Here is a 57,671-nt window from a genome sequence, read left to right on the forward strand (position 1 = left end):
TATATTAATTACCTAATAAAATAATAACAAACTAATAATAATTTTAAATCACATATAAAAAAGCAAACATAATTTATAAATAGGTATATTTATCTAACGATATCTCAATTTTATGTTATTACAAAAACAAATCTAAATATTCAATATAATGAATCCCAAAATTGTAATAAACAAAAACATCTCTTATAAAGATGTAGATTATTGCTACGAAGTACTTTACAATTGTATTGCAAAAAGTATAACTGTTGATTTTGAGTTGCCCTCAAAATTTGAAAGCAAAAATATAGGGATGGAAATTATAATTTTACAACTATCAATAACATGGTCAAGGTCATTCAAGGATGGTAATTTATTAATAAATCTATATAATAATATAACTAGTATAAATAACATTTACGATAACGAAATTCTTTTTCCAATAATCACATACGCATGGAACAGACATAATATATTAGATAATACTGGAAAATATGATCTTAAAGGATATTTAAGAGTACCTAATAAGGAAATACATGACAAAATGCTAAAAGCATTACCATTAAAAGGTCAGAAATTATTATTAACATCTTTTGATCATCTGCCTAAAAAAAGAGGCATACTACCTTGTTTTGAGCCAAATGGAGAGTACATTGAAAATGAACAATATCTCCTAGAAAATCTACATAAATCATTATACAACATTATTAACTTATCTACTATCACAAAACATAATTATAGTAAAGTCAGCATGCCTATAGTTAATATAATTTATGAGCTAATGAAAAATACATATGAGTGGGCGAAAACTGATGAAAATTCAATTCCCTTAGATCCTAATATTAGAGGACTATATATTCAATTTATTAGAAAAGATAGGCAACAATTGATTCAAACCTCAACAGAAAATCCGGGTTTAGTAAATTACTTCAATAGCTCAGCTTTAAAAGAAAATAGTATAGGAGAATTATATCTTGTTGAAATCACTGTTTTCGATAGCGGTCCTGGATTTATTAAAAAATTTGAATCAACAAATGATGTACCAAATATTAATAAATTGAATATATTAAAAAAATGTTTAACTAAGCATATGACCTCAGACCAAAGTATTTATAAAGATGTGAAAGGTCTAGGTTTAGACAGAATTTTAAGAACATTAAATAATAAAGGATTTTTGAGAATTAAAACTGATGAATTACACATTTATAGAGATCTAATAAATACCCCATATGTCAATACTTCAAATAGTGAGGATATAGATCTATTTGATTGGACTTCTAATGAAAAAAACGAAATTATTCAAAACTATTATTCTCACGGTTCCGTCCTTTCTATCATCTATCCTTTGTCATAACTCATTATGAATAATATATATATCTACGAATTTAAACATAAAGAAAAAGTATTAGAAGTTTTAAAGGAAATTTCAACTACTGTAATCTTTTGTTCAGGAAAAACTCTTAATCAATCAGAAATCGTAAAAGAAATCAAGGATTTCTACCAATCTAATTACCAAACTGACAAGATTGTAGTGATTGGCGGTCTTTACCTTAAAGACCAACTAATAGATATTTTTTCGACAAAAATTTTAGATACTTTTAAATATATACCTAAAAGAGAGGAGTCATATTTAAGAGATAATATAACGATATACACATTTGACAAAAATAGAAGCCTCACTGCAATCCAAGGTAAGGCATCTGACAAATTTAAATCGAAATATATTAACGAGGGTTTACAAAATATATTCCTTAAACGAGGTGGAATAGTTGAAAGTGCAGGATTACATCACTTTGTTTTTCCATCAGGGAAGCATTGCAATAAATTTTTAAGAACGGGGAATATACTACTAATTAGTTCAGAAATATATTTTATTGCATTCACCCTTTTAAACAGATTTAATGAAGAAATACATAGCAAAATATATTGCGATACCTCTTCAATTAATGTTATAGCTTTTACTCTAATTGAATTAAAACATAGATTAAAAAAATCTTTTAAAAATGATATATCAGTAGAAAGCTTTAGTTCCTATGATGGAATACAGAACAACTCTATTAGCTATCACAAAAACTCATTTTTTATAATTTCAGCATCAACTTCAGGAAATATTGTCGAAAAGCTTTTAAAAAATAATCCAATTATAGAAAATGATAATATTGTAATCCTATTTTATTTAGGGGAAAGTGGCAATATCAGAAATAACATAATTTGCGACTTAACTATTAGCAATAAAAATCAAAATGGTATTAAAGAATTTGAATCATATCAAAAGGATAATTGTGCATTATGCAAAACTGGTTCATATGCCTTAAGTGTATTTGGCGATGTCTTTTTATTAGATAGTCCTAAAATAAATAAACATATTATAACAGTTAATGATGCAAATCCAAATTTGTCAAAATTTGTCCAACAATTTAAGTCAGTGAACCGTATTAATACAATTTTAAAAGTCAATTATAAAGAAAATACTTCTACAGAAGCATATGAGATATTTATAGACTATTCTGAAATAATTAATGGTATTAGGGAGAATAAATATCCAGAATATAAACAAAAAATCAATCATTACATTGATCAATATGTACCAAGTAATGTTAGGTATATAGTTAATTTACGCGATCAGGCATCTAAGGATTTATCTATGTATATATATGATCAAATTAACGAAAATTACACTCATGAAAGAAAACCTCAATTAATTGATCAGAATAGTATAGATAGCATAAACAGTGAAAGTACAGGAGCAGTTATAGTTGTAGGTTCTTGCATATCTAATGGGAAAAATTTACTTTATTTAAGCAGAGCTCTTAGGAAACATGAAAATTTGCGAATTTTGTACTTTATAGGCTTAACCAGAATGCAGAATGAGGGTAGCTTAAACTTTTTAATTAGCAATTTATCACACGGCAACTATGGTAAAAATACCAATTCATTTCATAGCATTGAAACTATGCCATGCGATAATAGTTCTAAATTTAATTCTTGGCTTTCCGAAATTGAATTTTTAAAAGAGTTAACTTTATTCGTAGAGGATACCTATGGAAACAATGCTTTATTTAAGTCCTTTATCGAAGAAAGAAAACAGATAATATATAAAAGTTTAAGCAATACGCAACGAGGGTTATCTAATAATCTATTTTACCCTAGATATAAGTTTCAAACAAACGAAACTGAAGAACTTATACTAAGAAAGAATTTTGCATTTTTTAATTTTGACAATTACTACCAACATGTAAGTCAATCAGATGTATATTTTACTATTTCAAATATTATCAATCAGCTTAGAAGTTCTAATGGATCAAAACAATTAATACAATCTCCCTATATCAGAAATCTGCTTGATCCAGCAAATTTTGATCGCTTCAATGATGGCATAATACAAGCTTCTATCCTCCGTTGTGCAAGACCAGAAGAACTCAATTATTCATTAGATTTAGTGGCTTCACAAGCCATGTCAGCAACCTTAGAAACATTGATTCGATATAATACTCAAGAACAGGGTGAAGCCTTACTAGAATTTCTATATGCTATTGCTAATAAAAAAATGTCACTAATGAAAGAACATATTTTAAAAACCTTTTCATCAGAAAAAACAACTTCTTTACATCCCTTTTATAAAATGTTTACTGATTATATTTTAGCTAATATTATTTAGCTAATTCAAATAGTAGTTCAATATGATGTTTCATAGAGATCTTCTTAATACCTCCTAGACCAGGAAAATATTCTGATTTATGATTAGATCTGAACTCATTAGTTCCATCCGTATTATCTCCAAATCTTCGTCCAGAGTTCAAAAAATCAATTAAATGATTTAAAGCTTCCAAATATTTACCAGCTTGATTTGATGGTCCATCTTTTCTATCAGATAGAAAATGGAACATCTTATTTTCACCATTCTCTGTTACTGTATAATGTATAACAACTGCATGCGGGTTTCCAGAACGTCCGTTATTATATTTCTTACCTACTGATAAAAAATCACTACAACCATAATATCCTTGTTGTTTGTAAAGGAAAACATTCTGACAATAATAGTCTTCTTGTGGATAATCTTTATTAGTCTTATGCTTGACAAATCCATCCCTTAATATGATTTTCTTGTTAGCAGGAAATGATATTCTATAGTTAGGCATTGTTTCGTCTTCATCAAAAATATTATACTCTATAGATTCATCATTTTCAATAAATTCTATTAATTCATCCTGATCTTTATAGTTAGTATTGTGTATGATAACCTTTTTAAAGTTAGTATAGCCTGTTAAAATATTTATTATTTTTGAAATAGGTTCATCTTTATCTAATATGATACCAATATAAACGTTATTTAAATTTCCGCTTAGCAAGGGAAGAATCGTATTTTCTACTTCATTATCTTGAGTATGGTTACCAACCTTCGGATTAATTATCAATACAAACGGAAATCTACCTTCTCCTAGAAGTTTATACGTTTCTAAGTTCTCACCAGAAGTATTAACTGGTTCTATAATAGGTAAAAAGGATTCGCTTTGTACTAATCTTTCATTTGTTTCTAAAAGGGCGAGAAGCTCAAATTTTTTACCTCTGAGATAGGGCATGTACATAAGGCGGAAATGGTTTGGAGTTAAAAGTATTATGTAGTTGTGTACATTCAGCCCCTGTGAAGTGCTTTCCTAAACATAACATCTTTAGAGCTGCTCCTACACTTTTAACCAAGTCTAGCTGCTCATCTTTTAGTTTACGCTTACGCAATACCTTCACAAAGCTTTCGTGTGCTTCGATATTAGGTAATTGTTTAAATAAATTCAAGCAATAATCATATATTTTTGTATTGGGCATATTGGGAACCTTGTCAAACTTCTCTCTTATTAGTGAGCAATACTCTGCTTTCCTTAGTGATGAAAACATAGCTGCATGATTTAATTGGCCGACATTAGACCTGGCTTCTTTAAGTGTGAATAGTCTGTTATTTTGGTTTAACACCATAAGTCCAGCTGATTCAGGCAACAGTCTTTCAACCTTTACTGCGAACGCTTCATGGGTGACCACGAAAGTTTTATCAAACATTTCCGTGTAAGAGTTCAACTGAACGGGTAATCGGCTTAGTGAGTCTAGTTCCGTCTTAATTTCATAAGCAGTAGTAGTCCCGTTGACGATTAATAAGTCTAGTTGGGAAATACCAGCTCTAAATTCCGAGAAGAGAATGGCTTTCTTTAAAGAGTGCTTTTTAAGCAGTAACTGATTAGCTACCGTATTCTTGTAGACGTATTCGAAACGATAATTCTGAGAAAGGTATTTGTAGATGAGTTCCAACGTCTGCTCTACTGTTGCGTAAGTAGGTAAACGGTGAATTAGCCCTGTTTCATTCAATATTTCCTTTAACTTGTCCTGATAAGAATTCGTCAGATAGTCGTTAAGAAAGCTAGTAGTAAATACAGTAGCTAGCTTTTTATTGAAGGTCGGGTCAATCTTTGAACGCATGGATGTAAAGTGCTAGAAGTGGGTAACTTCTTCTATAAACTGCCGTAAAAGTAAGACCAGACCTGTTCAATCCGACTTTATTAGACATGTTTTATAAACGATTACCTCTAAATATTTATTGAGACGGCTAGTTTGTAGCTTGCCATATCCTTAGCAATATCGGTAGTTTGTCTAAGCAAGAGTTAACTTACCTTTAGAAGGAGGAGCTCCTTACATTAGCCTTTGCAAATCTTATAATCTTTAGGATGTCATGAACGCAATAAACTATACGCATCCTATATTTACACCAACATCCTACTGAATATCAGATCATTAATAATATTTTATTTAATAAAAAACAAATTTTATTTTTTCGACGTTTGTATCAACAAAGCTATAATTATCGTATTATTGCTTGTAACGTACCGTGAGGAGAGAGTCAGAGGGGCTGGAGGTACTTCACCTTTAATTAGTAAAGGGTATGAAAGCTCCACTTTCTAAAGAGATTGCCAAGGTCCTAAGGAATGATGCTTCAGCGAATAAATTGATCAGTACGATCATAAAAGCCAGAGAGTCGAATAAAGGGGTTGCTGTCACGGTAGATGGAAAGACCCAAGTGTATCGATCTTCTGGGAGTTATCATTCGTCAAGCGTTGGTAAGAAAAAATGATTTGTAACGCGTGAATTTTTTATTCGCCACTGTCCTGGTACTACTCATCGTGGCACCAGGACTTACTTTTTTTAGGGCTTATTATTCTGGATCGTTCTCACATCGCTATGGAAGGCTCACCATATCCGACCAAATCTTTAGGTCGATTGTTCCTGGGATCACTGCACAGGCCATTGCTATCCTTTTCGTTAACGAATGTCCACTCTTAGATTCAGTAGATCTGCGAATTCTTGGTATGCTGCTAATTGGGCCCAAGGATGATGCTACTGTTAAAGAAAGCTTTCAAGTAATCGAGGCGTCCTTGGGAAGAGTAATTACCTATCATTTATTGTTAATTCTACTGGGAGCTTTGTTAGGCTGGAGAGCCCGCAGCTTCATACGTCGGAAAAAATTCGATCGCAGGTTGAACTGGCTTCGCTATGATAACAAGTGGTTTTACTTATTAAAAGGTGAAGTGGTAGAATTCAAAGATGGGGAAGATATCTTTGGTTTTTCAGATGCAAGTCTCATCCGGTTTGTTATTGTAGATATACTAACGAAAGTAGAAGGAGGCAATGTTATCTACACTGGTGCACTCTATGACTTTGATTTGGAACAGGATGGCGGCTTGAAAACCTTGCACATAAGAGCCGCTCAGCGAAAATTTGTCAAAATTGCGGCATCCCTATCTAAGGACTCAGAAACTACCCCTGACACCTTACAAAATATGGAGGAACAGGAATCTGTAGACGTAGTTTCAGAATCGCTTCAGGCCGAAGAACTAGAATCGGAATATCAGGAAATTCCTGGAAAGCTCTTGACTATTCCCTATAGCCAAATCATTAATATGAATATTTCCTATTATGTAGTGGAAACAGAAGTAACTAACACTACTAACGGCGTTGAACCTTCTGACATCAGAGAGGTGTAGTTCTAAGCTTTTGTTCTTGACAACCTTGTTCTTAGAGTTTATGTTTGCATAAGCAAGGCAGCACCTACAACCGCACCTTACTTAGACCTCCATAGCTTACATTGCTGATTATCAATTTGTTTATAGCACATAACTGTGTCTCCCCAACGTCACAGTCAAAAACCCGTTCTGGAGCAATCTGAACGGGTTTTTTCTTGTCTTAATGGGTTGTGGTAAGTGCGGTCCTGTCGATAAGATCACCCCGGGATCTGATCCTTCTTACGTCTAGTTACAGGCAGTACGGCTCAAAACTATAGTAAAACGATGGCTTGTCGTTTACTACCGCTAGTCGCTGGCTCACGGCTACCTTCCCTCTAATCATCTTTTTCGGTTTCATTCAATGTACTACACTGAGAACCAGGCACTAATTTACCTTTTACATACCTCAGAAAGGTTACCGTCACCGATGAAATTCTACAATAGCTACTAAGCTTTCCTGTTCGGAAAATTCTAAGAACAAAAATGGAGTAGCGTACGCAGAGCTAAATGTTTCCTTCATTCTCAAAGAATTTTAGCCTTGGACTGATAATACGTTTACCATAAGAAAAGAAAACAGCATCCTAATTCCCCTTTGTGACAACAAGAATTGTTTTGAATAAAATCTTCGATGATTTATTCCATTATCTTATATCATCTATTAATACTCAATTAGTAACTTACCAGTCCTAATACAGGGGACATCTGAGAGTTTATTGATACTACTTCCAGTACCTAATTACGAGTTTTCCAATCCAAATTAAGATATAAAATAGCATGAGACGTCAGTTTTCACTTCCGTTAAGCAAAAGCCGTTTTCCCGACCTGAAGCGACTTTCTTTTGCCTTACAGGCAGCTCAAGTAGGAACCTGGGATTTGGATTTGGAACGAAGGCAAATCTGGTGGGATGAGCGATGCCGAGAACTGCACGGGTTTATTAAAGAAGTAGAAGTTCCCTATAAAACGTCATTAGAGTACATCCACCCCGACGATCAAAAACGGGTAGATCAGGCGGTTGCCTGGGCCCTAAATCCCAAATCTCTAGGTGACTACGAGATTGAATTCAGAACCATTGGTGGCGAAGATTATAAGCTACGTTGGGTACATAGCAAGGGACAGGCCTTTTTTGACGAAAACGGAAAGCCCTATCGCTTTTCAGGCATTATTCAGGACATCACCTCGCTGGTACAGGCCCGTCAGCAATTAGAGGCTAGCGAACGCCACTGGCGTAGCATGATTGAAAATTCTCCGGCCCCTACCGCCGTGCTCATCGGACGTGAAATGAACGTTCAGGCTTCTAATAAAGCAATGCTTGAAATCCTCGGTAGAGATGAAACTATTGTAGGCAAAAACCTTCTTGACGCTATTCCTGAATTTGAAAGTCAACCGATGGTCGGCCTGGCCCTAAAAGTTTATGAAACGGGTTACATTTATCATGATCCGGAAGGCGGAGTGGCTATTTTGAAAGACAGCTGTTTACAAGAATATTGGTTTAACTACACCTACACGCCATTAGTCAACGAGAAGAAAAAGACATACGGCGTAATGGTTACAGCGATTGATGTTACAGCCCTGGTACACGCTCGCCGTCTATTAGAAGATAAGTAGAATCACTTTAAGATCTAAACCTAATTACATGAGGCCTACAGATCAAAATTCTTACAACAGATTCTCTACAAAGTCAACGTCATAAAATGTGGCTTTCCTATATTTAAATCAATCTTTAAATCTTCATCAAGATTATATTAGTGACTAAAAGTTTTTAGCCTTTTTTCCTTGCTTATAAATCTCATTGGCTTGGATACTAAGATACTTGTAACTTATATAATCTTGCTGAAATTTTAAAGGTACCTAATCCGCAAGCTAAGCTACCCAACTCCATTTTTTCCCTAACACACTCTGAGTTAACCCAATAGGATTATTCGTAAATCGCTCCTAACGGGAACCAAGACACTTTGCTTGCCGTTTGTTAATCTTAATTCTTGTACAAATCTGTCATTACTTAGTAATATTTTGTACTTTTTTTAGGTAATGGTATAGCCTTTTAAGGTATACAGAAAAAATATAGCTCAATGTATAGGTTGATCTGAATATCTTTTCATCTGATTCTACTATAATGTTGATCAAATTTATCATTAGCTAATTCAGAATTAGCTCATTTTTGGTCCAGTGACGTTTTAGATTCAGGAAAATTCATACGATTGCTGGTAAAGAACGTGGTGATTTGATTGACATTTGGTAGTAAAATACTCTAGATTGTTAAAAATAAAGCGATTATAAACTATTGTTAACATTTATTGATCATATTTGACGTATAGTCTTAATTGATTTACTTGTAAACACTTGTATTACCCAAACCCCTTTTGGTTTCCGGAAGGGGTTTATTGCGGGGCTTTTCTTGCTTTTCCTTTCTCTATCACAGCTTTTTCTACTAGGATGTAGTCCGTACATCTACAGTTGCTTTATTTCCTATCCAATGATCAGAGGAATTTTCTCATAGAATTCTTAAATTTGCGAATTATTTGAAAAAGGATTAGTATAACCTCATTGGCCTTGCTGGTGAGGTTTATTGTAGTCGGCGAAAAGAATGCATTTTGGACCGAATTTAACTTGAAAAAAATCGTTAGTACTAGCTGAGTTATAGTCTGAATACGAACTCATTAGTGTTTATCGAAGCGATCATTCCCTTATTATCCCCCCTATGCTTGATTTCATTGCGATAGATTTTGAAAATGCTAATAATGCTAGATCCAGTGCCTGCTCTTTAGGCATTGCAGTGATAGAGAAAGGTGTTATTACCGATGTAAAGCATTGGTATATTAAGCCCTATCCCTTCGAAATGGGCTATTATCAGCAACGTGTCCATAAGATTACGCTTGAATCCCTTACCCTTGCTCCTGCTTTCGATGAGCTTTGGCCAGAAGTCCTTCCGTATTTAGAAGGCAAAACGGTACTTGCCCATAATGCGGCGTATGATTTAAACCTGTTACGGGGATTATTTGAGCACTATCACTTGTCTATTCAGGCCCTGCAATACGCTTGTACCGTAGACATGGCTCGTAGCACCTGGCCAAATGAACCGAAGCATTCGCTGGGTTACCTGGCTTATTATAACCAGCTCACATTCACGCACCACCGGGCCGATGATGATGCACGTGTCTGTGCCCAGCTGGCCCTACGGATGGCTGAGTTACACGAAGCAGCCGATCTTGACGACCTCATTTACCGTACCAAGGTCAGCAAGCGGAACTTCGACGGTACCTATGCTACCTTAAAGCCTCAGCCTCGTACGCGACGAAATACGCCTTTCATTCCGAACTTGCATACAGCAATAAACCATTCACACCCGTTTTACGGAAAATCAGTCGTATTTACGGGTGACCTTAGTGCGTTGGGACGTACGGAAGCTCAGCAGCTGGTCTGGCAGTGTGGTGGTATTGCGGCGAAAAATCTTTCTTACGCTACCCACTATATGGTCGTCGGTAAACAGAATGCTCAGTTAGTGGGGGAAGAACTGATATCTTCCAAAATGAAAAAAGCGGAAGAACTCCTCAGCCGTGGTTTTCCGCTGGTTATTCTGAATGAAGAAGAATTTCTGGCCATGTTGTAAGTGTTTTATTTGGCTTTAAATACCCATTTTTTTTCGGTAATGAGTGCCTGTTGCATGGCGTTAAACAATTCTTTATCGTCTTTAAAGATCATCTGATCTACCTCGTAGCTTTCTACTTCTACGGTGAATGCCTTTTGCATGAACGGCCAGGGCTCTACCCCAACCGTTCCACTACTCCGTTGAAAGATATAGTAACTGGTGCCATCGGGACCGGGACTGATTTCCAAGCGACGTTCACCCGCCGGAATCTGGTCCTGGCAAAGAATCAACGATAAAGCATCGCACCACTGGATAAAGCTGTACGCGTATTCAGCCTGCTCCTGGGTAATCTGATAATGAGCACACCAGTCTTTCTGATTTCGCTTCTGTTCGTCCAGGAAGTCATTCAATTCCTTACTGACTCCCCGTTTGGGTTCGTACAGGTATGAGGTATGCATGGATACCATCAGGGCGTTCCAGCGGCTTTTTTCCAGACCAATCTGAATGACGTTACGACACTGCTCGACGGAATACTCCATCATTTGAAAATTCAGCGGTGCTCCCGCTTCATTCAAGTGGTTTTTGCCTTCCCAGGGTTCCTGTCCATCATCATGTTCGGTAAGAGCCACAATGGTCTTGATCCAGTGCATGGGCCTCTTCTTAACGGGCCACTGTAGGGCTAACTGAAGAGCCAGCATACCGTGAGCCTGCTGATGAATAATCTCCCATCCCGAAGAAGTTGGTTTAACAATCATACCGTACGTTTTTATTTAGGTCAGTAAGATTACAAAAGCTATACCCAGGCAGAAGGACACGATCAAAAACGTGTCCTTCTGCCTGGCTTACGAAGAGGTGATTACTGGTTCTGCAAGTACTCCAAAGCAGCCTGTCCGACAAATTTTCTACCGGGATTATTTCCCTGCATCCACTCTTCTGGTGGAAATAACGAAAACAGCCCCATTTTCACCAAAGCGGGTATGGCAGCCCGAAATTCGGTCTCTACTTTTTCGCTTTTCGTAAGATTGTATAAGTCGATGTTGTGCAGCAGCGTCGCCAGGGTTCCGCTGGGTTTACTTTCTTTAGCTGGCGTTGCGGGTTGCCTCAGAATCTGCTCATTGATTCGGGACAGTTCGTCGATATTGGCAAGATTCTCGTCCATAGCTTTATAGGTTTAAGTGGAATACGCGGGAGTTTAATCGTGATGTACCTTTCCTCCTTAAAAAAGTAAGCCTGATCCGTATCGAATCAGGCTTACTGGTTAACCGTACAACAAAGCTCGGTCTACTTCTTTGATTATGAATTCAAAATCTTCCGGCCGATTGACGTAATCCAGGTGGTTCACGTCCAGAATGAGCAATTTCCCATCGGTATAGCTGGCAATAAATTCTTCGTAATGAGCATTCAGATCGGTCAGGTATTCCACACTCATATTCAATTCATACTCCCGTCCCCGTTTCTGAATCTGATGCAGCAGCTTGGGTAAATCCGCTTTCAGGTAGATCATTAAATCCGGCGGTTTCACCACATCCATCATCGTTTGAAAGAGCGAGAAGTACGTCTCGTAATCGACCGTACTCATGTAGCCGGACCGATACAGATTTTTGGCGAAAATGTGAGCGTCTTCATAAATCGTACGATCCTGAATGATGCGTTTGGTCGAATGCATGATCTGTCGGGCCTGATCAAATCGACTTCGCAGGAAGTAAATCTGTAAGTGGAAAGCCCAGCGTTCCATATCCTCGTAAAAGTCAGCGAGGTATGGATTATTTTCAACAGCTTCGTAGAAAACCTCCCAGCCAAAGTGCTCGGCCAGCATGCGAGCCAGGGTGGTTTTCCCGGCTCCAATGTTACCGGTAACGGCAATATGCATGAGGGAAAAAAGTTAAGAATACGGATCACTAAATTTTGGGGCAACAAAGATACAACGCAACGGTCTTGTGGCTAGGCAAGTTCGTCGTTCGGTTAGAAATTACCGATGAAAATGTCATTAACGCAGGTTCTTAAACTTTTCTAATCCCGTACCTACGCCCTTAAAACCTGCTTTTACAGCCAAAAAACCTTACCTTTGCACCCGAATGATCCACTTTACAGGTGGCTTCTACTTATTTTATGAAAGCATATCGCATTTTATTGTATTACCTCTATACGCCCATCGAAGATTGCCTGGCGTATCGGGAAGAACACCACCGTTTTTGTCTGGAGAACAATCTGCTGGGCCGGGTAATTGTGGCTCCCGAAGGATTAAACGGTACGGTATCCGGACTGGCCGAAGATTGCCAGCGGTACATGGACTGGCTGCACGCCGACCCGCGTTTTGCGGCGATCCAGTTCAAGATTGAAGAACACGAGCAGCACGCCTTCCACAAGCTGCACGTACGGGTGAAAGAAGAAATTGTCAATTCCGACTTACCCGTCGATCCCCTCAAAGAAACGGGCGTTCACCTGGAACCGAACGAGTTTCGTAGGCTCATGAACGATCCCGACGTAGTGCTAGTCGACATGCGTTCGAACTACGAACATAACGTAGGGAAATTCAAGGGAGCCATTACGTTTGATATGGAGAACCTCCGCGAATTACCCGATCACGTAGCTGAGATCGAACACCTGAAGGGCTCCGGCAAGAAAATCATTACCTATTGCACGGGTGGTATCAAATGCGAGAAAGCCTCGGCGTATCTGCTCCACCAGGGTTTTGAAAACGTGTACCAATTGCACGGCGGTATTATCCGGTACGGGCTGGAAGAAGGCGGCGAAAATTTCGACGGAGAATGCTACGTATTCGATGGCCGAGTAACAGCTCCGGTTAATCACGTCAACCCAGAGATCATTTCGACCTGCCATGTATGCGGTACGACGACAAGTCGAATGGTCAACTGTGCGAATCCTGAGTGTAACGAGCATTTGCCCATTTGTGAGCAATGCGGCTGGGACATGGACGGGGCCTGCTCAGACACCTGCCGTACGCACCCCCGCAAACGTCCGTACAACGGTCAGGGCTATTACCCGAAAAAATTCGAAGATTATACGCCAGTTATGGGCTTTAAGAGTGCCCAGGGAAGCTTTAAAGTTTGAGGTTTAGGGTTTTGCGTTTGAAGTTTTGAGTTGGTTACCTGCCTGAGTTGTTGTTTTTATGGAGGAATGCGTTGCTCGTTGGCAAAGCAAGCTTCTCTGTTGGGATTGACAGCATGAGGGCGTTACTGACTCAAAACCCTAAACTCCCAACTCCTTTCTCAACACATAATCATTCATCCAGTAGCCTCTGCCGATGTAGTTGTCTTCTTCACGCGAGAACTCGAAGCCTAGTCTTTCGTAAAACTGACGGGCTGAGTTACTCCGGTTGACGTTCAATTCCAGAAAATGCCCGCCGCGTTGCAGAGCTTGCCGGAACACCTCCTCCAAAAGCTGCCGTCCGTATCCCCGCCCCTGCTGATCCGGTAGAAAATAAATTTTGTGCAGCTTGACGAGTTGATTTTCTTTGAGTTCAAAGGCCGCGAAACCGACCGCCGTTTTCTGGTTATCATAAGCCAATAGAAAAACGATTTGGTCTGTAAAGCTCTTCGTCAGGGTTTCTGTACTGTACATCCAGTCCAGCATAAACTGCGACTGTTCCTCGGAAAGAATAGCTCCGTACGTAGGACGCCAGGCGGCATAGGCAATGGATTGAATGGTGGAAACATCGGACGGTTGAGCAGTACGAATGTGCAGCATAGCGAAATAAAGTTTAAGGCAATCCAGCCACTAAGTTAAAAATTGCAAAGGCAGCTTTGCGAGTTTACGAATAGATTATGTCCGAAAAGAAACCCATTATTCTCGTCACCAACGACGACGATATTACCGCCAAAGGCATTAGTGTACTGGCTCAGGCGATGCAGGAACTGGGAGAAGTGATCGTCATTGCCCCCGACCGCCCACAGTCCGGACAAGGCCATGCCATTACCATCAACAATCCCGTTCGTATCCGGAAAGCCCGTTTCTTTAAAGATGCCATCGTGGCTTACGAAACGACCGGTACCCCCGCTGACTGCGTGAAGATGGGTAAACACCTCATTCTGAAAGATCGGAAGCCCGATCTGGTTGTCAGTGGCATCAACCACGGGAGCAATACGGCCATCAGTATCCTGTATTCCGGTACGATGTCGGCCGCGATGGAGGCTGCTATCGAGGGCATCCCGGCCATTGGTTTTTCGTTAGCCGATTATCACCCCGAAGCCGATTTTTCGCACACGGTCGAATCTATTAAAGCCATTGCCCGTCAGGTACTGGAAAAGGGTTTACCTAAGCACGTAGCTCTGAATGTAAATTTCCCGGCGAAGTCGGAGGAACCTTTGAAAGGCATTCGGGTCTGCCGTCAGGCCGATGCCCGCTACCTAGAAAGTTTTCAGCAACGCGAAGATCCCTACGGACGTCCGTATTACTGGCTGGACGGTGATTTCGTAAATTTCGACGAAGGTACGGATACGGATGAATGGGCCTTATTGAATAATTACGTTTCTGTTGTACCTTGTAAGTGCGATCTAACTGCTTACTCGACGCTGGAAGACTTAAAAAGCTGGGAGTTTTAACGTCCGGTTTCGCTCCCTGAACAATTCTTTCCTTTTCCCCCATTGAACGTGTATTTTTGAATTATCCGTAGTGTTTGAAATATATCCATGTAAGTTATGGCCGTACTCGGAAGTCTATTGAAAAGAGGTATTGGGTTGACAGGTACTGTCATACGCCGACGCCGAGTCAATGGATCGAAATCACAGCGTAAAGCCTTTATCAAGTTACTTAACAAAGCCCGCTATACCGCTTTCGGGGAGAAGTATTACTTCGAAGACATTCTTTCTTCGGCTCTTTTCCGCAAAGACAATCAGTTTTACGAACAGTACCGGCAGCACGTGCCCATTCACGACTACAACAAAATGTACGAGGAATGGTGGCACCGCACCAAGGAAGGCGAAAAGAACGTCTCTTGGCCGGGTCGTGTGAAGTTTTTTGCTCTTAGCTCCGGTACTTCTGAAGCCGCCTCCAAGTATATTCCCGTGACGAAAGACATGGTGAAAGCCATGCAACGTACCAGTATCCGGCAAATCATCGCTCTTTCCGAGTTCAAGGACCTTTCCAACGAGCTGTTTGAAAAAGGATACCTGATGCTGGGTGGCAGTACCGATCTAAAATTCAGCGGCCGTTACTTCGAAGGTGATCTGAGTGGAATTAACGCCTCCCAGATTCCCTTCTGGTTTGAACGTTTCTACAAACCGGGAAAGGAAATCGCCCGGATTCGCGACTGGGAACAGAAGCTTGACGAAATCACCAAGCAGGCGAAAGACTGGGATATTGGTTACGTCGTGGGCGTGCCCGCCTGGATTCAGTTGTTGCTCGAACGCATCATCAAGCACTATAAGCTTAAGCACATCCACGAAATCTGGCCCAATCTCGAAGTGTTCGGCTGGGGTGGCGTTTCCTTCGAGCCGTACCGGGTGGGCTTTGAGAAGCTGCTGGGAAAACCTATTACCTACATCGAGACCTATCTGGCCTCGGAAGGTTTTATGGCCTATCAGTCCAGACCTAATGCCAAGGGGATGCAACTGGCCTTGAATCAGGGGATTTTCTTTGAATTCATTCCGTTTACGGATGAAAATTTCAACGGTGAAGGCGAAGTAAAGCCCAATGCCAAAACCCTGATGATTGATGACGTGGAGGAAGGCGTAGAGTATGCCCTACTCATTTCGACCTGCTCAGGAGCCTGGCGTTACCTGATTGGGGATACCGTTCGTTTCACGGATAAAAAACGCTACGAAATCACCATCACGGGTCGTACCAAGCATTACCTGAGCCTTTGCGGGGAGCACCTTTCGGTAGATAACATGAACCGGGCTCTGGAACTGGCCTGCCAGGAATTACGCATTTCGGTACCCGAATTTACCGTAGCGGGCGTTCCGCACGATTCGCTGTTTGCTCACCACTGGTATGTGGGCACCGATGATCCAGTGGAGGCCCAGCAATTACGTAACCTCATCGATCAGAAACTGAAAGATCTCAACGACGATTATGCCGTGGAGCGTACGCACGCCCTGAAGGACGTCATGGTTACGGTCTTGCCCGTTCAGGCGTTTTACGACTGGATGGCATCGAAGGGGAAAATGGGCGGTCAGCACAAATTCCCCCGCGTCTTACGCAAAATGATGATTCAGGAATGGGAAGAATTTCTGGTGAAACGGGGATACGACGCTCCCGTAGAAGCCAACAAATGATCCGCTTTTTCCGGGAGAAAATGAGTATCGCAGAACCAGTTAAGATGCATTAATTCCCGCTGACATAATTCACTCAGGTACTGAGGAGCCAGTCCGTCTTTCACGAGGCGGACTGTTTTTTTTAAGTCCAGAAAACGCATTTCATCCGTCTGCGACTGTTTAGCACCCCAGTTGTATACGGGCAGCACCTGTACCTGCGTGAGCAGGGTTTTCTCCCGTCCGTTTTCCGTTCCTTTTTCAATGGTCAGTTTGAGCAAGGGTACCAGCCGGTCCCAGACAAAAATGTCGTAGGCTACGAAATCTGCCAGGGAGTAGATCGCAAATCCGGCTTTGGCTTCGCCCGTAAAGGGATCGTTGAAATCTACGCGTTCCATTGGTTGCGGATTGTGCGGGTGACTCCCCAGAATGATGTCTACGCCACACTCCCGGAAGACACGGTGGTAAATCTCGACCGTATGAGCCGAAGGATACGCCTGATACGCATTCCCCGTATGAAAGAGAAACACGACTACATCCGCTCCGTGCTCACGAGCGGCCTGTACCTGAGTTTTGATCCGGGAAACATCCGCTCCGGCCCGGTTGAGGCGCTCGTAATTAACCAGCCATTCCTTCCCCGCTTCGGTTTCGAATTTATTCAGATTCGATGTCCAGGATAAAAAGCCGATGCGGATGCCATTCCGTTCCAGGATTACGGGCTGATTGGCTTCTTCCGCCGAAGCTGCCGTTCCGGCATAAGCAACCCCTTTTTTGCGTAGAAATTTTATGGTTTCCTGTACGCCCGATTCGCCCTGATCCAAACTGTGATTGTTGGCCGTTGAGAGCAGGTCATAGCCCCTAAATGTTCCGTTCCCGGAAAAAATGCGAAACATTTCGTCAGAGCCGTTGAAATGCATATCGTTGAGCATGATCTCGGGTACGGCGGCGGCGGGTTTGTCCGCCACCATTGGCGTCTCCAGATTAGCCACTACCAGGTCGGCGTTAAAAAACCATTCGCCTACTTCATCCCACAAGTGTTGCGTAGCCTGCGGGTTGATTCGCTCGTACGGCATCAAATCGCCCCCCGCCGACAAGGTCAGTTTCGACTGGCTTTGAAAGGCTGGAGAAGGCGTAAAATCCAGCCGCTGGGAGCGGAAATGGGCTTGTAGCTTATCCTGCGCCTGTACCGGTGGAGCGATGTAGTATTTGTAGCCCAAATACGCCGCCCCCACGTAGGGAGACAGCTTAGGGTTTTCTTCGAAGTTGTTGAGAGGCACTTGCCACGTTCCTTTCCGCAACCAGTGCAAAGGACGGTACACCCGGGTGAGCGTGCGTAATAAACGTTCGCCCTTGGCCGTATAAGGCATGACAGGAAATACCGTCGCCTCCGAATATCTTTTTTTCATATTGATTCAAAACCGCTTCAGCCCTACGCCAAGGGATCTAGTGACCCATGATCCAAATTTCGAGTTGCCGGTACAACAGATACACGCCCGTACCGACAAATACGCATCCGCTTACCCGGTTGATCCACATGATGACGTTCTCGTTGAGAAAGCGTTTGATGCGTTGGGCAAAAAAGGCAATGGAAACCTGCGTCAGGAAAATCGCTAGCAAGCAGGCCGCAAAATAAGCAATCCGTAAGTCCAGGGCGTATTTTAGTACACCTTTGACGTAGGCTGATACGGATACCCAGATAATGAAATTCGCGGGATTGGTGGCGTTGAGAGTAAAGCCGATACTGAAGTACTTGAGAAAGCGGAAAAACTTACGTTTGGGTTGGGAAGTGGTCTCCTGCACACGGGCTTTACGAATCGTATTAATCCCCATGATCGTCAGGAAAACAGCTCCTCCCAGCCGTAAAATTGTATCAAAGTACGGGAAGTTGGGAATAAAGGAGGTACCCGTGAGAGCTACGAAAATGAAGATCGAATCACAGATGATTACGCCGAGGGAAATGCGTAAGCCGCTCGTCCAACCGTAATCAAGGCTATTGCGAATGAGGGCAAAAAATACGGCTCCTAACGTAATACACATCACAAAGCCCGACGAAAAACCGAGGAAAATTGCTTCCCAGAACTGCCAATTCATTTAGTAAAATTATTGCAATGATGTAGTGTGGTTGGGTGATAGCGTTTGAAAGGGTTTAAGGTTTGATGTTCGAAAAGTTTGAGGTTGAAGCGGAGAAGGGAGACGTTCTTTAGCAGTCACCACAATCTACCTGCCACTTACTCAAACCTTTCAAACCTTACACTAAATTAAATTCCTTTCAGCCGGGCGACTTTCAACAAACCGTATACACTCAGAGAGTCGGTGATGCGGTTATCCATTACCATTTCAATGGCTTCGCTGAGGGGTAGTCGCCAGATTTGCAGTACTTCCGTGTCATCAAATTCCGTTTCTCCCTGCTCCAGGTCCTGGGCTACAAAAATAAAGCCTTCTTCGTCGGTAACCGAATTAGAGGTATGAATACGGCCAATCATCTGCCAGTCCAGAGCGATAAGACCGGTTTCTTCCTTCAGCTCACGCTGGGCCGAGATCAGCGGATCCACGTCGATACTGCCGCCGCCCATGGGGATTTCCCAGGAATATTCTTCCAGTGGATACCGATACTGGCCCACCAGCCAGGTATAGCCTTCCTTATCAATGGGAATGATACCGATGGCCTTATTTTTGAAATGTGCGACCCCGTAAATGCCGGACGTACCAGCGGGGGTGATGACTTCTTCGTGACGAAGACGAATCCACGGATTGTCGTAAACGACCGTCGATGAAACCGTTTTCCAGGGAGATTGATCCGTTTGCATGGTGCAAAAATATACGATGACGGTAGAAAGGGCATTTAATTCCGTAATTTTGCAACTATTTCGCCCCCTGGCGACTTATAGTTTTTTCCCTAAGTCATGTCCATTAGTCGTAAACAGCAACTCATCTGGCTCTCCTTTGGCGTTAGTGTCATTTTGATGCTGCTCAAATTTGTCGCTTGGTGGCTAACGGGTTCCAGTGCCATTTTATCCGATGCTTTGGAATCGATTGTTAACGTACTGGCGAGTGGGTTTGCGACGTATAGCGTATACCTGGCCTCCCAACCCAGTGATTTAAACCACCCCTACGGTCACGGGAAAATTGAATTTTTCTCCGCGGGTCTTGAAGGCGTACTCATCCTGCTAGCCGGTATTTTCATCATCGTACAGGCCATTCGGCAATGGATTTACCCCGAACCGATTCAGAAACTGGATACGGGGATGATCCTCGTCGGTATTACGATGGTCGTCAATTACGTGGTGGGCTATTACGTTCAGAAAGAAGGCGAAAAGCAGGGTTCTCCTTCGCTCATCGCGGACGGAAAACATCTGCAATTGGACGCCTTATCCACCCTGATTTTACTTTTTGGTATTGGACTGGTATTACTTTCCGGCTTCGTATGGCTGGATCGTCTGATTTCGGTAGTCTTCGGGGTGATTCTGATTTTTAATGGCTTTCAGATTGCCCGTAAATCCGCGGGTGGTTTGATGGACGAAGCGGATGACTCTACGGTCAAACGCGTTGTGGACATTCTTAGGGATCATCGGAAAGACTACTGGATTGATATTCACAACCTGCGGATCCAGCATTACGGTGCCGATCTGCACATCGACTGCCACCTGACGCTCCCCTATTATTGGGATCTGGAGAAGGTGCATACGGCGGTACACGAGGTTGAGGCCATTTTGGAAGTGGAATTCAATTCCCGCGTGGAGATTTTCGTGCACGTCGATCCCTGCCTGCCCGCCTGCTGCCATCACTGTCAGTTAAAAGATTGCCCGGTCCGGCAGTTTCCCCGCAAAAAGGAAATCAACTGGACCCGGCAGAATCTGGTACTTAATCAGAAGCACTTTCTCGAAGCTCTCAAGGAGTAATTACTCCGTCAGCTCATCGTTTGCATTTTTCTGGATCAACCCTTGTAACTGCTTGAGCGTGGTTTGTAAGCCATCGTTTGAACCGTCCAGAAAGATGACGTTTCCTTTTCCGTGTTCGGCAAAGTGGCGAATGGCTTCTGTCCACATCGAGAACAGTACCAGCGAGGGGTCCATGTTGCGATCTTTCAGTTCCTGCACGGCCTGAGCCATCCCCTTGGAAACTTCTTCCCGGAATAAAGCAATCCCCTGCCCGCGTAACTGGGCGGCAACCCGTTCGGCTTCCGCGGCGATTTTAATGGCATTTCCTTCCGCCTCAGCTGATTTGGTTTTAGTAATCAAGAGAGCCTGTCCTTCGTTTTCGGCGGCGGCTCTCAGGTTGTTGGACGCCACGACCTGAGCCATAGACCGCATAATGGCCTCGTCAAAAGCAATGTCGTTCAGTTGCAGATCAATGAGGTGATAACCCCAGGTAACGAGCATTTCGTCAATCTCCGTTTTCACGTGAGCGACAATTTCCGAACGCAATGCCAGAATTTCGGCCTGTTTCTTGGTGGCGACATAACTCCGGATGGAACCTTCGATGGTTCGAATCAAGGCCTGCATCAGACTCCGCTGATCGACGAACTTAAAGGCTACGTTCTGGATGGCTTCTTCCGACTGATTGAGTACCGAATACACCAGCATCGCTTTAAATCGCACATTCGCCTGATCGTTAGTAATGGCCTGAAACTCCAGTTCTACCGATTGATTCTGGATGGAAATACGACGGTAAACGTACTCAATAAAAGGAATTTTGAAGTTTAAACCAGGCGTCATGACCCGCTGATATTTTCCGAAAATAGTAATGACAGCAACGGTTCCCTGCTGTACAATCACGACGGACAAAAACACAACCAGAGCGATCAGCCCAAAAAATACAAAAGCACCAGGTACAAAGGTCATAGTAGTAGTGGTTAAAATAGAATAACCCAAAGGTCCGTATCCAGACCACATGTACCATACCCAATTTAAGGCAGTCGAGATTTTTTCGGGGTAAATGGTCAAAAATCAGTACAAAAAAAACGTCTGCTGGTCAGCAGACGTCTCAATAAGTCTTTATCGGGTTATTCTTACAATTGCAGGTACTTTAAAAACTCCTGCTTTTTGGCTTCTTCTTCAAATTTACCCCCGTAAAAGGACGTCACCGTCGAGGAGGTCGGATCTTCAATTCCCCGCATGGACACGCACAGGTGACGGGCATCCATGAGTACCGCTACATCGGGCGTTTCGAGTACGCGTTGCAGTTCACGGGCAATCTGCACCGTCATCCGTTCCTGTACCTGCGGACGCTTGGCAAAGTGTTGAACCAGGCGGTTCAGTTTCGACAGGCCAATCACTTTACCGTTGGAAATATAGGCAACGTGAGCTTTACCAATGATGGGAACAAAGTGGTGTTCGCAATTAGAATAGAACTGAATATCCCGCTCCACGAGCATTTCCTGGTAGCGGTATTTATTGTCGAACAGCGTGGCTGCCGGCATATTTTTGGGATTGAGGCCGCTAAAAATTTCCTGTACGTACATTTTAGCTACCCGGCGGGGTGTACCTTTCAAGCTGTCGTCGTTCAGGTCGAGGCCCAGCGTGAGCATGATTTCCCGAAAATGTTCCTGAATTTTGTCGATTTTCTGCTCGTCGGTCAGGTCAAAGGCATCGGCCCGTAAGGGCGTCTGGACCGAAGTGGCAATGTGGTCTTCTCCGATTTCTTCGTCAGAAAATACGATTGAATTATCCGACAACAGGGTATTCAACGAAATTTCGTTCGGTTTCATACAAGCGAATTTTTAGGTCAAGCTGCGGGGCAAGTTTCGCCTTGAGCTTTTCGTAAATGACAATGGCAATGTGTTCTGCCGTAGGATTAAGCTGAGCGAATTCTTCGGTATCCAGATTGAGATTTTTATGGTCGAAGCGGTCGGTTACGTGCGTTTTGATCAGATCAGACAGATACTTAAGATCCACCACGTAACCCGTTTCCGGATCGATGGGTCCAGTTACCTGCACAATCAGCTCGTAATTATGACCGTGATAGTTGGGGTTGTTACACAATCCAAAGACGGCCTTATTTTGTTCATCCGACCAATTGGGATTGTGCAATCGGTGAGCAGCGTTGAAATGCTCCTTGCGGAACACCGCAACTCTCTTTTCTTGCATAAGCTATGGGTTTCAATCTACAGGTACTGGTTACGATCGGTGATGGAAAAGTCGTCTGAAAGTTTGTCAGCAACACTTCTGCCCATCAGGAAAGCGTGGTTTGTGAGTTCCAAATTAACGGAAGTCGGCAAACAAATGTTCCAGGACTTCTCTAAAAACTTTGATTTAGCTGATTTTCAGTGCTACAATAACCGATTGGCAAAACCCTGATTTAACCAAGGAATATTCGTTTTCAAACTTAAAATAAATGGCATGAGGTTTATTTTTGAATGGGTTTCCAAACGTTATTTGGAAGTCTTTATCCATAGAAAGCTCTATTTATTAAAATTATTTATAAATTCACGAACTTTTACAAACGCTATCACACACTCCATCATTCCCTTTCTATACCTAACTTTCTATGGCTCAACCAGGCAAACCGCAGTCGTATTTAGTCCCACTGCTTATTATTGGAGTCCTATTCTTCATTTTTGGTTTCGTAACCTGGGTCAACAGTGTGTTGATCGTATTTTTCAAAGAAGCCTTCCAGCTCAGTACCTTTTCCTCGAACCTGGTTGCCTTTGCTTTCTTTATTTCCTACGCTCTGATGGCGATCCCGTCCTCCTGGGTTTTGAAAAAAACGGGTTTTAAAAACGGGATGTCTTTCGGACTGATTACGATGGCCGTCGGTACGCTGATTTTCGTTCCTGCCGCCAAATCCGTATCGTACCCTTTGTTTCTAGTGGGTTTGTTCCTGATTGGTATTGGCCTTACGGTACTACAAACGGCCTCGAACCCTTACGTGACGATTCTAGGTCCCCGCGAAAGTGCCGCTCAGCGGATCAGTTTCATGGGAGTCGCTAACAAACTGGCGGGTATTTCCAGTCAGCTGATTTTTGGTAGCATTCTGCTTTCCAGTGCCGGAACCGTTTCAGCGGCGGCTTCGCTCGAAAAAGTGGTGACACCCTACATGATTCTGACGGCCGTATTGATTGTACTGGCCATCTGGATTCGGTTTTCGAATCTGCCTGAGGTTTCTGAAGAAGATGATGAAGTCGATACTACTCAGGCCGTAACGACTACGCGTACGAGCGTATGGCAGTTCCCCAACTTGGTGTTGGGTGTACTGGCCCTGTTCTGCTACGTAGGTGCTGAAGTTATTTCCGGGGATACCATCATTAACTACGGTAAGTCCATTGGTTTCAGTAATGACGAGGCTAAGTATTTCACGGCTTATACCCTGTACGGTATGTTGGCTGGCTACATTCTGGGTATTATTCTCATCCCTAAATTTCTTTCCCAGCAACTGGCCATGCGTATCGGAGCCATTCTGGGTCTGGTACTTTCGGTGGGAGCTATCTTCACAACGGGTTTCACTTCCGTACTTTGCATCGCTTTGATTGGCTTTGCCAATGCTCCAATCTGGCCGGCAGTTTGGCCGCTGGCTTTGAATAAACTGGGTAAGTTTACCAAGTTCGCTTCGGCATTACTTATCATGGGTATTACAGGCGGTGCCATTCTGCCTCTGCTGCATGGCTACTTAACGGATACAGTTAGTCCTCAACTTGCGTATGGTATGCTTATTCCCCTGTATGCTTATATTCTTTACTACGCCTTGATCGGTCATAAAAGACAGTCTTGGTAAGAGTAGCAAGATAAGATCAGCAAAAGAGGCCGTTTCCTAAAAGGAGCGGCCTCTTTTGCTGATATACAGCTTCTTACAATACCTGACTGAATATACATTCATATATTTGGCATATATTCAGCGTAGAAATGGGGCTAAAATAAGCGTAACATTCCAAGAACAATTCACCCGAATGAAGCGTTAAGAATTCGGCGAGAATTTCTAAAATTCCGTGGCTATACGCCTCCCCCCTGCTACCTTTGTCTTACGAGCGTTTTATTTTTTACATGGAAGTCACTTCGGAACTACAAATGCCTGATTTAATGGCAGCTGGATCAGAATATTGTCAATCATTAACGGCTTACTCCCGCCGACCAACCACGCAGGTTCGGGTCGGTGATTTGTGGATGGGATCGGATTACCCTATTCGGGTGCAGTCCATGACCACCATTGATACCATGGATACGCTGGGTTCTGTCGAGCAGTCCATCCGAATGATTGAAGCGGGATGTGAACTGGTTCGGATTACGGCTCCAAGTGTGAAGGAAGCTCAAAATCTGGACAATATCCGGAAGGAACTGAACCGACGCGGCTACCGGACGCCCATTTGTGCCGACATTCACTTTACGCCCAACGCGGCTGAACTGGCGGCTCGTCTGGTTGAAAAAGTCCGGATTAACCCCGGCAACTACGCCGATAAGAAACGTTTTGAGATTGTAGACTATACTGAAGCCGCGTACCAGGCCGAAATCGAGCGAATTCGTGAAAAGTTTGTTCCGCTGGTACGCATCTGCAAAGAATACGGAACCGCCATGCGGATTGGTACCAACCACGGTTCGCTCTCCGACCGCATCATGAGCCGCTACGGCGATACGCCCATTGGCATGGTGGAATCGGCACTAGAGTTTTTACGCATTTGCGAGGACGAACACTTCACGAACATTGTGATTTCGATGAAGTCGTCCAATCCTCAAGTCATGGTTGAGGCGTATCGCCTGCTGGTAAAGAAATTAAAGGATGAAAACCTGCAACCTTACCCCTTGCACCTGGGTGTAACGGAAGCGGGCGAAGGCGAAGACGGTCGTGTCAAGTCAGCCATGGGTATCGGTACGCTGCTAGAAGACGGCCTGGGCGACACGGTACGCGTGAGTTTGACGGAAGATCCCGAATTTGAAATTCCCGTCGCTCGTACACTGGTAGATCGCTATACCGAACGGGCAGCGACGGCACAGCCGATTGAAGCCGTTACGACGTCGCCCATCAATCCGTTTGCGTACACCCGCCGAATCACGGCGGAAGTCGAGAATTTCGGCGGCAAGAATGTACCCCGGGTAATTGCTGATTTTTCAACGCAACAAATTACTAGTCCGGCGGATTTACAGCCGATTGGACATTTCTATTTGCCCGCTACGGACAAATGGGCCATGAACGATCTGGGAGCGGATTACCTCTATACGGGTTCCCGCCCGGTACCTTTTATGCTGCCTAACGGCTTGAAGGAGCTGATCGATTATTCGGCCTGGCGTACCCTTGACAAGCAGGCTCATACGTTTCCGGTCTTTACTACGACCGAATATCTGACCAGTATTCAGGAGCAACAGGCTTTTCCCTTTCTGCACGTAGTTCGGCTAAGTCTGGCTGATTGCCAGGGGGATTTACTGGGTTATTTACAGGAAGATCCGTATGCTGTCCTGCTGGTTGAAACGACCAACAGCCACGCCATGCCGGAGCTTCGTCGGCTATTCTTCAAACTGATTCAGCAACGCATTAACCTGCCCGTGGTCATTCAGTGGTCGCAGGATCAGACTACGGCGGACGCCACCACGCTCTACGCGGCTACCGATTGCGGCGGACTTCTCGTGGATGGTCTGGGTGATGGTCTAATGCTCAAACCTTCGGTCGAGAATCCCGGTCAGCAGAGCAAATTTCTGAATTCACTGGCGTTTGGCATTTTGCAGGCGGCCCGTACCCGGATGAGCAAGACGGAATACATTTCCTGCCCTTCCTGCGGACGTACGCTGTTTGATTTACAAGATACCACTGCCCAAATTCGTCAGCGTACGGATCACCTCAAAGGCATTAAAATCGGCATCATGGGCTGTATTGTCAATGGTCCGGGCGAGATGGCCGACGCCGATTATGGCTACGTGGGCATGGGCGTCAATAAGATTGCTTTGTACCGGGGTCAGCAGGTAGTGAAACGCTCCGTACCCGCCGATCGGGCTCTGGATGAATTGATTGAATTAATGCGGGAAGATGGCGTCTGGCGGGAACCCGAAGCAGCATTATTGGTTTAACAGATAAGAAATAGACCCCAGAGAATCTTTTCCCAGGGTAACTATTTTACCTGAACAAGCATACCATGGAAAGCAATCGCATCAAAAATCAATTTAAACTCGGAGAAGCCTTTCGATACTTTTTTCGGGTTTTTGGAAAGAAAGATCCTTCTCGACCGGATAGTTTCAATCTCCGCATGATGCACGGCATCAACCGGATTAGTATTATCATGTTCCTTTTTTGTCTGGTGGTGATGCTTGTGCGTGCTCTCACCCGTTAAGACCATTTATCCGTTTAAGCGTGTGGATTTAGAACAGTTTCGCGAGTATTGTCTTCGTAAAGCCGGAGTGTCGGAAGAAACGCCCTTTGGCCCCGACACACTGGTGTATAAAGTCATGGGAAAAGTATTCGCTCTGACTTCGCTGGATGCCGAAGAGTTTGCGTGTAATTTAAAATGTGATCCGGAGCGGGCGTTGGAGTTACGCGAGCAATACGACTGGATTGTGCCGGGTTATCACATGAATAAAAAACATTGGAATACGGTAAAAGCCAATCGAAATCAGACCCTTTTCCGTGAATTGATTGACCACTCGTACGCGTTAGTTGTGGCGAGTTTACCCAAGAAAGTACAGGCTGAGCTGGCTCAGTCGCTCAACGGTTAGTTCAGTATATGGAAACCATTGCTCTCATACTATTACTGATTCCCTATGTAATCATCCGGTATTTTACGGAAGATCATGACACACCCGCCGATAAAGACCGCAAACGCTTTGCTGAGGGTATTGAATTGGTGCAGAATAAGCAATATGAGGAAGCTCACGCGTACTTTACCTTGTTAGTCAATCGGTATCCGAAATCGGCCGTTGCTTATCTATATCGGGGTATTTGTAACTATTACCTGAGCAACTATTACTCGGCTTTATACGATTTTACGCACTCTTCGGCGTACGATAATACCTTGTGGGAATGTTTTCTCTACAAAGGACTTTCTCATTTGGAACTGGAAGAAACGGATCAGGCCTTTCTGGAACTGGACAAAGCCGTGTGGCATTCCCGCTCGGAGAATGCCAATGTCCTCCGTTTTCGGGGGGAAGCCCGGTACCGTCTCAAACAATTCGATTCCGCTCGTATGGATTGGGAACAGGCTGCTCAGCTGGGTGACGAAAATGCGGCTTACTATCTTCAAACGCACTTTGGCAAACCCATTCAGCTGCGGAAATAAGGGCTTTTGCTTAAATTGATTTTAATTTTCATTCTTTTTTCAGGGATAGGGTTCAAATGTCAGGTCTTGACAGAAAGAACGCTATTCGTATGAACGCCACCTTATTGTCAGTCAAGCCGTTCCTGAGCGAAGATTTCCTCCTTCAAACTGAAACCGCTCGTACCTTATATCATGATTTTGCCCGGGCCATGCCCATCATTGATTACCATTGCCATCTTCCACCCGACCAGATTGCAGCCGATAAAAATTTTTCTAATCTGACGCAAATCTGGTTGTATGGCGATCATTACAAGTGGCGAGCGATGCGTACCAATGGCGTAGCGGAACAATACTGTACGGGTGATGCTTCGGATTTCGAGAAATTCCAGAAATGGGCCGAGACGGTTCCGTATACCATGCGGAATCCACTGTACCACTGGACTCACCTGGAGCTGCAACGGTATTTTGGCATTGACCGGGTACTGAATGCGGCCTCAGCGAAAGACATTTACGACGAAGCCACCGCCCTGCTCAATACACCGGACTATTCCGTACGGAACCTACTTCGCCGTATGAATGTAGAAGTGGTTTGTACAACGGACGATCCTTCCGATGACCTGAAATACCACCAGCAAATTGCCGCCGAAGGTCTTGACTTGAAAGTACTCCCGACATTCCGTCCGGACAAGGCCATGCTTTCCATTGATAATCCGGCGGAGTTTAACGCCTACGTTGATAAAATTGAGGCCGTTTCGAACCTGTCGGTTAGTACTTACGATGAATACGTAGCGGCTCTGCGGCAGCGTCATAACTTCTTCGCTTCCTTAGGCGGGCGTTTATCTGATCACGGCCTGGAGCAGGTTTATGCCGCTGAATACACTGAATCTGAGATTCGTACCATTTTCGCCAAAGCTCGTAGCGGCCAGTTGCCTACGTTTGAAGAACGGCAGAAATTCAAATCGGCCATGCTGATTGAGTTTGCCATCATGGACTGGGAAAAAGGCTGGACGCAACAGTATCACCTGGGAGCTTTACGGAATAACAACACGCGTCTGTTACGTGAACTCGGCCCCGATACGGGCTGGGACTCCATTGGCGATTTCCCACAGGCACGTTCGTTGAGCACGTTTATGGGTATGCTCGATAATGAGAACAAACTAGCAAAGACGATTCTGTACAACCTGAATCCGGCCGACAATGAGGTGTTTGCTACGATGATCGGAAACTTCAATGATGGTACCACACCGGGTAAAGTCCAGTGGGGCTCGGGCTGGTGGTTCCTGGATCAGAAAGATGGCATGGAAAAGCAAATCAATGCCCTCTCTAATATGGGCTTGTTAAGTCGCTTTCTAGGTATGCTTACGGATTCCCGCAGCTTCCTTTCCTATCCCCGTCACGAGTATTTCCGCCGTATTCTGTGTAACATGATTGGTAACGATGTGGAAAATGGCGAGTTACCGGCGGATATCGAATGGCTGGGTCAACTGGTGCAGAACATTTGCTACCGCAACGCGAAAGAATATTTCCAGTTTTAATAGGGTTTTGAAGCCTATAGTTAAAAAGGCCTGCGATATGCAGGCCTTTTTCTGTTATCGGTTTCCCCGGCTAGCTAATGCAGCCGCTTTTTGAAGAATTTGCGGGTTATTCGATTTACTTCGCAGATACGAAGCCAGGTACGAGCATTCAGCTGGGCCAGGTCCGCCCACTTTCTCGTACCGATTGATTCGATCGAGCAATTGTCCCCACCGCTGAGCCCGAACCAGGGCATTCAGGTCTGGTATCAGAGTTCGGTTTTCTACTGATTTTGCATCCAGTCCCAGGGTAGTCAGATACGAACCAATTTTCTGGATTCGTTCCGGAGCCATAAACGCCGCCCGACCTGCGTACAAGGTATTCATCACAATAGATTCCCCAGCTTTCGTCACTTCCTGCGGAGGATATTTCCCTTTGTACACCGCTAAATGCGAAATGAAGTACGTGAAAAGTGGATTCTCCGCATCCATTACTACGTTTTGCAACGCCGTGAACGCAGGTTTGCTGGTGTACGCACTGCTGGGTAAGGCTTTAGCATACGCCTGCATGACCTGTACATTCGCTACCGTGTCCCGGACGATTCGCGTAAATGAGCCATACTCTAGCAAAAAGGCAGTGCTACGTTCTCCCTTTTTAAAACGATTAGCATACGCACTGCCCCGCTTCGTAGCATCCAGAGCCGTATTGGCTACGCCAATCACCTCTTTAGCTGAATTACTCACGTTCTGAGCATGTAGTAATTTCACGTCCGCATCAAAAAATAGGAACAGCGGCAAAGAAGGCACTACCAGGTGTTGCTTAGCCAGAAAAGCCTGAGCCTCGGGTGAATTAATATCGAGCTTGTAGCTTACGAAACGGGCATTGTAAGCGGCCCCTACTGAGGCTTGCTGAAACGTGGGTTTAAAGCTTTCGCAAACGTGGCAGGTAGGGGAATACACTTCCACGAAAACTGCCTTTTTTTGAGCTTTCGCCTGCGTGAAAGGCGTACGGAGATTACCCAGAACAAAGGATACACCCTGAGCCCACACTGACCCCATCAACAGACTGAACCAGCCAATAAGCAGGGCCTTTTTCAGGTTTCCCATGCTCGTTTATTTACTGTTACGCTGCAATTCTTCCAGTTCAGCCTTTAGGTTACGACTTAGAATTTTGCAAACGTCGTGAATCTGTTCAGCCATTTTTTTGTCACCCGTGGCAGAAATTACAGAATCAGCCACACCCGACATAATTTCGATATAGAATTGCTTCATATCTCCTACTTCCATGTCTTTGGTCCACAAATCCAGTTTCATCGTTGCCCGGTGATAGCGATCCCAGGTAGCAATCGAAATGGCTTGTGTATCATTGAGGCCCTCGTTCGGGTTATCCGAAGCGTCCCAGTAGATCTTATTGGGAACGTTATTCTCGTCAAGCTCAATGTCGAAATGGATTTCTGCTTTTTTCATACAATATGGCACAAGGCCCGTTACAAAGAATTAAATCAGGTAAGTAAAGGGTGAAAAATCCTGATAAGTTCCGGAGATGTTTTCCGTTTCTAATTTTCCGTTTCCAATCCCATTTCTTATCGTGAGAATACGGGTTCTTTCGCTACCCCCCTACTGCTGCCCAAACACCTTCTTCAGCAAGTCCGTAACGCGGGCGGCGGGGTTCTCCCGAATTTTTGCTTCTTCCTGTTCGACTAGCAGAAACAATCCGTCAATGGCTTTACGCGTGGCGTAATCATCCAAGTCAGGATTGAGTTTTTGCGGTACCAGAGGAATTTTATTATAGGTCGTTACAATCGTTCCGTAATACCGGGTAGCCTGCGTCTTATCAATAGATGTTTGAATAATCGGATTGAATTCCTTGTAGAGGGCATCAAACGATGTACGCTTCAGGTACTCAGTGGCGGCGTTTTTCTCTCCCTTCAGAATCGAAATAGCATCCGTAATCGTCATTTTAGTAATCGCATCCACGAAGATAGGAAATGCTTTCTTGGATGCGTCCTCGGCTCCCCGGTTTAGCGTCAGAACAAACTGATCGACCTGTTTGCCTAAGCCTATTTTCCGTAAGGTTCCTTCTACTTTTTGTACTTCGGGAGGGAGCAAAATTTTGATGAGGGCATTTTTATAAAACCCATCCGTTTTTGAAGCTTGTTCTGAGCCCTTTTTAATACCCAAGGTCAAAGCCTCTTTCAACCCATTCGCAATCTCGTCCGAACTGGATGTCCCCTGAGAACCTTGTTTTAGTATACTGCCTGCTTTTTCTAAAATCCCACCCCAACCACTTTTACGCTGCGTATTTTGTGTACTATCGCTTTGAGCCTGAGCTAACTGTATGGATAAGCATACAACAAGTAAACTTCCTATAACCTTTTTCATTGGGTTTCTGTTCTAGTAGGTGGTTGTAGATTTAAACGGTTAAACCTCGTTTTTTATGTAGTTTTAAGCCGCAAAAATAGATCAAAATCGAAAACATCACATCAGACTTTCGATAGTCCAGCTGCGTAAGGGTACTCAAGAATCTATGCCAGTCCCCTACTTTCTTGATTATTGACATTCAAGTTTACTCTCATGAGACCCGTTACGGCAGAAATTATAACGATTGGCGATGAAATCCTTTTTGGACAAATCACCGATACAAATACGCAATGGATTGGGGCTGAATTGTCAGCTATCGGCGTACGTACCGTTCGCAAAAGCTCTGTCGGTGACCAGCGAGCCGCTATTTTGAGTATTTTGAGCGAAGCCGAACAACGAGCTGACATTGTCATATTAACGGGCGGCTTAGGTCCTACCAAAGATGACATCACCAAAACTACCCTTTGCGAATACTTTAATACTGGTCAGGCCATCCACCCGGAAGCGTTAGTATTCGTAACCGAATTTTTCCAGAAAAGGGGGCGGGAACTTACCGAAATTAATAAGTTACAGGCGTCTCTCCCCCTGAATGCCACCTACCTTCCCAATACGCGGGGTACGGCTCCAGGCATGTGGTTCTATGAACGCGGTACGGTATTTGTTTCATTACCCGGCGTTCCGCACGAAATGAAGGGTCTGATGACGGATGAGGTGCTACCCCGCATTAAGTCGACGTTTCCCCTGCCAGTTATTCACCATAAAATGCTGCGTACCATTGGTATTGGTGAATCCTTTCTGGCCGAACGTATCGAAGCTTGGGAAGATGCATTGCCCTCACACATCAAACTGGCGTACTTACCTTCGATGGGTATGGTGAAACTTCGGCTGACGGCCACCGGCGAATCGCTGGAGGTCCTGCAAGCAGAAGTGAACGCCGAGATCGCTAAAGTTTTACCGCTGATTTCTACCTATGTGTATGGATACGACGGCGATGAGATTGAAGACGTAGTAGCCCGGTTACTACGTGAATCCGGCCATAGCTTGTCCATTGCCGAAAGCTGCACCGGCGGGTACCTCTCTCACCTGATTACAAAAATTCCGGGAAGCTCAGCATATTTTCAGGCAGGCGTGGTGAGTTATTCCAATGCGGCCAAGATGAATACGCTCGACGTTCAGTCCGCTACGCTGGAGAACTACGGAGCTGTTTCAGAGCCAACGATCCGAGAAATGGCCGAAGGCGTACGCGAACGCTTCGGAACTACCTTCGGACTCGCTACCAGTGGCATTGCCGGTCCCGACGGCGGTACTACCGAAAAACCCGTAGGAACCATCTGGATTGCCCTGGCATCTCCCGAGCAAACCATTACGAAAAAACTGACTTTAGGGGGTGACCGTCTACAGAATATTCATCAAACGGCCCTTTCTCTCTTAAATTTGTTGCGGAAAGTGCTAGTTGGCCTTCCCTTGGATTAATACGTAAATCGAGCTAAATCACTAGTAATGTTGCTCGAAATGCTAAACAGAATCAATCTATGACTGAGATTCTTATGCCTGCCATGGGCGAAAGCATTCATGAAGCCACCGTACTTACCCTGCTCAAAAAGCCCGGTGATCGTGTGGAAATTGATGAACCTTTGCTGGAAGTGGCGACGGACAAAGTAGATACGGAAATTCCGGCAACCCAGGCGGGTATTTTAAAAGAATGGCTCGTGCAGGAAGGCGATGTGGCTACCATTGGCAAACCCATTTGTCGGGTCGAAACCGATGCCGCAGGCACAACATCTTCAGAATCTCCTACACCGAAAGCTCCTGAAGAAATAAACGATACGGAGGAAGCCGCCAGTTACCTCGAAAATCAGGTACAGACGGCCATCAGTGAACCCGTTCGGTCGGAAGGCACTCCTCAAGCGGGACGGTACTATTCGCCGCTTGTACTAACGATCAGTCAGACGGAGGGGATTTCCATGGATGAACTGAATACCGTTCCCGGTACGGGCGTGGATGGTCGGGTCACCAAAAACGATATGTTGGATTACGTCGCCCGACGGTCAACGCCGTCAGCCGCTCCTGAACCCAAACCAGCTCCAGTAACATCAGCTCCCGCCGTAAGCAAGCCAAGCTTTAGTACGGGTGACGTAGAGATTCAGGAAATGGATCGCATGCGGAAACTGATTGCGGAACGAATGGTGGATTCCAAACGCATTGCTCCGCACGTCAGCAGTTTCGTCGAAACGGATATGACGGCCATTGTTCGCTGGCGTGAACGCATGAAGGTTCAATTCCAGAAAGAATATGGAGAAAACCTTACCTACACCCCGCTACTGATCGAAGCCGTAGTGAAAGCCATTAAGGATTTTCCGATGATTAACAGTTCGGTAGACGGCGACCGTATTCTCATTAAAAAAGCTGTAAATGTAGGTATGGCCGTGGCTTTGCCCAGTGGTAATTTGATTGTACCGGTGATTCACAACGCCGATCAGTACAATTTGGTGGGATTAACCAAGAAGATCAACGACCTTACCAAAAGAGCCCGCGAGAACAAACTGAAAGCTGACGATCTGGCCGATGGTACGTATACCGTTTCGAACATTGGTACTTTCGGAAATCTCATGGGTACGCCCATTATCGTACAGCCGCAGGTAGCCATCATGGCATTCGGAGCGATTCAGAAGAAACCAGCTGTCATTGAAACGCCCGAAGGAGATCTGATTGGCATTCGTCACAAAATGTTCATTTCCCATTCGTACGACCACCGGATCGTCGATGGTTCACTGGGCGGGCAGTTCGTAAAACGCGTTTCGGATTATCTGGAAGCGTTTGATGCAGATCGTAAACTGATTTAGAAGCCACTAACGCTAGTAAAAGGGAAGAAGGAAGACTGAGTTAATAGTCTTCCTTCTTCCCTTTTTATACCTACTTTGATTTTGTATTACATTCCTCTGTTTCAGCTTTCATGATAGAGCACCGTATTACTACTGAATTGAAAGTAAAGGGTTTAAAATAAAAAGGGCGGCTTGATCAAGCCACCCTTTTTAAGTAATCGTATCGTATTCGCTTACGCTTCTACTTCCTCCTGAGCCCGAACTTTTACGGGTTTTAGACGGATGATCTTCATCCAGTGGAGCGTTTTGATGACCGGGTAGGTAGGATCAAATTCGTACCACTTTGAAGCAAAGTTTACCTGGTTAGGCAGTTTGTGGTGGTTGTTTTGGAACAACTCGCCCATCATCAGGAAATCCAGTACCAGGGAGTTTTTCGATTTATCGTTGTTGTCGTAGTTCTGATAGCCATACTTGTGACCGCTCCAGTTTACGATTGCTCCGTGTACGGGACCCATCAGGAAGTGAATCGGCAACAGGAAGAAAAACGCCCAGTGCATATCAAACCAGATGAATGCGGCAATGTACAGCAAAGAATAGGCCGTACCCCAGCCAATGCGTGAAATCCAGGAATCACCCATTTTTTCGATCGTGCTCCAGTACGGATAGTTTTTATCGAACTGAGGCTCAACTTTCGTACGACCAAACAAAATGGCGTTGTAAATGTCTTTTGTCTTCCACATCATCGTGAAGACGTTGGTAGAGTTGTGAGGTGAGTGCGGATCACGTGGTCCGTCGCTAAAAGCGTGGTGCATTCGGTGCAAAATCGCGTATCCCTTCGGGCTCAGATAGCTGGATCCCTGTGAGATGTAGGTGAGCAGGTAAAAGAACCGCTCCCAGAACTTATTCATCGTAAACATCTTGTGAGCAGAGTAACGATGTAAGAAAAAGGTCTGGCTAAAAAGCGACAGGTACCAATGAATGATGAACGCTGGAAGAATGAGTTGCATTTCGGCAGATTTAATGAAGTACCAAGTACAAAGTTAATAGTCTAACCTAAGCTTTGAATACTTAGTTGCAAAAGTTTATTTTTTTTTGAAAAAATGGATAAAAATCCTGTTCAAATCACAAATTTAATGCTAAAAAGTGGTCATGGCGTAATAAACCAAATTCGCCCCCATTTGTAGAGCTTTCTGCCGGACGGGTTCCGGATCGTTGTATACGCTCTGATCTTCCCAGCCATTTCCCAAATCACATTCGTAACTGAAGAAGCAAACCAGTCGCCCTTGCCAAATCAGACCGTAGCCTTGTGGAGCTTTGCCGTCGTGTTCGTGCACCTTAGGCAACCCGTTCGGGAAGACGTATTTGGCTTTGTACAAGGGATGATTAAAGGGTACTTCCACAAAATTCAGCTCAGGAAATACCTTCTTCATCTCGCGGCGAATGAATTTTTCCAAGCCGTAATTATCGTCGATGTGCAAAAATCCTCCGGCGACGAGATACTTACGAATATTTTGAGCTTCGGCGTCCGTGAAAACGACATTACCATGACCCGTCATGTGTACAAAGGGGTAATTAAAAAGCTCGGCACTCCCTGGCTCCACGATATCTTCTTCGGCCGCAATATTGGTTTTAAGGTTCTGATTGCAAAACTTGATCAGATTGGGCAAAGACGTTTTGTTCGCGTACCAGTCACCACCGCCCCCGTACTTTAGCTTGGCAATGCGGATCGTTTGGGCCATCGCTGGTAACGTGTTCAGACAAAGGCCTGCCAGCCAAAGGACCATGAGCATTCCGAGTCGTTTCATGCCTTATTGATTAAGTAAATCCAGCGTATGTACTGCAATGAGGCCAGCGGTTTCCGTACGGAGCCGGCTTTCCCCTAAACTAACGGCTAAAAATCCTTTTTCTTTTGCTTCCGCAATTTCCTGTGTGGTAAAATCTCCTTCCGGACCGATCAGAATCACGTAAGAGCCGCCCGGCGTAGCTCGATATTTGAGCAGCTGGCGATCTTCATTTTCCAAATGAGCAATCAATTTCTGGCGATCGGCGGGAAGATTTTCCAAGAATGCGTCCCAGGGAATAAGGCCTTCTACCCGCGGCATCGTCAGTTTCAGGGACTGTTTCAGAGCTGAAACTGCAATTTTTTCCAGTCGGTCCAGGTGAATGGATTTTCCTTTCCAGTACCGCTCATCGGTACGACGGGTACGGATAAAACTCACCTGGTCTACGCCTACTTCCACGCATTTTTCCAGCATCCATTCGATTCGATCCAGATCTTTGGTAGGAGCAATCGCCAGATGAATGGAGAACGACCGTACCGTAGCCTCCTGCTCCACCGAGCGGATCCGTACGGAGCAGCGTTTAGGATTGGGATCGACGATTTCGGCTTCGTAGCGGAAACCCTTTCCGTCCACAATTTTCAACGTATCTCCCGTTGATAAACGAAGCACTTTTACCGCGTGCCGTGACTCCTCTTCTGATAAAAATAGCCGTTGCTGAATATCCGGCTCATAAAATAAGTGCATAGGTACTATAAAGCCGCAGCGAGTTTTTGTACTCACTGCGGCATACGATTATTCTTCTTCGAGACTTTTAAAGGAATAAAGCGTTGTGTCGAGTTCTAACTGACCGGACGTGAAGTCTTTGATGAAGTTTTCGATGACTTCGTCATTAACGGCTTCTACGTTCAGGCAAATATCAAGCTCGACGCTACCTTCTTCGCTGTATTCCGTCTCCAGGTGCTCCGTTACCTTGATTTCTTCGTTTTCCTCAAGCTCTTCAATGATTTCTGTAATCAGCAGTTCTACTTCTTCATCCACTTCATCGTTGGCCTGATAGGTCTCATCTCGCTGATCCAGAGGTACGTACAGGGGATGTTCCTGCATAGCCTGACGCTCGGCTTCTTCGTACACCAAACTGCTGTGGTGTAAACGTAAGGTATACAAAACGGCGTCGTAAATTACTTCTTTTCCTTCGTGAACCCCCACAAACTGGAAATGAGCGAACTCATCGCCCGTGGGCTCGTCCATATCAGGGTCTTCCGTATAAATGAAAGAGTGGCCGCTCGAGCGGATTTCGTCTTTCAGTTGCTGAATGTCTGTAGAGGAATAGCCGGAGTTTTCTGCGGTCGGCATAAGGGTGTAAGCATTGGTTTGAAAGCCAAAGTACGAAAAAAAAGCCCGCAGTCAAGCGGGCTTTTCTCGATTTTTACGCAAGAATTTGTTCAAAAATGACTCCTGGAAATCCCTTAGTCCTCTCTGATTCCAAGTTTATCTAGCGAAGCATCAGTAACTCACGGTATTTCACCAGCGGCCATTCATCGTCGTCTACAATCAGTTCAAGCTTATCAACGTAGTAACGGATCTCGTCAAAATAACCCTTCACTTTCGTTCCGTACAGGCGAGCCTGCTCCGCACTATCCTGAATGGCATTAGCCTGTTTCCGGGCTTCGGTCATTTCATCAACCAGGATCTGAATTTTGGCCGTGTACTCGGCAATCCGTTTGATGGTTTCCACCGTCGGAGCGTAGTACTTCTCCTCGATCCCAATGTCTTTCTGGCCTTTGACGTTATCCACCAGTTGTGACTGGTACTTGAGAGCCGTAGAAAGAATATGGTTGATGGCGAGATCGCCAATCACCCGTGACTCAATCTGAATTTTCTTGATGTAATTTTCCAGTTCGATTTCGTAGCGAGCGTGTAGTTCTTTCTCCGTGAAAATATCATATTTCTCGAAGAGTTCTGCCACTTCCTTACGGGTATATACGCCCAGAGCTTCCGGGGCCGAACGAATGTTCGCCAGACCGCGACGTTCAGCTTCTTCCACCCACTCGTCAGAATAGCCGTTGCCTTCGAAAATGATTCGCTTCGAAGACTTGATGTACTTCTTAAGCACTTCGACAATGGCCAGCTCTTTCTTCAGATCCGTATCGATTAACGCATCTACGTCTTTGCGGAACTGAATCAGTTGATCGGCTACAATCGTATTCAGGATCGTCATGGCCGACGCAGAGTTCGCTGAAGAACCTACCGCCCGGAATTCGAATTTATTACCCGTAAAGGCAAAAGGCGAGGTACGGTTACGGTCGGTGTTGTCGAGCAACAGCGAAGGCACTTTGTTGATACCCAGTTTCAGGTATACGTTGTCGCCTTTTTCGAGTTTGAACTCCGTCATCGGCGGCATGTTTTCCAGCGTATCAATGACGCGGCTCATTTCTGAACCCAGGAATACCGACATGATGGCCGGAGGAGCTTCGTTCGCCCCCAAACGGTGTTCGTTACCCGCCGTAGCAATGGCAGCCCGCAGCAGATCTGCGTTATCGTGTACGGCTTTCACCACGCAGACCAGGAAGCTTACAAAACGCAGGCTTTCCTTGGGTTTCGTGCTGGGGCCGAGTACGTTGATGCCCGTGTCCGTTGCTAGTGACCAGTTGTTGTGTTTACCCGAACCGTTGATCCCCGCGAATGGTTTCTCGTGGAAGAGTACTTTAAACTTATGCCGAGCGGCCACTTTCTGCATCAAATCCATCAGCAGGGCGTTGTGATCGCAGGCCAGGTTTACTTCCTCAAACGTAGGAGCTACTTCAAACTGAGCGGGAGCTACCTCGTTGTGACGTGTACGCACGGGAATGCCCAGACGCTGAGCCTCTATTTCAAACTCTACCATAAAGGCATTTACCCGCGGAGGAATCGAGCCGAAATAGTGATCTTCCAGTTGCTGACCTTTGGCGGGAGCATGACCGAATACGGTACGACCCGACATTAATAAATCAGGACGAGCATTAAAGAGGGCTTCGTCAATCAAGAAATATTCCTGTTCGGCTCCGAGCGTAGGGATGGTCTTCTCCGTATTCCGGTCGAAGTACTCGCTCATCACCTTCGTGGCTGCTTTATCAATCAGCTCGATGGATTTCAACAGGGGCGTTTTGTAGTCCAGAGCCTCGCCCGTGTAGGCGACGAACACACTCGGAATACAAAGCGTAGAGGTACCTGCCGCATTTTCCATAATAAAGGCGGGCGACGAAGGATCCCAAGCCGTATAGCCACGAGCTTCGAAGGTACTTCGGATTCCACCGTTGGGGAATGAACTCGCGTCGGGCTCCTGCTGTACCAGAGCCGAACCTTTGAATTTCTCAATCGCCTTACCCGTTCCCGGTACAATATCAAAAAAGGCATCATGTTTCTCAGCCGTAGTACCCGTCAGGGGCTGGAACCAATGCGTATAGTGGGATGCTCCCTTCGAAACGGCCCATGACTTCATCGCAGCGGCTACTTCATCGGCCGTATCACGATCAATTTTATGTCCTTCTTTAATGGACTTCGTAATTCGCTGAAACGTGTCGGGGCTCAGCAGGGAACGCATCGCCTCTTCGTTGAAGATTAAACTACCAAAGTACTCGGTCACTTTTTCCGAGGGGACTTTGACAGGAGTTGACTGGCGGGACTGTGCCAGATCTAACGCTTTAAAACGTGCTAATGCCATAAAATGGAGATTAGTGTCGGGGTATTGAAAATAAAACGGGTTTAGTTCGGCCAGCGGCCAATGGGGTAATCAGTCGAAATGCAAAACTGCAAAAAATAACTCTTCCCTGGCCATCTTCTTGGTAAAATACAATTTTCAACTAACCTATATAGCCATATACTGATTTATCTACTAATGTAAATAATAGATTCTATTTTTTAAGTTCATCCCTTAAAATCGGCCTTAAATTGTTAAAATTCGTTCGATTTGATCACGATTACCGCTTAAAAATGAAAATTTAGTTAAAAATCAGATTTTTTCATTCTTCAACAAAAATATATAGTGATTATATAAAGATTTTGTTGCATATTTTATATAAATCGAAAGATTTTGGTATAAATATTAAGATTTAGCCAAATAATGATTTGGAAAATACGCATAAACCGGATTAGATTTGAACCATCAATTGAACGGATCGTTTCATTTTACATTTATAACAAAACCATGGCAAAAGCTAAATTGGAGTATATCTGGCTCGACGGTTACAAGCCCATGCAAAGCCTCCGCAGCAAAACGAAAATCGTTGACGACTTTTCGGGTAACTTGGAAGAACTCGACATGTGGTCTTTTGACGGTAGTTCTACCGAGCAAGCTCCAGGTCGCTCTTCTGATTGCTTATTGAAGCCGGTATTTGTTTGCAAAGACCCTGCTCGTTTGGGTGGCAATGGCTGGTTGGTGATGTGTGAAGTACTGAACGCAAACGGTACAGCTCACGAGTCAAACGGTCGTGCTACTATTGACGACGATGACAACGATTTCTGGTTCGGTTTTGAGCAGGAGTACTTCCTGTGGGATCCTGCTACCAACAAACCTCTGGGCTTCCCCGCGGGTGGTTACCCCGGTCCTCAGGGTCCTTACTATTGCAGCGTAGGTGCTGGTAAGGCTGTAGGTCGCGATATCGTAGAAGAACACCTCGAACTTTGCCTCCAAGCTGGTTTGAACGTAGAAGGTATCAACGCTGAAGTAGCGATGGGTCAGTGGGAATTCCAAGTATTCGCCAAAGGTGCCAAACAGGCTGGTGATGAAACCTGGATCGCTCGTTACCTGCTCGAACGCGTTGGCGAAAAATATAATGTAGCTATTAACTGGCACTGCAAACCCCTGGGAACGCTCGATTGGAACGGTTCAGGTATGCACGCCAACTTCTCGAACACGGTACTGCGTACGTCAGGTAGCAAAGAAGCTTACGAAACGATCCTCGAAGCCTTCCGCCCTGTTGTGAAAGAGCACGTTGCCGTATACGGTCCTGATAACCACCTCCGTTTGACGGGCAAGCACGAAACGGCTGCCATCAACAAATTCTCCTGGGGTATCTCCGATCGTGGTTCATCCATCCGTGTCCCCATCGCTACGGTAGAACGTGGCTGGAAAGGCTGGCTGGAAGATCGTCGTCCGAACTCGGCTGCCGATCCTTACAAAGTAGCTGCTCGTATCATCAAAACGGTGAAGAGTGCTGAAGTGGAATAACATTTCCCCCAAATAGATTTTGCCCCCGATCTGTATCGGGGGCTTTTTTTTTAGCTCTAACTGAACAAATTAGGTAATTTTGCAACTTATAGGAAAGTTACGTTTCCGTAGGGGGTTTTAGTTCAGGAATGTTTCGAACAAATGTGTGGTAAAAACACCGGTTCGTATCTCCTGTAGCTCCCCAGTTCATCCCTTTATTCTTCCGCGTAGGAAGAGGTCACCATGAAAAAAGTAGCATTTTATACCCTAGGCTGTAAGTTAAACTTTTCCGAAACGTCGACAATTGCCCGAAGTTTCGAAGAAAAGGGTTATCAACGCGTAGAGTTCAATCAGAATCCCGACATTTTCATTATCAATACCTGTTCCGTTACGGAAAACGCCGATAAGAAGTGCAAGAAGATTGTGCGGGAAGCCCAGCGGATCAATCCGGATGGATACGTGGCGATTCTGGGCTGTTACGCTCAGTTGAAACCCCAGGAAATTGCCACCATTCCCGGAGTGGATGCCGTATTAGGAGCGGCGGAAAAATTCCGATTGATGGAACTGATCGATGATTTTCGCAAGGAACCTACCGGAACGGCCCGAGTATATAATTCGAATATTGAAGAAGTACTGGATTACCACGCCAGCTATAGCCTCAACGACCGGACGCGTACCTTTTTGAAGGTACAGGACGGTTGTGATTACCCCTGCTCCTATTGTACCATTCCCCTGGCCCGTGGAGCAAGCCGCAGTGATACGATTGCAAATGTGGTGAAAGCCGCCCGCGAAATTGCTGAACGCGGCGTGAAGGAAATTGTACTGACGGGGGTGAACATCGGCGACTTCGGGATCCAAAACGGCATTCGTCACGAACGTTTTGCGGACCTGGTTAAAGCCCTGGACGCCGTAGAAGGTATTGAACGATTCCGTATTTCGTCCATCGAGCCGAATTTACTCACGGACGAGATTCTCGAATTCATTAGTACGTCCCAGCGTTTTGTACCGCATTTCCACGTACCCCTGCAATCAGGTAGTAATAAGGTATTGGGATTGATGAAACGCCGGTACAAACGCGAACTCTATGCCGACCGGGTTGCGAAAATCAAGGAACTCATGCCGCACGCCTGCATTGGCGTGGATGTGATCGTGGGGCACCCGGGAGAAACGCCGGAGCTTTTTCTGGAAACGTACCAGTTTTTGCAGGAATTACCCATCTCGTACCTGCACGTGTTTACGTATTCGGAGCGGGCCTCTACTCACGCTCTGGACATTAAGCCCATCGTTCCTTCACAACAACGGGCCGAACGGTCAAAAATGCTGCACATTCTATCCGAGAAAAAACGGCGGGCTTTTTACGAAAGCCAGTTGGGCCGCGTATCCGACGTTTTATTCGAGGAAGAAATCGAAAACGGACAAATGCAGGGCTGGACGGAAAACTACGTTCGCATCACGGCCCAGTATGATCCCTTGCTGATCAACGAAATCAAAACCGTACAACTGACCACCATCGCTGAAAACGGATTAGTACAAGTAAGCGAACCGGAGCTGATGACCGTACATAACTAGTAATCAATCGTTGGTACTGAAAATAATAAAAGGGAGTCCCGCAATGCAGGACTCCCTTCCTTATTCTATGCAACAAAACCACCGGCAAACCGGTGGATTTGTTGGGGTTGAGGCTTAGGCCTCCATTAAAAATTCATCGTGTTGACTTACGTCCAGACCTACTTTTTCGTCGTCATCATTCACACGCAGGGGCAGGATTTTGTCCGTCAGCCACAGTAATGCATAGGAAAGCGTGAAGGCGAAGATCGATACCAATACCAGGGCAATCATGTGGGCTTTGAAGGTGTCAAATGCTCCATAAGCCAGACCATCTACAGCAACCGCAGAGTTTACTTTGCTGCTAGCGAAGATACCCGTCATGATCAAACCAACCATACCACCGATACCGTGGCAAGGGAATACGTCGAGCGTATCATCCAGAGAACCTTTAGCTTTCAGATGAGCGAAGTAGTTGGAAGTAATACCCGCTACCGTACCAATGAACAGAGCAACGGGAATCGTTACGAAACCAGCGGCGGGCGTAATAGCGACCAGACCTACCACGGCACCGATACAGAAGCCGAGTGAAGACACTTTTTTACCTTTTGCTGCATCAAACAGTACCCAGGCCAGACCAGCCGTAGCGGCTGCAAAGTTAGTCGTAGCGAAAGCAGATACGGCCAAAGGCGTAGCTCCTACCGCTGAACCCGCGTTGAAGCCAAACCAGCCAAACCACAGCAGAGCCGTACCTAACAGTACGAAAGGAATGTTCGCGGGAGGCAGGAAGTTCGCTTCCATGTGTGACTTCCGGCGTTTCAGGTACATAGCACCAGCCAAAGCAGCCCAACCAGCCGACATGTGTACGACGGTACCACCAGCGAAATCCAGTACGCCGAGTTTAAAGAGGAAACCTTCGGGATGCCAAGTCATGTGAGCCAGTGGGCTGTATACGAAAATGCTGAACAAAATCATAAACAGTACGTAGCTACGGAAGTTGATCCGCTCGGCCATAGAACCCGTTACAAGAGCGGGCGTAATCACGGCAAACTTCAGTTGGAAAAGAGCGAAGAGAGCCAGTGGGATGGTCGGAGCCAGTGACCAGGGCTTACTTTCGAGTACACCATTCCACATGAAGTAGGTCATGGGGTTACCGACAAAACCGTAATCACCAATTTTAATTGAATCACCGAAGGCCAGACTAAAGCCAATCACAACCCACAGTACGGAAATCACACCCATACCAATGAAACTCTGGAACATGGTGGAAATCACGTTTTTCGCGTTCACCATTCCGCCGTAGAAGTACGCCAGACCAGGAGTCATGAGCAGTACAAAAGCTGAAGCGACAATCATCCAGGCCATATCACCCGAATTAAGCCCTTCCGTGTTAATTTGAGCTGGGAGACTGGGCATGAAAACCCCCAACAAACTGACCGCAGTCAGGATAAGCAATGGAACGTACGATGGTTTTTGCATAGAAGATTAGGATTTACTGATACGAAATGAGGAATTGTGTATGAAAAGGATCAAATGGTTAGAATTTAACAATGGCGTGTAAACCAAAGGTAGACTGGCTGTTTTTGGTATAATTTCCGTCGCTATCCTCGAACTTCTGTACCGATCCAGCTAGCTTAGGATAGGCATCGAGGCGGAACTCAGGTTTAATGATCAAGTGACCATCGGCCAGGGTAAAGTTTCCGGTTACCGTAAAGGAATTTACCGAAGTACCATTACCTGCAGCATCCCTCACGGCCCGGTCGCCTTCCTTGTTATCAAAGTATTCGTAGCGAACACCTAGGCCAAAGACTTCAGAAAAGGCGTAATTACTGTAGATAGCAGCACCACCCCACTTATTGGTCTGCGAACGGGTCGTATTGTTATCGGTAATTTCTACTTTGTTCGTACCGTAAGCCGCATTCAGACCCAGGTAAAATTTGTCGCTAATCTGGTAGGTAGAAGTTAAATCAAATAAAGAATAGTAATAACCTTTGGGTGTTTTTCCAGTTGCCGTTTGCTCATTGCTACCCATCCAGTTTACGTAAACGTTCCAGTTCGTTGCCGGAGAGAAGAAGAATTGAGAAATGATTCCCTTCGCTTTATTATTATCGTTGAGGTTATCAATGTTATTTACTACCCCCGCCATCAAGTACGCCCGATCGCTAAAGGAATACTGAGCTTTGGCTCCAATGTGGTAGAAAGGACCATTATTGAAGAGATTCGAAAGCGAGTAGTTAAAGTTGACCGGAGCATCGATGACTTCGTACCCAATGTGCGTACCAAACTGACCAGCCGTCACCGAAAATTTACTGGAGAATTTATAGGTTAAATAAGCTTGTTTGATCGCTAATGATGTAGAAGTAACACTATTACCCAATGGACCAAGCACATTACCATAGTTACCAAGATCGGCATTGGGTCCAAACGTCAGATCGGCTACGGCATCAATCTTATCATTCGTGTAGGCGACTTTGGTTTGAATCAAACCCAACGAAAACTGTCCCGATTTCTGATCGAAAGCCCGGGCATTACCCGGCGTCATTACCGACGGCACATCAGAGCTAGGGCCGGATGTACCTAAGTTACTACGGGAGGCGGGGTTATTAAAGTTGAACATGTAATAAGTGTCCAGATAGCCCGAAAACGTAATTTTTCCTTCTTCTTTCTTCTCTTTTTTCTCCTGCTCTTCGGTGGGTTTCTTTTCGTCAGTGGGTTGCGTTGAGCTAGGTTGGGTTTTGGCTTTCGGCTTATCCGTGTAATCCGGATAAACTTCAGCAAATACAGGATTTAAGCAAAACAAAGAAAAAACTGAAATTACGGCCTTTTTCATTATATAATTCTGTTTACATGTTAGGTAAAGAATGGTTTTAAAACGATTCAAATATTCATTCAAAATCCATAACACGCAAGTTTTAGGTTCAAATATAAAGCATTTACAGAATAAAATTTGAATATTCTTTAATTTTTAATATTAAAAATTATTAGCTTACTATATATAAATCAAATAGTATGTAAACATATTATTTTGATTGCAAGTCAATTTGCAAAATATTTTAAAAATTGACCTATGTTAGAATCTCCCCGGATAGTGCAAAAAAAAGAACGACCAGATAGTCGTTCTTTTTTCAATATTCTGGACCTATACAGCGAAGGGCTGTAATAAGCCAAGGCTTAGGCCCATTAAAAAAACCGTCTCCTGAGAAGACGGTTTTTTACTACTACTTGTATGCTTGTCTATTCGTTATGCAGCCATGATTTTTTGGCCATAAGCGTATCTTCATCCTCTTCATTATCGGGATCAGGCACGCAACAATCTACCGGGCATACCGCTGCACACTGGGGCTCTTCGTGGAAGCCGATGCACTCTGTACACTTATCCGTAACGATATAGTAAAATTCTTCAGAAAAGGGAGTCTGAGTTTCTTTCGCACTCATCACGGTCCCGTCGCCTAATTCGACGTCCACCAAAGCAGTACCTCCCGCAAACGTCCACGAAACCCCACCTTCGTAAATAGCGGTATTGGGGCATTCGGGTTCGCAGGCACCACAATTGATGCACTCGTCGGTAATCATGATGGCCATGTCAGTCGCGTTTAGTAATTTCGTAGCCTATTAATCCAATCGGGTTACAAATGTAACTAAATAAAGTTCGGGTCTCAAAAAAAACTCGACAAACCGACTCGGTTATCACTTATTGAAGATAAAATATGCAATTATCGGATCGAATACAGGCGTTTGTCCAACTGGGAAATTGGCTTAGCAGCGAGAGTGGCAAACAGGAACAGCAGGAATGGGCCGAAATCGCGTATCGTAAAAATGGCTGGTTTATTCCGGAACTGGTTGTGAAGAGTTTACAGGAATTAGCTCAGCACTTTCTCACGCTCGATCATCTGACTGCCTGGGCGGATCGTTACCCTGCCTTAGCCCAGGAGCGTACCCCTCGTAAAATTGGATTGATTCTGGCGGGGAATATTCCCGCCGTTGGTTTTCATGATATTCTCTGTGTACTCATTGCCGGACATCATGCGTACGTGAAGCCCAGTTCACAGGATGAAATTCTGATCCGGGCCTTACTGAAAAAACTGGTAGAATTTGAACCACGGTTGGCCAATTACCTGACGTATACAGAATTGATGAAAGAAATCGACGCCATTATCGCGACGGGTTCTGACAATTCCGCCCGGCACTTCCATTACTACTTTGCCCATAAACCGCACCTGATTCGGAAAAACCGTACGTCCGTAGCGGTGCTTTCGGGTAACGAAACGTCCGAAGAACTACTGGGTTTGGGCCGTGACATTCTGACGTATTACGGACTCGGCTGCCGGAATGTTTCGAAAGTATACGTGCCGAACGAATACGATTTCACCCCCTTCTTTGAGGCAATTGCCTCCCTGGAAACCGTCAGCAACAACCATAAGTACGTTCATAATTACGACTACAATCGTTCTATTTACCTGGTGAACCGTGTGCCCTTCCTCGATAATGGCTTTTTGTCCGTTACCGCAAGTGATACATTGGTCTCTCCTATTTCGGTATTGTTTTACGAACGCTATGGTACCGTTGCCGAGGTCGAGGCCAAACTTGCGGAGCAATCGGAGAAGATTCAGTGCGTGGTCGGTACTACGATTCCAGCTAGTATTCCCTTCGGTCAAACCCAATCGCCCGCACTTTGGGATTACGCCGACGGCGTGGATACGCTTCAGTTTTTGATTGAGCTGTCCTAGCCTACTCAATCATTACTTCCATCCAGTTCGACGCTTCCGAAAACGTTCTGTTTTCGGAAGCGTTTTTTTATAAGTTGGTTCGCACTCGGAACGCCAGTCCTTTATACTGCCCATTTTGAAATGTGCCCAGCACTTCCGCTCCGAATACCTTCAGAATGCCCCCAAACCCGTAACCAATTTCTACATGATTGACCTCTTTGGTATGGAGGAAATGGACCTGTAGGCTTTCCTTGATTCCGTATAATCGCAAAGGCGTAATTTGCGTGAGTAGAAACTTCCGGAACTCGTATAGCCCATGAGCCTCCAGGTAGCGGTGGGCCGTACTGAATCGGTAAAAGGGCAGGTTACGGAAGTTGTTGAGGCCCGGATTCTGGAAGATGATCTCATTTCCGTTGAAATGGCGATAATCGGTAAAGTACAGCGGTTTCTCCAGAAACGTACCCGCCTGGACGGCGTATGAGAATGAATTTCGCAGAATGCTAAGCTCATCCCGTATTCCCAGTTCGATCTGATTAAACGATTGGCCGCCCGTCCAACCGTGTCGGTACGCTCCGGTAAGCTCGGGCGAGCGGTTGGAAAGTGTATACCGTCGTCCATTCATAATGGCTGCTTTGGCCAGAGGTCGGTACGAAAAGTCCATCGTTAGTACAGTGGCCTGATGACGAGGAAAAGCCGTTTGGTTAGCCAACGCTCTATTTTCGGGATCGTTGGAAGTAAAGGCAACATCCGGCCGGTCTACCCAGCCTCGGGTAACGTTATTCGTCAGGGCATTTCGCTCCTGCCAACTCAGCCCCGCCGATACGGAGAGCCGGTTCCCCAATTTCTGCGTTCCGGCTAGCGTTAGGTACGACTTTTCGTAAAGCTTCATGTAATTACGTTCCTGAAAAAGCGTATAAAAGGTATTCAGGGATTCTGGGATGGGGTCCGCCGGATTGAACTGAAACACATTGCGGCCTCCACTGAGTCGTACCGATGTATTTTCAACGGTGTACCCTAGGGAAAGTCCCCCGTTGAGTCGATGCCGGGCAAACGAATACCGTCCCGCCAGCGAGGCATTCCAGCTTTTAACTTTCGAGAGCCGTTCCACGTAACTGAGTCTGGTTTTCAGTACGTATCCTTCCACGGCATTGAAAAATTCACTTTTGGTCAGATCAAACACGGGCGATTCAAAGGTTAGTACTCGTGGATACCATTCCAGCTCCTTTCGTTGCCCATACCGATACGTATGGCCGGTCAGTAACTGCATGAATTTAAACTTGGGCAGATTTCGAATGGAATCTTTCCGAATTTTTACTTCGTTAGCTTTGTACAGGCTATCCGCTCGCTGGTAGCCCTGCGTTTCCAGGTTCGTCAACGGCACTTGCCGCTCCCCTTCCCAGAAGGTCGAGGGTCGTTTGCGGGCCAGGGTATCAATTTCGAACGACCAGTTTCGCGTGACGGTGACGTCTTCTCCGGACTTTTTCCGCTCCTTCCGGTCTTCTTTTTCCAGTTGATTCACCATTTTTCGCAACTGCTTACGAGTCGCCTGCGTGGGTGCAGGTGTGTTGGCTTTACGCAGGGTTGCCGCTATTTCCTTATCGATTTTCTCATCGACTACTTCCGGAATCTGGTGATACTTGGGATTTAGCTTGACCTGATAATTTCGAACAGACGTAATATAGCGGGTTTCGCCTTTTGCTCCCAGAATATTGATTTTGGCGGTCGTCTCCAGTTGTACGGGCATCCAGACGCCTTCGAAAGGTGAGAATAATTGCCGGATGCCGTACTGCGTTCCGGTTTCGTCCTGAAAGCTAAAGTCCAGACTATGAATACTCCAGCTACCTTCAATGAGATTCAGCGTACCATCTAATACGTTGAGGCCTTTGCTGCGGGGTGTTACTTTGATTTTGTTGACGATCAATCCCCGATCATTGAAGAAGCCCAAATATTCGAAGCGGTACAGTCCAAACGATTTCGGCGACAAAGGAGAGACGATTTCACCCAGCATCGGATTATAAAAACTCAGGCGGGCAAAATTGATGGCGGGATTGCTACCCGGTGGTAGATTCGAGCGGATGGATACTACTTTTTCGGTCACCTGATTGGGCTGGCGAAAGTTCAGGTCGTTTATTGATTCCAGAATATACGTGGTCCCTACCTGCAAGTTGGCTTTCTTGAGGGCATCCTCAAATAGAAAAGGAACTTTCTCAATACGGAAATTTCCTTTCACGTACGTCCGGGCCGACCAGGTATCCACTTCCAACTGATGAAAACGGGCCGTAGCAATGGCCTTCCGCATGATCGTATAAGCCGGATCTTCCTTGCTCTTCCCGATTCGTACTTCGGCTAGCTTTATTGCGATTTCCTGCAAGGACACATTCAGCGTCTGCCAGTCGGCGGAGACTTCTACGTTTCGGGTTTCGGTCTGGTGATTGAGGTATTGAAACTGTAGTTCGTAGGAACCCGGTTTAAGGGCAATTTCGTACTTACCTTCTCCATTCGACATGGTTCCCGTCGAAGTACCTTTTACCTGAATGGAAGCATAGGGAAGTATTTCGCCACTTTTACTGGTAATCGTTCCCCGGATACCCTGAGTCCAGGCATGATTGAAAAAAAAGCAGGTAAGAATAAGCAGGAGAAGTTTTTTCACCGGAAAACGGTTTAATGGTCTTTCTTCATTATGCAAAAAACAACGAAAGGGTTGCATGGACTCGCATTCAGGCAGGTACAAAATCCTGAGAGAGATGAAAATGCATTTCCTTACTATCCGCTCCTAACGTCAGCCCTCGCTTCTTACGTTTGACAATCAAAAGTTACTGATTTTCAATAGATTTCAAAACTATGTAATCATCAATTACTGCAATCCTAATAAAAATAAACGTTACTAAAACGTTATTAAAACTAAATTTACTAGATAAATGCAATTGCTATTCCTCAGAATTGATCGTTGAAAGCCCATTGTAAAAAGGCTGGCATTATGGCTCCCCACGTTTCCGGATTATGCTGTCCGCCCTCTACTTGCAGATAAGTAAAATCCGTTTCCCGTATATATCCCTTCCTTTCCAGTTCATACATCAGATCATACGTATCGTCAATGGCGTCGATGATACCATTGTTATTTCGATCGTCCTTTTCATCATCGGTACCCGCTTCAAACCAGAATTTCAGAGCGGGTTTACCAATTGTGTTTCGGATCTGAACGTGCATGATGCGGTCATTGGCATCATCATAGCCTTCGTCATACGCCCGACTTCGCCACCAGAGTGCTCCCGAGAAAACGCCCACCTTTGAGAATACGTCCGCATGATTCCAGCACACATCCAGAGCTGAAAGTCCACCCAGTGAGAAGCCCGCATACACCCGGCTTTGTAGCTCTTTATTTACGCGAAAGTGCTTTTCAACATACGGCACCAGTTCATGGAGTACAAATTGGGTATGAGCCTCTGCCCGATCACCCCTCCCCTTGTAGTCGGGCTGGTGAGCGGTTCCGTATTCCGAGAGCCGTCGTTCATTCGCGTGAATCCCTACGACCAGCAGACCGGGCACTTGATTTTTCTGGTATAACTTTTCTAGGGTTTCCTGAAGCCGCAACCGTTCAAAATCCTGCCCGTCATTGAGGTACAGAGTGGCGTACAACTGGGTAGACGATTCATAACCCGGGGGGAGCAAAAACGTCAGGGAAACCAATCGCTCCAGCGAATGAGAATTGAGCGTTACTGAATGACTTGTAATCGTAAATGGATCCAAAGGCATAGGATTAAATTCGGCCAACCTGCTTTTCCGCTGGAAATCGGTGTGCGGCAGGTAAAAATGGGTAAGTTACGCCTAATTTTAAAACTGAACAAGCACAGTAAACCAAATTAAATTTTACACAAACTTAATTTACCTAATTATAGAAGCAAAACAAGCTTAAAAAACCATTAATTATTTGGATTCTTTAAAAATCGAAATAATCTTGTAGGCTCTAACTTCATCAACTAGTGAACGAACAGTACATTAAGTATTACTCGCATTCTCTACACCGGGATATTGAGTTATTGGTGTTTGGACATTGGGGCTATCCGGTTTTAGTTTTTCCAACCAGCCAGCACCGTTACTATGAAGCGAAGGATGTACAATTGGTAGAGTCCGCCCGCTCGCTCATTGAAGCCGGTAAAATCAAGTTATACTGCGTCGATACCATTGATTCGGACTCCTGGTACGCCCGGCATTTACATCCATCAGCCCGGATCTATCAGGCTAGTTTGTACGACCGTTTTCTGAACGAAGAACTGATTCCCTGGATGCAACACGAAAACCATACGCCTACCGTCGCCGTGAGTGGATCCAGTTTCGGTGGTTTTCATGCGGCCAACGTGGCGTTTCGCCATCCCGAGAAAGTGTCGCATCTATTTACGATGGGAGCCGCTTTTGACATTCGAAATTTCATGGACGGCTATTACGATGACAACGTATATTTCAATAATCCACCCGATTATCTGCCTCATTCCCATGACGCAAACCTGTGGCGGATGCAGATTATTTTGGGTACCTGTATCTCCGATTTTTGCCGGCCTTCTACCGAGCATCTTTCGCAAATTCTGAGTACCAAACAAATTCCACACTGGCTCGACGTGCGTTGGCATGGTACCCACGACTGGCCCATCTGGCGGGAAATGTTTCCCGAATACCTCGCAAAAATTTAAACCCTTTAGCATCCGTACTAACGGACCCCAACCACTCCCTTTTCTTATGAAAAAAATCGGTATTCTCCACGGTATGGAAAACACCTTCCCGGCGGCTTTTGTGGAACGAGTTAATCTGATCGCCCCCGAAGGAATTAGGGCTGAGCCCGTCAGCGTTGGGAAAGTAGTACAGGGTGAAGCCAGTGAGTATGCCGTGATCATTGATCGGATTTCACAGGATGTCCCATTTTATCGTTCGTATCTAAAAAATGTGGCTCTCACGGGTACTATTGTTATCAATAACCCTTTCTGGTGGAGTGCGGACGAGAAGTTCTTCAATAATGCTCTAGCTACCAAAATTGGCGTTCCGGTGCCGAATACGGTATTGCTGCCCTCGAAAGCACGGCCCGATGATACGCAGGAAACCTCATTTCGAAATCTGGCCATGATGCCCTGGGAGGAGATTTACCAGTACATCGGATTTCCGGCCTTTATGAAACCTCACGCGGGCGGTGGCTGGAAAAATGTCTATAAAGTAGATAATCCGGACCAACTCTTCCAGGCCTATGATGAAACGGGTCAGTTGGTCATGCTTCTGCAGGAAGCCATTGATTTCGAATCGTACTATCGTTGCTACTGCATTGGCGGCAAGCACGTCCGGATTATGCCCTACGAGCCCCGTAACCCCCATCACCTCCGCTACGCCGCGGATTTTCCGGAAAACCCGGCGTTGATGAAAACGATGGAAGACTACGTCCTACGTCTCAACCGGGCATTGGGTTACGACTTCAATACGGTCGAATTTGCCGTGCGGAATGGTGTACCTATTGCCATCGACTTCTGCAATCCAGCTCCCGATGCCGATGTATATTCGGTAGGAGAAACCAACTTTGAGTGGGTGGTCGAAACGGCCGCAGCCTATGCCATCGAACGGGCACTCACTTATGAAGAAGGCAAACTCAATTTAACCTGGGGCGATTTCACCAAAGCCGGCGTAACGAATCAACCGCTGACGAGTTTTTAAGCCGAGTTTGTGGAGTTTGATCGAGTTTAAAGTTCAAGTTAGATTTAAAGTTTGAGGCACGTTTGATTGTTTGAAACTGCCTGTGTATGAATCTTTTCAAACCTTAAATGTTCATCAAACTATTTCAAACTTTAACTCCTCAATCCCACTCAAACTTATCCCAGTCCACCTCTGTATCATTCCAATTCCTCAGCCCTTATGCCCGTATTTACCCTTGGCATTGAAGAAGAGTTTCAAACCATAGATCCCGAAACCCGCGAACTTCGCTCCCACATGAGCAAGATCGTGGATGGTGGAAAAATTATCCTGCAGGAACGGGTTAAGGCAGAAATGCACCAGGCCGTTGTGGAAGTAGGTACCAACATCTGTACCAACATCCAGGAAGCCCGCGAGGAAGTCACGTACTTACGCCGGGAAATCATGGAGCTAGCTGACAAGCAGAATCTGCGGATTGCGGCGGCGGGTACGCACCCCTTTTCTGATTGGGTAGATCAGCTCATTACGCCCAACCCCCGGTACGACCAGCTTATCAGCGAAATGCGGGATGTCGCCCGTTCCAACCTCATTTTTGGCCTGCACGTGCACGTCGGCATACCGAGCCGCAACGAAGGACTGGAAATCATGAATGCCGTCCGGTATTTTCTTCCGCACGTCTATGCCTTAAGTACCAACTCGCCCTTCTGGTGTGGACGTGACACGGGCTTCAAAAGCTACCGTTCCAAGGTATTTGACAAGTTCCCGCGTACGGGTATTCCCGAGTTTTTCAATACCGCCAACGAATACGACGAGTACATCAACTTACTGGTCAAAACCAATTGCATCGACGACGGTAAGAAAATCTGGTGGGACATTCGCCTGCATCCGCATTTCGATACGGTTGAGTTTCGCATCTGTGACATTCCCATGCGGGTGGATGAAACCATTTGTTTAGCGGCACTCATGCAGGCTCTGGTGGTGAAAATTTACAAATTGATGCGGCAGAATCTGAACTTCCGGCTTTACCGCAAGGCTCTTATTAGTGAAAACAAATGGCGGGCTGCCCGGTACGGAATTTCGGGAAAACTGATTGATTTCGGCCGTCAGGAAGAGGTACCTTACGAAACGCTCGCTCAGGAATTAATGGAGTTTGTAGACGACGTACTCGATGAACTCGGCAGTCGCAAAGAGGTGGAATATATCAATACGATTTTGAAGATGGGTACGGGAGCCGACCGACAGTTGGCCGTCTGGGAACGGACGCAAGACCTCAAAAGTGTAGTGGATTACATCGTCGAAGAAACCCGCCACGGGATTCGATAAAAGGCTGTGTTTTTGCAAACGTATACCGATCTTTGCCTTTTATTTTTCAGCTTTTTGAGCCACAAAAAGCAATAAGTCATTAACTACGAGTAGATTAACTTGGTTTTATGAAGCAGATACGGTTGGCCATTCTGGATTTATATAATGGTGTTCCCAACGAAGGAATGCGATGTATTCAGCAATTAGTACAGGAATTTTCGGAGGAAATTGGCGGCTGCGTCGTGCAAATTTTTGACGTTCGGCAGCAAGGTGAGTTACCCGCTTTGAACGATTTTGACATTTTTATCTCGACGGGCGGGCCTGGAAATCCACTCGAAACGGGTGATTGGGGTACGGCTTATTTCGATCTGATTGATCAGGTTTTCGAACACAACAAAACGCAGACTGCCAAGAAATTTTTACTGCTTATCTGTCACTCGTTCCAGATGGTGAGTCATCACCTGGGCATTGGTACAGTAACGCGTCGTAAATCGACCAGCTTCGGTACGTTTCCGATTCATAAAACGGCCAATGGCTACGACGAGCCGTACCTGGAATTACTCCCTGATCCCTTCTGGGCCGTGGATTCGCGGGATTACCAAATCATTAATGCCAACTTTTCGCGGATTGATGCCATTGGAGCGAAAGTACTTTGCCGGGAGAAAATCCGTCCCCACGTACCGCTGGAACGGGCCATTATGGCGGTCCGGTTTTCACGCGAAGTATTCGGTACGCAGTTTCACCCCGAAGCCGATGCCGTGGGGATGTTACGCTACTTCCAGCAGCCCGAGAAACAGAAACAGGTCATTGATGAGCACGGCTATGAGAAGTACCAGAACATGGTCGATCACCTCAACGATCCGGATAAAATTCTGCTGACGGAATCGGTTATTATTCCGACGTTTTTGCGGGATGCCTACCATAAACTGGCTGCTAACTAACCCCTACCGCACTCTTCACCCATTCGATATGATTTCAACGATTCGTCGGACCTACAATGCCGCTTTTTCGGAAGAAAAGTACCAGGAGTTTCTGGATTCGATTCACCAGGACTGGCCTAACCAACTGGAATTCCGTCTGGCCGAAACGCCCGTATTTGTTCCGGCTTCCTTACGCGAAAAGCTCGTTACGGCCTGCGAATCGTTTATTGATACCATCACCGCTCCGGATTTCAAAGCAAAGACCGAGGCATCTATTCCATCGGATCAGCGGGTTCCCAATGAAAATGAACATACGCATTTTCTGGCGATTGACTTTGCCGTATGCCGGGACCAAAACGGCGAATTAGCACCCCAACTGATTGAATTGCAGGGCTTCCCTTCGCTGTTTGCGTTTCAGGGCTATTTACCGGAGAAGTTTAAAGAGCACTTTTCGATCCCGGACTCGCTGATCTGGAATTTCGGCGGGTACGATTTCGAGGCTTATATAACGAAGCTTAAAGATCTTATTCTGGACGGCGAAGATCCCGCTCACTGCGTTCTGCTGGAAATCTTTCCGGAAAAACAGAAAACCCGCGTGGATTTTGCCGTTACGGAAAAGTTGCTGGGAATCCGGTCGGTTTGCTTTACCAAGATTCAAAAAGAAGGTCGAACGCTTTATTACGACCGGGATGGGGTCAAAACACCGATTCGCCGGATGTACAACCGACTGATTTTTGATGATCTGTTGCACTACCCCGACATGCCGGTATCGTATCAACTGACGGACGACGTAGATGTAACCTGGGTGGGGCATCCCAACTGGTTTTTCCGAATTTCGAAATACATTCTTCCCCTGCTGAATTCGCCGTACGTACCTCAGGCACGATACGTGAGCGATTTTCAGGGTCAGTTTCCCGAAAATCTGGACGATTACGTACTCAAACCCCTGTTCAGTTTCGCGGGGATGGGCGTCAATCTGCACCCAACGGCAGAATTACTAACCGCTCTTCATGATCCGGAACATTACATTCTCCAGAAAAAAGTGAAGTACGAGCCCGTCATTGAGGCTCCCGACGGTGGGGTGAAGTGTGAAATCCGGATGTTGTATGTTTGGCCCGATCAGGCGAAACGACCCGAGTTACTCACGAGTTTAAGCCGCCTGAGTCGCGGCGAAATGATTGGCGTTCGCTTCAACCAGAATTTTACCTGGGTGGGCGGAACGGCTTGCTTTTTTGAACCCTAACGCGGGTTTTGTGATTACCTTTTTATGCATCAACGACAGCTTTTCCTAAATCACCTTGCCCAAACGTCGGATTTTCCGCTGGCTTTGGAAATCGAAAAAGCCGAAGGAATCTGGTTATACAGTCCCGACGGAAAGGCGTATATGGATTTGATTTCCGGCATCGGTGTTTCCAACGTCGGTCATCGGCATCCGAAAGTGGTTCAGGCCATCAAACATCAGGTGGATCATTACCTGCACACGCTGGTCTACGGCGAATATGTACAGGCTCCGCAAGTCTTACTGGCTCAGGCTCTGGTCGAAACGCTAGCTGCTTACCATACGCCTTCGGGCTATGCGATTGACAATGTGTACCTGACTAACTCGGGTACGGAAGCCGTAGAAGGAGCCATGAAACTGGCGAAGCGGTTCACCGGTCGTACCGAAATCATTTCCTGTTTTAATGCCTATCACGGTTCTACGCAGGGAGCCCTGAGTCTGGCGGGAGCCGACTTTTTCAAACGTCAGTTCCGCCCCTTACTCCCCGATATCCGTCATATTCACCACGGTGTACTGGCTGATCTATCGAACATTACTAGGCGAACCGCAGCCGTTGTCATTGAAGTCATTTCTGCCGAGTCGGGCATTCGCGTTCCTTCACAGGAATACCTGCA

Annotated in this window: 51 protein-coding genes (1 of these 51 cut by a window edge); 26 read left to right on the forward strand and 25 right to left on the reverse strand. The window is 45.3% G+C overall.

What is annotated here, in order from left to right; genetic code table 11:
• Positions 1 to 148: 148 nt before the first annotated feature.
• Both C5O19_RS09590 and C5O19_RS09595 read left to right on the forward strand, forming a co-directional pair.
• Positions 149 to 1,330, forward strand: a complete 1,182-nt coding sequence (locus tag C5O19_RS09590) for a hypothetical protein (RefSeq protein ID WP_104711651.1) — start codon at positions 149 to 151, stop codon at positions 1,328 to 1,330.
• Between the two features lie 6 nt (positions 1,331 to 1,336).
• The gene (locus C5O19_RS09595; protein WP_104711653.1) at positions 1,337 to 3,634 is read left to right on the forward strand and encodes a hypothetical protein; all 2,298 of its coding nucleotides are present in this window, start codon (positions 1,337 to 1,339) and stop codon (positions 3,632 to 3,634) included.
• Here the strand turns inward: C5O19_RS09595 and C5O19_RS09600 are convergent.
• Together C5O19_RS09600 and C5O19_RS09605 are read right to left on the reverse strand one after the other, a co-directional pair.
• Entirely contained in the window at positions 3,627 to 4,556 is a 930-nt protein-coding gene (locus C5O19_RS09600) for a sce7725 family protein (protein ID WP_133163339.1), read from the reverse strand. The two genes, C5O19_RS09595 and C5O19_RS09600, sit on opposite strands and share 8 nt — an antisense overlap.
• The gene (locus tag C5O19_RS09605; protein WP_104711657.1) at positions 4,537 to 5,439 is read right to left on the reverse strand and encodes a sce7726 family protein; all 903 of its coding nucleotides are present in this window, start codon (positions 5,437 to 5,439) and stop codon (positions 4,537 to 4,539) included. Before C5O19_RS09605 ends, C5O19_RS09600 begins: the two co-directional genes overlap by 20 nt.
• Positions 5,440 to 6,098: 659 nt before the next feature.
• Between C5O19_RS09605 and C5O19_RS09615 the strand changes: the two genes are divergently transcribed.
• The 3 genes from C5O19_RS09615 (at position 6,099) to C5O19_RS09625 (ending at position 10,623) form a co-directional block, all read left to right on the forward strand.
• The gene (locus C5O19_RS09615; protein ID WP_104711660.1) at positions 6,099 to 6,998 is read left to right on the forward strand and encodes a hypothetical protein; all 900 of its coding nucleotides are present in this window, start codon (positions 6,099 to 6,101) and stop codon (positions 6,996 to 6,998) included.
• A gap of 792 nt (positions 6,999 to 7,790) precedes the next feature.
• Complete coding sequence (locus tag C5O19_RS09620; protein ID WP_104711663.1) at positions 7,791 to 8,621, forward strand: PAS domain-containing protein; 831 nt, start codon at positions 7,791 to 7,793, stop codon at positions 8,619 to 8,621.
• A 1,093-nt stretch (positions 8,622 to 9,714) separates the two neighbouring features.
• Entirely contained in the window at positions 9,715 to 10,623 is a 909-nt protein-coding gene (locus C5O19_RS09625; protein ID WP_104711665.1) for an exonuclease domain-containing protein, read from the forward strand.
• A gap of 5 nt (positions 10,624 to 10,628) precedes the next feature.
• Here the strand turns inward: C5O19_RS09625 and C5O19_RS09630 are convergent, their stop codons facing one another.
• The 3 genes from C5O19_RS09630 to C5O19_RS09640 form a co-directional block, all read right to left on the reverse strand.
• Positions 10,629 to 11,357, reverse strand: coding sequence for a DUF3891 family protein (locus tag C5O19_RS09630; RefSeq protein WP_104711667.1), 729 nt, complete (start codon positions 11,355 to 11,357; stop codon positions 10,629 to 10,631).
• A 101-nt stretch (positions 11,358 to 11,458) separates the two neighbouring features.
• On the reverse strand, positions 11,459 to 11,761 hold the full coding sequence (locus C5O19_RS09635) for a DUF7709 family protein (protein WP_104711669.1): 303 nt from the start codon (positions 11,759 to 11,761) through the stop codon (positions 11,459 to 11,461).
• Positions 11,762 to 11,860: 99 nt separating this feature from the next.
• Positions 11,861 to 12,472, reverse strand: coding sequence for a deoxynucleoside kinase (locus C5O19_RS09640; RefSeq protein ID WP_104711671.1), 612 nt, complete (start codon positions 12,470 to 12,472; stop codon positions 11,861 to 11,863).
• 239 nt (positions 12,473 to 12,711) lie between these two features.
• On the opposite strand from C5O19_RS09640, the gene trhO reads away from it, so the two are divergent.
• Positions 12,712 to 13,674 carry an oxygen-dependent tRNA uridine(34) hydroxylase TrhO gene (gene trhO / locus C5O19_RS09645; RefSeq protein WP_104711673.1) on the forward strand — a complete coding sequence of 321 codons (963 nt, stop codon included), beginning with the start codon at positions 12,712 to 12,714 and terminating at the stop codon, positions 13,672 to 13,674.
• Positions 13,675 to 13,812: 138 nt separating this feature from the next.
• Here the strand turns inward: trhO and C5O19_RS09650 are convergent, their stop codons facing one another.
• A complete protein-coding gene (locus C5O19_RS09650) occupies positions 13,813 to 14,310 on the reverse strand; it encodes a GNAT family N-acetyltransferase (RefSeq protein ID WP_104711674.1) in 498 nt (165 codons plus the stop codon).
• A 77-nt stretch (positions 14,311 to 14,387) separates the two neighbouring features.
• Here C5O19_RS09650 and surE point away from each other — a divergent pair, with 77 nt between their 5' ends.
• Both surE and C5O19_RS09660 read left to right on the forward strand, forming a co-directional pair.
• Positions 14,388 to 15,164 carry a 5'/3'-nucleotidase SurE gene (surE, locus tag C5O19_RS09655; protein WP_104711676.1) on the forward strand — a complete coding sequence of 259 codons (777 nt, stop codon included), beginning with the start codon at positions 14,388 to 14,390 and terminating at the stop codon, positions 15,162 to 15,164.
• Positions 15,165 to 15,260: 96 nt separating this feature from the next.
• Complete coding sequence (locus C5O19_RS09660; RefSeq protein WP_104711678.1) at positions 15,261 to 16,838, forward strand: GH3 family domain-containing protein; 1,578 nt, start codon at positions 15,261 to 15,263, stop codon at positions 16,836 to 16,838.
• On the opposite strand, the gene C5O19_RS09665 is transcribed toward C5O19_RS09660, so the two are convergent.
• From C5O19_RS09665 to C5O19_RS09675, 3 genes are all read right to left on the reverse strand, one after another.
• On the reverse strand, positions 16,775 to 18,220 hold the full coding sequence (locus C5O19_RS09665; protein ID WP_104711680.1) for a CapA family protein: 1,446 nt from the start codon (positions 18,218 to 18,220) through the stop codon (positions 16,775 to 16,777). The genes C5O19_RS09660 and C5O19_RS09665 overlap by 64 nt on opposite strands.
• A 37-nt stretch (positions 18,221 to 18,257) precedes the next feature.
• Positions 18,258 to 18,905 carry a LysE family translocator gene (locus C5O19_RS09670; protein ID WP_104711683.1) on the reverse strand — a complete coding sequence of 216 codons (648 nt, stop codon included), beginning with the start codon at positions 18,903 to 18,905 and terminating at the stop codon, positions 18,258 to 18,260.
• 167 nt (positions 18,906 to 19,072) lie between these two features.
• Positions 19,073 to 19,621, reverse strand: coding sequence for an NUDIX domain-containing protein (locus tag C5O19_RS09675; protein WP_104711685.1), 549 nt, complete (start codon positions 19,619 to 19,621; stop codon positions 19,073 to 19,075).
• 96 nt (positions 19,622 to 19,717) lie between these two features.
• Here C5O19_RS09675 and C5O19_RS09680 point away from each other — a divergent pair, with 96 nt between their 5' ends.
• Positions 19,718 to 20,713, forward strand: a complete 996-nt coding sequence (locus C5O19_RS09680; RefSeq protein WP_104711687.1) for a cation diffusion facilitator family transporter — start codon at positions 19,718 to 19,720, stop codon at positions 20,711 to 20,713.
• Here the strand turns inward: C5O19_RS09680 and C5O19_RS09685 are convergent, their stop codons facing one another.
• From C5O19_RS09685 to C5O19_RS09695, 3 genes are all read right to left on the reverse strand, one after another.
• A complete protein-coding gene (locus tag C5O19_RS09685; RefSeq protein WP_104711688.1) occupies positions 20,714 to 21,655 on the reverse strand; it encodes an SPFH domain-containing protein in 942 nt (313 codons plus the stop codon).
• Positions 21,656 to 21,822: 167 nt separating this feature from the next.
• The gene (gene folE / locus C5O19_RS09690; protein WP_104711690.1) at positions 21,823 to 22,521 is read right to left on the reverse strand and encodes a GTP cyclohydrolase I FolE; all 699 of its coding nucleotides are present in this window, start codon (positions 22,519 to 22,521) and stop codon (positions 21,823 to 21,825) included.
• Complete coding sequence (locus C5O19_RS09695; RefSeq protein ID WP_104711692.1) at positions 22,478 to 22,900, reverse strand: 6-pyruvoyl trahydropterin synthase family protein; 423 nt, start codon at positions 22,898 to 22,900, stop codon at positions 22,478 to 22,480. Before C5O19_RS09695 ends, folE begins: the two co-directional genes overlap by 44 nt.
• 400 nt (positions 22,901 to 23,300) lie before the next feature.
• Between C5O19_RS09695 and C5O19_RS09700 the strand changes: the two genes are divergently transcribed.
• The 6 genes from C5O19_RS09700 (at position 23,301) to uxaC (ending at position 29,516) form a co-directional block, all read left to right on the forward strand.
• Complete coding sequence (locus tag C5O19_RS09700) at positions 23,301 to 24,524, forward strand: sugar MFS transporter (protein WP_104711694.1); 1,224 nt, start codon at positions 23,301 to 23,303, stop codon at positions 24,522 to 24,524.
• Between the two features lie 302 nt (positions 24,525 to 24,826).
• The gene (gene ispG, locus C5O19_RS09705) at positions 24,827 to 26,800 is read left to right on the forward strand and encodes a (E)-4-hydroxy-3-methylbut-2-enyl-diphosphate synthase (RefSeq protein WP_104714028.1); all 1,974 of its coding nucleotides are present in this window, start codon (positions 24,827 to 24,829) and stop codon (positions 26,798 to 26,800) included.
• Between the two features lie 65 nt (positions 26,801 to 26,865).
• Positions 26,866 to 27,060 carry a DUF6728 family protein gene (locus C5O19_RS09710; protein WP_104711695.1) on the forward strand — a complete coding sequence of 65 codons (195 nt, stop codon included), beginning with the start codon at positions 26,866 to 26,868 and terminating at the stop codon, positions 27,058 to 27,060.
• Between the two features lie 22 nt (positions 27,061 to 27,082).
• Positions 27,083 to 27,442 carry an MmcQ/YjbR family DNA-binding protein gene (locus C5O19_RS09715; protein WP_102199735.1) on the forward strand — a complete coding sequence of 120 codons (360 nt, stop codon included), beginning with the start codon at positions 27,083 to 27,085 and terminating at the stop codon, positions 27,440 to 27,442.
• A gap of 8 nt (positions 27,443 to 27,450) precedes the next feature.
• Positions 27,451 to 28,002 (forward strand): tetratricopeptide repeat protein, encoded by a 552-nt coding sequence (locus C5O19_RS09720; RefSeq protein ID WP_233207717.1) that lies wholly within the window; start codon positions 27,451 to 27,453, stop codon positions 28,000 to 28,002.
• Positions 28,003 to 28,091: 89 nt separating this feature from the next.
• Positions 28,092 to 29,516, forward strand: a complete 1,425-nt coding sequence (gene uxaC / locus C5O19_RS09725; protein WP_104711697.1) for a glucuronate isomerase — start codon at positions 28,092 to 28,094, stop codon at positions 29,514 to 29,516.
• Positions 29,517 to 29,570: 54 nt separating this feature from the next.
• On the opposite strand, the gene C5O19_RS09730 is transcribed toward uxaC, so the two are convergent.
• The 3 genes from C5O19_RS09730 to C5O19_RS09740 form a co-directional block, all read right to left on the reverse strand.
• The gene (locus C5O19_RS09730) at positions 29,571 to 30,599 is read right to left on the reverse strand and encodes a thioredoxin family protein (RefSeq protein WP_104711699.1); all 1,029 of its coding nucleotides are present in this window, start codon (positions 30,597 to 30,599) and stop codon (positions 29,571 to 29,573) included.
• A gap of 6 nt (positions 30,600 to 30,605) precedes the next feature.
• Positions 30,606 to 30,959: a gliding motility protein GldC gene (gene gldC / locus C5O19_RS09735; RefSeq protein WP_094809018.1), complete on the reverse strand. Its 354-nt coding sequence runs from the start codon at positions 30,957 to 30,959 to the stop codon at positions 30,606 to 30,608.
• Positions 30,960 to 31,109: 150 nt separating this feature from the next.
• A complete protein-coding gene (locus C5O19_RS09740; protein ID WP_104711701.1) occupies positions 31,110 to 31,874 on the reverse strand; it encodes a DUF4197 domain-containing protein in 765 nt (254 codons plus the stop codon).
• A 192-nt stretch (positions 31,875 to 32,066) separates the two neighbouring features.
• On the opposite strand from C5O19_RS09740, the gene C5O19_RS09745 reads away from it, so the two are divergent.
• On the forward strand, positions 32,067 to 33,326 hold the full coding sequence (locus tag C5O19_RS09745) for a competence/damage-inducible protein A (RefSeq protein ID WP_104711703.1): 1,260 nt from the start codon (positions 32,067 to 32,069) through the stop codon (positions 33,324 to 33,326).
• Positions 33,327 to 33,385: 59 nt separating this feature from the next.
• Positions 33,386 to 34,696: a dihydrolipoamide acetyltransferase family protein gene (locus C5O19_RS09750; protein ID WP_104711705.1), complete on the forward strand. Its 1,311-nt coding sequence runs from the start codon at positions 33,386 to 33,388 to the stop codon at positions 34,694 to 34,696.
• A 212-nt stretch (positions 34,697 to 34,908) separates the two neighbouring features.
• On the opposite strand, the gene C5O19_RS09755 is transcribed toward C5O19_RS09750, so the two are convergent.
• The 5 genes from C5O19_RS09755 to C5O19_RS09775 all read right to left on the reverse strand — a co-directional run bounded on the left by C5O19_RS09755 (position 34,909) and on the right by C5O19_RS09775 (position 40,156).
• Entirely contained in the window at positions 34,909 to 35,682 is a 774-nt protein-coding gene (locus C5O19_RS09755; RefSeq protein WP_104711707.1) for an acyl-CoA desaturase, read from the reverse strand.
• A gap of 129 nt (positions 35,683 to 35,811) precedes the next feature.
• Positions 35,812 to 36,480, reverse strand: coding sequence for a DUF4159 domain-containing protein (locus tag C5O19_RS09760; RefSeq protein ID WP_104711708.1), 669 nt, complete (start codon positions 36,478 to 36,480; stop codon positions 35,812 to 35,814).
• A gap of 3 nt (positions 36,481 to 36,483) precedes the next feature.
• Positions 36,484 to 37,200 (reverse strand): 16S rRNA (uracil(1498)-N(3))-methyltransferase, encoded by a 717-nt coding sequence (locus C5O19_RS09765; RefSeq protein WP_104711710.1) that lies wholly within the window; start codon positions 37,198 to 37,200, stop codon positions 36,484 to 36,486.
• A gap of 48 nt (positions 37,201 to 37,248) precedes the next feature.
• Positions 37,249 to 37,809 carry a hypothetical protein gene (locus C5O19_RS09770; RefSeq protein ID WP_104711712.1) on the reverse strand — a complete coding sequence of 187 codons (561 nt, stop codon included), beginning with the start codon at positions 37,807 to 37,809 and terminating at the stop codon, positions 37,249 to 37,251.
• Positions 37,810 to 37,948: 139 nt separating this feature from the next.
• On the reverse strand, positions 37,949 to 40,156 hold the full coding sequence (locus C5O19_RS09775; protein WP_104711714.1) for a glutamine synthetase III family protein: 2,208 nt from the start codon (positions 40,154 to 40,156) through the stop codon (positions 37,949 to 37,951).
• Positions 40,157 to 40,639: 483 nt separating this feature from the next.
• On the opposite strand from C5O19_RS09775, the gene C5O19_RS09780 reads away from it, so the two are divergent.
• Positions 40,640 to 41,662, forward strand: a complete 1,023-nt coding sequence (locus C5O19_RS09780) for a glutamine synthetase beta-grasp domain-containing protein (protein WP_094809027.1) — start codon at positions 40,640 to 40,642, stop codon at positions 41,660 to 41,662.
• A gap of 222 nt (positions 41,663 to 41,884) precedes the next feature.
• A complete protein-coding gene (mtaB, locus tag C5O19_RS09785) occupies positions 41,885 to 43,210 on the forward strand; it encodes a tRNA (N(6)-L-threonylcarbamoyladenosine(37)-C(2))-methylthiotransferase MtaB (protein ID WP_104711715.1) in 1,326 nt (441 codons plus the stop codon).
• Between the two features lie 114 nt (positions 43,211 to 43,324).
• Here the strand turns inward: mtaB and C5O19_RS09790 are convergent, their stop codons facing one another.
• The 3 genes from C5O19_RS09790 to C5O19_RS09800 form a co-directional block, all read right to left on the reverse strand.
• Positions 43,325 to 44,665 (reverse strand): ammonium transporter, encoded by a 1,341-nt coding sequence (locus C5O19_RS09790; protein ID WP_104711717.1) that lies wholly within the window; start codon positions 44,663 to 44,665, stop codon positions 43,325 to 43,327.
• A gap of 58 nt (positions 44,666 to 44,723) precedes the next feature.
• Positions 44,724 to 46,016: a porin gene (locus tag C5O19_RS09795; protein WP_104711720.1), complete on the reverse strand. Its 1,293-nt coding sequence runs from the start codon at positions 46,014 to 46,016 to the stop codon at positions 44,724 to 44,726.
• Between the two features lie 404 nt (positions 46,017 to 46,420).
• Positions 46,421 to 46,768: a 4Fe-4S binding protein gene (locus tag C5O19_RS09800; protein WP_104711722.1), complete on the reverse strand. Its 348-nt coding sequence runs from the start codon at positions 46,766 to 46,768 to the stop codon at positions 46,421 to 46,423.
• Positions 46,769 to 46,893: 125 nt separating this feature from the next.
• On the opposite strand from C5O19_RS09800, the gene C5O19_RS09805 reads away from it, so the two are divergent.
• The gene (locus C5O19_RS09805) at positions 46,894 to 47,913 is read left to right on the forward strand and encodes an acyl-CoA reductase (RefSeq protein WP_104711724.1); all 1,020 of its coding nucleotides are present in this window, start codon (positions 46,894 to 46,896) and stop codon (positions 47,911 to 47,913) included.
• A gap of 67 nt (positions 47,914 to 47,980) precedes the next feature.
• Here the strand turns inward: C5O19_RS09805 and C5O19_RS09810 are convergent, their stop codons facing one another.
• A complete protein-coding gene (locus C5O19_RS09810; RefSeq protein ID WP_165795992.1) occupies positions 47,981 to 50,542 on the reverse strand; it encodes a DUF5686 and carboxypeptidase regulatory-like domain-containing protein in 2,562 nt (853 codons plus the stop codon).
• A gap of 284 nt (positions 50,543 to 50,826) precedes the next feature.
• Complete coding sequence (locus tag C5O19_RS09815; RefSeq protein WP_104711728.1) at positions 50,827 to 51,645, reverse strand: alpha/beta hydrolase; 819 nt, start codon at positions 51,643 to 51,645, stop codon at positions 50,827 to 50,829.
• 227 nt (positions 51,646 to 51,872) lie between these two features.
• On the opposite strand from C5O19_RS09815, the gene C5O19_RS09820 reads away from it, so the two are divergent.
• From C5O19_RS09820 to C5O19_RS09845, 6 genes are all read left to right on the forward strand, one after another.
• Positions 51,873 to 52,577, forward strand: a complete 705-nt coding sequence (locus tag C5O19_RS09820) for an esterase family protein (protein ID WP_104711730.1) — start codon at positions 51,873 to 51,875, stop codon at positions 52,575 to 52,577.
• A gap of 46 nt (positions 52,578 to 52,623) precedes the next feature.
• The gene (locus C5O19_RS09825) at positions 52,624 to 53,580 is read left to right on the forward strand and encodes an ATP-grasp domain-containing protein (protein ID WP_104711732.1); all 957 of its coding nucleotides are present in this window, start codon (positions 52,624 to 52,626) and stop codon (positions 53,578 to 53,580) included.
• A gap of 198 nt (positions 53,581 to 53,778) precedes the next feature.
• Positions 53,779 to 54,879, forward strand: a complete 1,101-nt coding sequence (locus C5O19_RS09830) for a carboxylate-amine ligase (RefSeq protein ID WP_094809058.1) — start codon at positions 53,779 to 53,781, stop codon at positions 54,877 to 54,879.
• Between the two features lie 107 nt (positions 54,880 to 54,986).
• Entirely contained in the window at positions 54,987 to 55,799 is an 813-nt protein-coding gene (locus C5O19_RS09835; protein ID WP_104711734.1) for a type 1 glutamine amidotransferase, read from the forward strand.
• A 28-nt stretch (positions 55,800 to 55,827) separates the two neighbouring features.
• Positions 55,828 to 57,021: a hypothetical protein gene (locus C5O19_RS09840; RefSeq protein WP_104711736.1), complete on the forward strand. Its 1,194-nt coding sequence runs from the start codon at positions 55,828 to 55,830 to the stop codon at positions 57,019 to 57,021.
• A 24-nt stretch (positions 57,022 to 57,045) separates the two neighbouring features.
• Positions 57,046 to 57,671, forward strand: partial view of an aspartate aminotransferase family protein gene (locus C5O19_RS09845; protein ID WP_104711738.1) — the 5' portion only. The gene runs 577 nt beyond the window's last position; 626 of the gene's 1,203 nt are visible here — the first part of the coding sequence; the start codon lies at positions 57,046 to 57,048; its stop codon lies off the right edge, out of view.

Source organism: Siphonobacter curvatus (assembly GCF_002943425.1).
Classification (GTDB): domain Bacteria; phylum Bacteroidota; class Bacteroidia; order Cytophagales; family Spirosomataceae; genus Siphonobacter; species Siphonobacter curvatus.

What these genes read in the sequence shown, in the direction of transcription:
- C5O19_RS09680 (WP_104711687.1), top strand. Translation starts at nt 19,718, where the DNA reads ATGTCCATTAGTCGTAAACAGCAACTCATCTGGCTCTCCTTTGGCGTT.
- surE (WP_104711676.1), top strand. Translation starts at nt 14,388, where the DNA reads ATGTCCGAAAAGAAACCCATTATTCTCGTCACCAACGACGACGATATT.
- C5O19_RS09750 (WP_104711705.1), top strand. Translation starts at nt 33,386, where the DNA reads ATGACTGAGATTCTTATGCCTGCCATGGGCGAAAGCATTCATGAAGCC.
- C5O19_RS09770 (WP_104711712.1), bottom strand. Translation starts at nt 37,809, where the DNA reads ATGCCGACCGCAGAAAACTCCGGCTATTCCTCTACAGACATTCAGCAA.
- C5O19_RS09590 (WP_104711651.1), top strand. Translation starts at nt 149, where the DNA reads ATGAATCCCAAAATTGTAATAAACAAAAACATCTCTTATAAAGATGTA.
- C5O19_RS09710 (WP_104711695.1), top strand. Translation starts at nt 26,866, where the DNA reads ATGGAAAGCAATCGCATCAAAAATCAATTTAAACTCGGAGAAGCCTTT.
- C5O19_RS09650 (WP_104711674.1), bottom strand. Translation starts at nt 14,310, where the DNA reads ATGCTGCACATTCGTACTGCTCAACCGTCCGATGTTTCCACCATTCAA.
- C5O19_RS09620 (WP_104711663.1), top strand. Translation starts at nt 7,791, where the DNA reads ATGAGACGTCAGTTTTCACTTCCGTTAAGCAAAAGCCGTTTTCCCGAC.
- C5O19_RS09760 (WP_104711708.1), bottom strand. Translation starts at nt 36,480, where the DNA reads ATGAAACGACTCGGAATGCTCATGGTCCTTTGGCTGGCAGGCCTTTGT.
- folE (WP_104711690.1), bottom strand. Translation starts at nt 22,521, where the DNA reads ATGAAACCGAACGAAATTTCGTTGAATACCCTGTTGTCGGATAATTCA.
- C5O19_RS09795 (WP_104711720.1), bottom strand. Translation starts at nt 46,016, where the DNA reads ATGAAAAAGGCCGTAATTTCAGTTTTTTCTTTGTTTTGCTTAAATCCT.
- C5O19_RS09635 (WP_104711669.1), bottom strand. Translation starts at nt 11,761, where the DNA reads ATGGACGAGAATCTTGCCAATATCGACGAACTGTCCCGAATCAATGAG.
- C5O19_RS09800 (WP_104711722.1), bottom strand. Translation starts at nt 46,768, where the DNA reads ATGGCCATCATGATTACCGACGAGTGCATCAATTGTGGTGCCTGCGAA.
- C5O19_RS09835 (WP_104711734.1), top strand. Translation starts at nt 54,987, where the DNA reads ATGAAGCAGATACGGTTGGCCATTCTGGATTTATATAATGGTGTTCCC.
- C5O19_RS09825 (WP_104711732.1), top strand. Translation starts at nt 52,624, where the DNA reads ATGAAAAAAATCGGTATTCTCCACGGTATGGAAAACACCTTCCCGGCG.
- C5O19_RS09755 (WP_104711707.1), bottom strand. Translation starts at nt 35,682, where the DNA reads ATGCAACTCATTCTTCCAGCGTTCATCATTCATTGGTACCTGTCGCTT.
- C5O19_RS09700 (WP_104711694.1), top strand. Translation starts at nt 23,301, where the DNA reads ATGGCTCAACCAGGCAAACCGCAGTCGTATTTAGTCCCACTGCTTATT.
- uxaC (WP_104711697.1), top strand. Translation starts at nt 28,092, where the DNA reads ATGAACGCCACCTTATTGTCAGTCAAGCCGTTCCTGAGCGAAGATTTC.
- C5O19_RS09815 (WP_104711728.1), bottom strand. Translation starts at nt 51,645, where the DNA reads ATGCCTTTGGATCCATTTACGATTACAAGTCATTCAGTAACGCTCAAT.
- C5O19_RS09775 (WP_104711714.1), bottom strand. Translation starts at nt 40,156, where the DNA reads ATGGCATTAGCACGTTTTAAAGCGTTAGATCTGGCACAGTCCCGCCAG.
- C5O19_RS09765 (WP_104711710.1), bottom strand. Translation starts at nt 37,200, where the DNA reads ATGCACTTATTTTATGAGCCGGATATTCAGCAACGGCTATTTTTATCA.
- C5O19_RS09630 (WP_104711667.1), bottom strand. Translation starts at nt 11,357, where the DNA reads ATGATTGTTAAACCAACTTCTTCGGGATGGGAGATTATTCATCAGCAG.
- mtaB (WP_104711715.1), top strand. Translation starts at nt 41,885, where the DNA reads ATGAAAAAAGTAGCATTTTATACCCTAGGCTGTAAGTTAAACTTTTCC.
- C5O19_RS09670 (WP_104711683.1), bottom strand. Translation starts at nt 18,905, where the DNA reads ATGAATTGGCAGTTCTGGGAAGCAATTTTCCTCGGTTTTTCGTCGGGC.
- C5O19_RS09730 (WP_104711699.1), bottom strand. Translation starts at nt 30,599, where the DNA reads ATGGGAAACCTGAAAAAGGCCCTGCTTATTGGCTGGTTCAGTCTGTTG.
- C5O19_RS09830 (WP_094809058.1), top strand. Translation starts at nt 53,779, where the DNA reads ATGCCCGTATTTACCCTTGGCATTGAAGAAGAGTTTCAAACCATAGAT.
- C5O19_RS09780 (WP_094809027.1), top strand. Translation starts at nt 40,640, where the DNA reads ATGGCAAAAGCTAAATTGGAGTATATCTGGCTCGACGGTTACAAGCCC.
- C5O19_RS09745 (WP_104711703.1), top strand. Translation starts at nt 32,067, where the DNA reads ATGAGACCCGTTACGGCAGAAATTATAACGATTGGCGATGAAATCCTT.
- C5O19_RS09695 (WP_104711692.1), bottom strand. Translation starts at nt 22,900, where the DNA reads ATGCAAGAAAAGAGAGTTGCGGTGTTCCGCAAGGAGCATTTCAACGCT.
- C5O19_RS09605 (WP_104711657.1), bottom strand. Translation starts at nt 5,439, where the DNA reads ATGCGTTCAAAGATTGACCCGACCTTCAATAAAAAGCTAGCTACTGTA.
- C5O19_RS09595 (WP_104711653.1), top strand. Translation starts at nt 1,337, where the DNA reads ATGAATAATATATATATCTACGAATTTAAACATAAAGAAAAAGTATTA.
- C5O19_RS09805 (WP_104711724.1), top strand. Translation starts at nt 46,894, where the DNA reads ATGCAATTATCGGATCGAATACAGGCGTTTGTCCAACTGGGAAATTGG.
- C5O19_RS09600 (WP_133163339.1), bottom strand. Translation starts at nt 4,556, where the DNA reads ATGCCCTATCTCAGAGGTAAAAAATTTGAGCTTCTCGCCCTTTTAGAA.
- C5O19_RS09625 (WP_104711665.1), top strand. Translation starts at nt 9,715, where the DNA reads ATGCTTGATTTCATTGCGATAGATTTTGAAAATGCTAATAATGCTAGA.
- C5O19_RS09675 (WP_104711685.1), bottom strand. Translation starts at nt 19,621, where the DNA reads ATGCAAACGGATCAATCTCCCTGGAAAACGGTTTCATCGACGGTCGTT.
- C5O19_RS09685 (WP_104711688.1), bottom strand. Translation starts at nt 21,655, where the DNA reads ATGACCTTTGTACCTGGTGCTTTTGTATTTTTTGGGCTGATCGCTCTG.
- C5O19_RS09720 (WP_233207717.1), top strand. Translation starts at nt 27,451, where the DNA reads ATGGAAACCATTGCTCTCATACTATTACTGATTCCCTATGTAATCATC.
- gldC (WP_094809018.1), bottom strand. Translation starts at nt 30,959, where the DNA reads ATGAAAAAAGCAGAAATCCATTTCGACATTGAGCTTGACGAGAATAAC.
- C5O19_RS09665 (WP_104711680.1), bottom strand. Translation starts at nt 18,220, where the DNA reads ATGAAAAAAAGATATTCGGAGGCGACGGTATTTCCTGTCATGCCTTAT.
- C5O19_RS09640 (WP_104711671.1), bottom strand. Translation starts at nt 12,472, where the DNA reads ATGCATATTGCCGTTACCGGTAACATTGGAGCCGGGAAAACCACCCTG.
- C5O19_RS09740 (WP_104711701.1), bottom strand. Translation starts at nt 31,874, where the DNA reads ATGAAAAAGGTTATAGGAAGTTTACTTGTTGTATGCTTATCCATACAG.
- trhO (WP_104711673.1), top strand. Translation starts at nt 12,712, where the DNA reads ATGAAAGCATATCGCATTTTATTGTATTACCTCTATACGCCCATCGAA.
- C5O19_RS09840 (WP_104711736.1), top strand. Translation starts at nt 55,828, where the DNA reads ATGATTTCAACGATTCGTCGGACCTACAATGCCGCTTTTTCGGAAGAA.
- C5O19_RS09790 (WP_104711717.1), bottom strand. Translation starts at nt 44,665, where the DNA reads ATGCAAAAACCATCGTACGTTCCATTGCTTATCCTGACTGCGGTCAGT.
- ispG (WP_104714028.1), top strand. Translation starts at nt 24,827, where the DNA reads ATGGCAGCTGGATCAGAATATTGTCAATCATTAACGGCTTACTCCCGC.
- C5O19_RS09660 (WP_104711678.1), top strand. Translation starts at nt 15,261, where the DNA reads ATGGCCGTACTCGGAAGTCTATTGAAAAGAGGTATTGGGTTGACAGGT.